Origin of the sequence: Streptomyces sp. NPDC093065 (assembly GCF_044754585.1) — a bacterium.
Lineage (GTDB): Bacteria > Actinomycetota > Actinomycetes > Streptomycetales > Streptomycetaceae > Streptomyces.
This window is the reverse complement of record NZ_JBIVPJ010000009.1, coordinates 1-55,309: the sequence shown is the minus strand read 5'-3', so window position 1 is coordinate 55,309 and position 55,309 is coordinate 1. Positions and strand designations below refer to the sequence as shown.

General features: G+C 71.6%; 54 protein-coding genes (1 of these 54 cut by a window edge). 30 read left to right on the top strand and 24 right to left on the bottom strand.

Features of this window, described 5'->3' with window-relative positions; all coding sequences use genetic code 11:
- The 3 genes from ACIQFU_RS17570 to ACIQFU_RS17560 all read left to right on the top strand — a co-directional run.
- Positions 1-178, top strand: the 3' portion of a protein-coding gene (locus tag ACIQFU_RS17570; RefSeq protein WP_402552440.1) for a TetR family transcriptional regulator. Its footprint begins 506 nt before the window's first position; 178 of the gene's 684 nt are visible here — the last part of the coding sequence; its start codon lies off the left edge, out of view; it ends in the stop codon at positions 176-178.
- 54 nt (positions 179-232) lie between these two features.
- On the top strand, positions 233-1,453 hold the full coding sequence (locus ACIQFU_RS17565) for an alpha/beta hydrolase family protein (protein ID WP_402552438.1): 1,221 nt from the start codon (positions 233-235) through the stop codon (positions 1,451-1,453).
- 66 nt (positions 1,454-1,519) lie between these two features.
- Positions 1,520-2,413 (top strand): DUF4429 domain-containing protein, encoded by an 894-nt coding sequence (locus tag ACIQFU_RS17560; protein ID WP_402552437.1) that lies wholly within the window; start codon positions 1,520-1,522, stop codon positions 2,411-2,413.
- Positions 2,414-2,538: 125 nt separating this feature from the next.
- Here the strand turns inward: ACIQFU_RS17560 and ACIQFU_RS17555 are convergent, their stop codons facing one another.
- Positions 2,539-3,759: an FAD-dependent monooxygenase gene (locus ACIQFU_RS17555; RefSeq protein WP_402552435.1), complete on the bottom strand. Its 1,221-nt coding sequence runs from the start codon at positions 3,757-3,759 to the stop codon at positions 2,539-2,541.
- 177 nt (positions 3,760-3,936) lie between these two features.
- Here ACIQFU_RS17555 and ACIQFU_RS17550 point away from each other — a divergent pair, with 177 nt between their 5' ends.
- Entirely contained in the window at positions 3,937-4,458 is a 522-nt protein-coding gene (locus ACIQFU_RS17550) for a MarR family winged helix-turn-helix transcriptional regulator (protein ID WP_402552433.1), read from the top strand.
- A gap of 72 nt (positions 4,459-4,530) precedes the next feature.
- Here ACIQFU_RS17550 and ACIQFU_RS17545 read toward each other — a convergent pair whose 3' ends face one another.
- Complete coding sequence (locus ACIQFU_RS17545; RefSeq protein WP_402552432.1) at positions 4,531-5,547, bottom strand: aldo/keto reductase; 1,017 nt, start codon at positions 5,545-5,547, stop codon at positions 4,531-4,533.
- Positions 5,544-6,041, bottom strand: a complete 498-nt coding sequence (locus ACIQFU_RS17540; protein ID WP_402552430.1) for a MerR family transcriptional regulator — start codon at positions 6,039-6,041, stop codon at positions 5,544-5,546. Before ACIQFU_RS17540 ends, ACIQFU_RS17545 begins: the two co-directional genes overlap by 4 nt.
- A gap of 88 nt (positions 6,042-6,129) precedes the next feature.
- Here ACIQFU_RS17540 and ACIQFU_RS17535 point away from each other — a divergent pair, with 88 nt between their 5' ends.
- From ACIQFU_RS17535 to ACIQFU_RS17510, 6 genes are all read left to right on the top strand, one after another.
- The gene (locus tag ACIQFU_RS17535; RefSeq protein ID WP_402552429.1) at positions 6,130-6,612 is read left to right on the top strand and encodes a GNAT family N-acetyltransferase; all 483 of its coding nucleotides are present in this window, start codon (positions 6,130-6,132) and stop codon (positions 6,610-6,612) included.
- Between the two features lie 18 nt (positions 6,613-6,630).
- Positions 6,631-7,452: a serine hydrolase domain-containing protein gene (locus ACIQFU_RS17530; protein WP_402552427.1), complete on the top strand. Its 822-nt coding sequence runs from the start codon at positions 6,631-6,633 to the stop codon at positions 7,450-7,452.
- Between the two features lie 182 nt (positions 7,453-7,634).
- Entirely contained in the window at positions 7,635-8,471 is an 837-nt protein-coding gene (locus tag ACIQFU_RS17525) for a helix-turn-helix transcriptional regulator (RefSeq protein WP_402552426.1), read from the top strand.
- Positions 8,440-8,637 (top strand): DUF397 domain-containing protein, encoded by a 198-nt coding sequence (locus tag ACIQFU_RS17520; protein WP_402552424.1) that lies wholly within the window; start codon positions 8,440-8,442, stop codon positions 8,635-8,637. The genes ACIQFU_RS17525 and ACIQFU_RS17520 overlap by 32 nt, the downstream gene beginning before the upstream one ends.
- 606 nt (positions 8,638-9,243) lie before the next feature.
- Positions 9,244-11,208, top strand: a complete 1,965-nt coding sequence (locus ACIQFU_RS17515; protein ID WP_402552422.1) for a hypothetical protein — start codon at positions 9,244-9,246, stop codon at positions 11,206-11,208.
- Positions 11,208-11,618 carry a hypothetical protein gene (locus ACIQFU_RS17510; RefSeq protein WP_402552420.1) on the top strand — a complete coding sequence of 137 codons (411 nt, stop codon included), beginning with the start codon at positions 11,208-11,210 and terminating at the stop codon, positions 11,616-11,618. The genes ACIQFU_RS17515 and ACIQFU_RS17510 overlap by 1 nt, the downstream gene beginning before the upstream one ends.
- 58 nt (positions 11,619-11,676) lie before the next feature.
- On the opposite strand, the gene ACIQFU_RS17505 is transcribed toward ACIQFU_RS17510, so the two are convergent.
- A complete protein-coding gene (locus ACIQFU_RS17505) occupies positions 11,677-12,333 on the bottom strand; it encodes a pirin family protein (RefSeq protein ID WP_402552796.1) in 657 nt (218 codons plus the stop codon).
- A 62-nt stretch (positions 12,334-12,395) separates the two neighbouring features.
- On the opposite strand from ACIQFU_RS17505, the gene fasR reads away from it, so the two are divergent.
- The 5 genes from fasR to ACIQFU_RS17480 all read left to right on the top strand — a co-directional run bounded on the left by fasR (position 12,396) and on the right by ACIQFU_RS17480 (position 17,443).
- Positions 12,396-13,601, top strand: coding sequence for a fatty acid biosynthesis transcriptional regulator FasR (gene fasR / locus ACIQFU_RS17500; RefSeq protein ID WP_052842855.1), 1,206 nt, complete (start codon positions 12,396-12,398; stop codon positions 13,599-13,601).
- An 89-nt stretch (positions 13,602-13,690) separates the two neighbouring features.
- Positions 13,691-14,617: an ACP S-malonyltransferase gene (locus tag ACIQFU_RS17495; protein ID WP_402552418.1), complete on the top strand. Its 927-nt coding sequence runs from the start codon at positions 13,691-13,693 to the stop codon at positions 14,615-14,617.
- 16 nt (positions 14,618-14,633) lie between these two features.
- On the top strand, positions 14,634-15,701 hold the full coding sequence (locus ACIQFU_RS17490; protein ID WP_402552416.1) for a ketoacyl-ACP synthase III: 1,068 nt from the start codon (positions 14,634-14,636) through the stop codon (positions 15,699-15,701).
- 103 nt (positions 15,702-15,804) lie between these two features.
- Positions 15,805-16,053, top strand: coding sequence for an acyl carrier protein (locus ACIQFU_RS17485; protein WP_402552414.1), 249 nt, complete (start codon positions 15,805-15,807; stop codon positions 16,051-16,053).
- A 100-nt stretch (positions 16,054-16,153) separates the two neighbouring features.
- Positions 16,154-17,443, top strand: coding sequence for a beta-ketoacyl-[acyl-carrier-protein] synthase family protein (locus tag ACIQFU_RS17480; protein ID WP_402552412.1), 1,290 nt, complete (start codon positions 16,154-16,156; stop codon positions 17,441-17,443).
- A 76-nt stretch (positions 17,444-17,519) separates the two neighbouring features.
- Here ACIQFU_RS17480 and ACIQFU_RS17475 read toward each other — a convergent pair whose 3' ends face one another.
- Positions 17,520-18,014: a DUF3145 domain-containing protein gene (locus tag ACIQFU_RS17475; protein ID WP_402552411.1), complete on the bottom strand. Its 495-nt coding sequence runs from the start codon at positions 18,012-18,014 to the stop codon at positions 17,520-17,522.
- 267 nt (positions 18,015-18,281) lie between these two features.
- Between ACIQFU_RS17475 and ACIQFU_RS17470 the strand changes: the two genes are divergently transcribed.
- The 3 genes from ACIQFU_RS17470 (at position 18,282) to ACIQFU_RS17460 (ending at position 21,799) form a co-directional block, all read left to right on the top strand.
- Positions 18,282-19,199 carry an SGNH/GDSL hydrolase family protein gene (locus ACIQFU_RS17470; protein WP_402552409.1) on the top strand — a complete coding sequence of 306 codons (918 nt, stop codon included), beginning with the start codon at positions 18,282-18,284 and terminating at the stop codon, positions 19,197-19,199.
- Positions 19,200-19,235: 36 nt separating this feature from the next.
- Complete coding sequence (locus ACIQFU_RS17465; RefSeq protein ID WP_402552407.1) at positions 19,236-20,216, top strand: aldose epimerase family protein; 981 nt, start codon at positions 19,236-19,238, stop codon at positions 20,214-20,216.
- Between the two features lie 281 nt (positions 20,217-20,497).
- Positions 20,498-21,799, top strand: a complete 1,302-nt coding sequence (locus ACIQFU_RS17460) for a pyroglutamyl peptidase (RefSeq protein ID WP_402552406.1) — start codon at positions 20,498-20,500, stop codon at positions 21,797-21,799.
- Here ACIQFU_RS17460 and ACIQFU_RS17455 read toward each other — a convergent pair.
- From ACIQFU_RS17455 to ACIQFU_RS17445, 3 genes are all read right to left on the bottom strand, one after another.
- A complete protein-coding gene (locus ACIQFU_RS17455) occupies positions 21,771-22,643 on the bottom strand; it encodes an EI24 domain-containing protein (RefSeq protein WP_402552404.1) in 873 nt (290 codons plus the stop codon). The two genes, ACIQFU_RS17460 and ACIQFU_RS17455, sit on opposite strands and share 29 nt — an antisense overlap.
- 40 nt (positions 22,644-22,683) lie before the next feature.
- Positions 22,684-23,103, bottom strand: a complete 420-nt coding sequence (locus tag ACIQFU_RS17450; RefSeq protein ID WP_402552402.1) for an organic hydroperoxide resistance protein — start codon at positions 23,101-23,103, stop codon at positions 22,684-22,686.
- 93 nt (positions 23,104-23,196) lie between these two features.
- A complete protein-coding gene (locus tag ACIQFU_RS17445; RefSeq protein WP_402552400.1) occupies positions 23,197-24,219 on the bottom strand; it encodes an NADP-dependent oxidoreductase in 1,023 nt (340 codons plus the stop codon).
- Between the two features lie 135 nt (positions 24,220-24,354).
- Here ACIQFU_RS17445 and ACIQFU_RS17440 point away from each other — a divergent pair, with 135 nt between their 5' ends.
- Positions 24,355-24,801 (top strand): MarR family winged helix-turn-helix transcriptional regulator, encoded by a 447-nt coding sequence (locus ACIQFU_RS17440; RefSeq protein ID WP_402552398.1) that lies wholly within the window; start codon positions 24,355-24,357, stop codon positions 24,799-24,801.
- Here ACIQFU_RS17440 and ACIQFU_RS17435 read toward each other — a convergent pair.
- Both ACIQFU_RS17435 and ACIQFU_RS17430 read right to left on the bottom strand, forming a co-directional pair.
- Entirely contained in the window at positions 24,703-26,070 is a 1,368-nt protein-coding gene (locus ACIQFU_RS17435; RefSeq protein ID WP_402552397.1) for an MFS transporter, read from the bottom strand. The two genes, ACIQFU_RS17440 and ACIQFU_RS17435, sit on opposite strands and share 99 nt — an antisense overlap.
- 104 nt (positions 26,071-26,174) lie before the next feature.
- The gene (locus tag ACIQFU_RS17430; RefSeq protein ID WP_402552395.1) at positions 26,175-26,921 is read right to left on the bottom strand and encodes a hypothetical protein; all 747 of its coding nucleotides are present in this window, start codon (positions 26,919-26,921) and stop codon (positions 26,175-26,177) included.
- A gap of 215 nt (positions 26,922-27,136) precedes the next feature.
- Here ACIQFU_RS17430 and ACIQFU_RS17425 point away from each other — a divergent pair, with 215 nt between their 5' ends.
- The 8 genes from ACIQFU_RS17425 (at position 27,137) to ACIQFU_RS17390 (ending at position 37,490) form a co-directional block, all read left to right on the top strand.
- The gene (locus ACIQFU_RS17425; protein WP_402552393.1) at positions 27,137-28,303 is read left to right on the top strand and encodes a mandelate racemase/muconate lactonizing enzyme family protein; all 1,167 of its coding nucleotides are present in this window, start codon (positions 27,137-27,139) and stop codon (positions 28,301-28,303) included.
- A complete protein-coding gene (locus ACIQFU_RS17420; RefSeq protein ID WP_402552392.1) occupies positions 28,300-29,316 on the top strand; it encodes a zinc-binding dehydrogenase in 1,017 nt (338 codons plus the stop codon). The genes ACIQFU_RS17425 and ACIQFU_RS17420 overlap by 4 nt, the downstream gene beginning before the upstream one ends.
- A 171-nt stretch (positions 29,317-29,487) precedes the next feature.
- Positions 29,488-30,459, top strand: coding sequence for a hypothetical protein (locus ACIQFU_RS17415; protein WP_402552390.1), 972 nt, complete (start codon positions 29,488-29,490; stop codon positions 30,457-30,459).
- Positions 30,460-30,554: 95 nt separating this feature from the next.
- Positions 30,555-31,664, top strand: a complete 1,110-nt coding sequence (gene chvE / locus ACIQFU_RS17410; protein ID WP_402552388.1) for a multiple monosaccharide ABC transporter substrate-binding protein — start codon at positions 30,555-30,557, stop codon at positions 31,662-31,664.
- A 32-nt stretch (positions 31,665-31,696) separates the two neighbouring features.
- Positions 31,697-33,256 (top strand): multiple monosaccharide ABC transporter ATP-binding protein, encoded by a 1,560-nt coding sequence (gene mmsA, locus ACIQFU_RS17405; RefSeq protein WP_402552386.1) that lies wholly within the window; start codon positions 31,697-31,699, stop codon positions 33,254-33,256.
- Complete coding sequence (gene mmsB, locus ACIQFU_RS17400; protein WP_402552384.1) at positions 33,253-34,497, top strand: multiple monosaccharide ABC transporter permease; 1,245 nt, start codon at positions 33,253-33,255, stop codon at positions 34,495-34,497. The genes mmsA and mmsB overlap by 4 nt, the downstream gene beginning before the upstream one ends.
- Before the next feature lie 66 nt (positions 34,498-34,563).
- A complete protein-coding gene (locus ACIQFU_RS17395; RefSeq protein ID WP_402552382.1) occupies positions 34,564-35,709 on the top strand; it encodes an aldose epimerase family protein in 1,146 nt (381 codons plus the stop codon).
- A gap of 137 nt (positions 35,710-35,846) precedes the next feature.
- Positions 35,847-37,490, top strand: a complete 1,644-nt coding sequence (locus ACIQFU_RS17390) for a pyridoxal phosphate-dependent aminotransferase (protein ID WP_402552381.1) — start codon at positions 35,847-35,849, stop codon at positions 37,488-37,490.
- A gap of 33 nt (positions 37,491-37,523) precedes the next feature.
- Here the strand turns inward: ACIQFU_RS17390 and ACIQFU_RS17385 are convergent, their stop codons facing one another.
- From ACIQFU_RS17385 to ACIQFU_RS17320, 14 genes are all read right to left on the bottom strand, one after another.
- Positions 37,524-38,819, bottom strand: coding sequence for a lytic murein transglycosylase (locus tag ACIQFU_RS17385; protein WP_402552379.1), 1,296 nt, complete (start codon positions 38,817-38,819; stop codon positions 37,524-37,526).
- 108 nt (positions 38,820-38,927) lie between these two features.
- Positions 38,928-39,728 carry a hypothetical protein gene (locus ACIQFU_RS17380; protein ID WP_402552378.1) on the bottom strand — a complete coding sequence of 267 codons (801 nt, stop codon included), beginning with the start codon at positions 39,726-39,728 and terminating at the stop codon, positions 38,928-38,930.
- A 47-nt stretch (positions 39,729-39,775) separates the two neighbouring features.
- Positions 39,776-40,324, bottom strand: a complete 549-nt coding sequence (locus ACIQFU_RS17375) for a nuclear transport factor 2 family protein (RefSeq protein ID WP_402552376.1) — start codon at positions 40,322-40,324, stop codon at positions 39,776-39,778.
- A gap of 26 nt (positions 40,325-40,350) precedes the next feature.
- Positions 40,351-41,049 carry a hypothetical protein gene (locus ACIQFU_RS17370; protein WP_402552374.1) on the bottom strand — a complete coding sequence of 233 codons (699 nt, stop codon included), beginning with the start codon at positions 41,047-41,049 and terminating at the stop codon, positions 40,351-40,353.
- A complete protein-coding gene (locus ACIQFU_RS17365; RefSeq protein ID WP_402552372.1) occupies positions 41,046-41,597 on the bottom strand; it encodes a hypothetical protein in 552 nt (183 codons plus the stop codon). The genes ACIQFU_RS17370 and ACIQFU_RS17365 overlap by 4 nt, the downstream gene beginning before the upstream one ends.
- Positions 41,594-42,883, bottom strand: a complete 1,290-nt coding sequence (locus tag ACIQFU_RS17360) for an MlaD family protein (RefSeq protein ID WP_402552370.1) — start codon at positions 42,881-42,883, stop codon at positions 41,594-41,596. Before ACIQFU_RS17360 ends, ACIQFU_RS17365 begins: the two co-directional genes overlap by 4 nt.
- Positions 42,880-44,085 carry an MCE family protein gene (locus ACIQFU_RS17355; protein WP_402552369.1) on the bottom strand — a complete coding sequence of 402 codons (1,206 nt, stop codon included), beginning with the start codon at positions 44,083-44,085 and terminating at the stop codon, positions 42,880-42,882. The genes ACIQFU_RS17360 and ACIQFU_RS17355 overlap by 4 nt, the downstream gene beginning before the upstream one ends.
- Complete coding sequence (locus ACIQFU_RS17350) at positions 44,082-45,122, bottom strand: MCE family protein (RefSeq protein ID WP_402552368.1); 1,041 nt, start codon at positions 45,120-45,122, stop codon at positions 44,082-44,084. Before ACIQFU_RS17350 ends, ACIQFU_RS17355 begins: the two co-directional genes overlap by 4 nt.
- The gene (locus ACIQFU_RS17345; protein WP_402552366.1) at positions 45,119-46,162 is read right to left on the bottom strand and encodes an MCE family protein; all 1,044 of its coding nucleotides are present in this window, start codon (positions 46,160-46,162) and stop codon (positions 45,119-45,121) included. The genes ACIQFU_RS17350 and ACIQFU_RS17345 overlap by 4 nt, the downstream gene beginning before the upstream one ends.
- Positions 46,159-47,223, bottom strand: a complete 1,065-nt coding sequence (locus ACIQFU_RS17340) for an MCE family protein (protein WP_402552364.1) — start codon at positions 47,221-47,223, stop codon at positions 46,159-46,161. Before ACIQFU_RS17340 ends, ACIQFU_RS17345 begins: the two co-directional genes overlap by 4 nt.
- Positions 47,220-48,485, bottom strand: a complete 1,266-nt coding sequence (locus ACIQFU_RS17335; RefSeq protein ID WP_402552362.1) for an MCE family protein — start codon at positions 48,483-48,485, stop codon at positions 47,220-47,222. The genes ACIQFU_RS17340 and ACIQFU_RS17335 overlap by 4 nt, the downstream gene beginning before the upstream one ends.
- Position 48,486: 1 nt before the next feature.
- Entirely contained in the window at positions 48,487-49,293 is an 807-nt protein-coding gene (locus tag ACIQFU_RS17330) for an MlaE family ABC transporter permease (RefSeq protein ID WP_402552360.1), read from the bottom strand.
- A gap of 6 nt (positions 49,294-49,299) precedes the next feature.
- On the bottom strand, positions 49,300-50,064 hold the full coding sequence (locus ACIQFU_RS17325; protein ID WP_402552359.1) for an MlaE family ABC transporter permease: 765 nt from the start codon (positions 50,062-50,064) through the stop codon (positions 49,300-49,302).
- The gene (locus ACIQFU_RS17320) at positions 50,061-51,074 is read right to left on the bottom strand and encodes an ABC transporter ATP-binding protein (RefSeq protein WP_402552358.1); all 1,014 of its coding nucleotides are present in this window, start codon (positions 51,072-51,074) and stop codon (positions 50,061-50,063) included. The genes ACIQFU_RS17325 and ACIQFU_RS17320 overlap by 4 nt, the downstream gene beginning before the upstream one ends.
- A gap of 653 nt (positions 51,075-51,727) precedes the next feature.
- On the opposite strand from ACIQFU_RS17320, the gene ACIQFU_RS17315 reads away from it, so the two are divergent.
- The 3 genes from ACIQFU_RS17315 to ACIQFU_RS17305 all read left to right on the top strand — a co-directional run bounded on the left by ACIQFU_RS17315 (position 51,728) and on the right by ACIQFU_RS17305 (position 55,061).
- Entirely contained in the window at positions 51,728-52,360 is a 633-nt protein-coding gene (locus tag ACIQFU_RS17315) for a hypothetical protein (RefSeq protein ID WP_402552356.1), read from the top strand.
- Positions 52,361-52,470: 110 nt separating this feature from the next.
- On the top strand, positions 52,471-54,084 hold the full coding sequence (locus ACIQFU_RS17310) for a DUF6801 domain-containing protein (protein ID WP_402552354.1): 1,614 nt from the start codon (positions 52,471-52,473) through the stop codon (positions 54,082-54,084).
- A gap of 35 nt (positions 54,085-54,119) precedes the next feature.
- Complete coding sequence (locus ACIQFU_RS17305; protein WP_402552352.1) at positions 54,120-55,061, top strand: hypothetical protein; 942 nt, start codon at positions 54,120-54,122, stop codon at positions 55,059-55,061.
- The last annotated feature ends 248 nt before the right edge of the window (positions 55,062-55,309 follow it).

Genomic DNA, 55,309 nt, shown 5'->3' with positions numbered 1-55,309 from the left:
CCGGGACCCGCGGCCCCGTGTGGTCGTGGCCGTCTTCGGAGCGGTGATGCGGGTGACCGAGCGGATCTGGTCGGGGCGCGAGGACGCGGGCCTGGCGGCCCTGCGGGACCTGACGGCCACTTACCTCGATCAGGTGACGCCCTCGCTCGCCGGGAACTGGCGCCGCGCCGAAACGTGATCCGTGTCACTGGATTCACGCGAGACCGGCCCGTTCTCCTAGTGTGTCCTCCCAGTGACTTCCTTCGACACCTCCCCGCAGTTGAACGTCTGGCGCGTACTGCTCGCCCTGGCCGTGGTGTTCGTGATGCTGGCGACCACCGGCTGGACCGCCCTGCGTGACCAGCGGGGCCCCACCGCCCTCGAAGCGTCGGTCGCGGCCTGGGAGCACGGCCGGATCGACGGACGCCGGCTGCCCGACGCGCAGGCTGCGCCCGCCCGGCTGGCCCGCTTCTTCGCCTCGCTCACCACATGGCAGCGCACGAGCCTGGCCCACCGGTATCCCCTGGCCGTCGGCAACATGAACGGCGCCCCCGTCCAGCTGCGCTACCTCGCCAACCGCTCCGCGCTGGAGAAGGCGCGGTCGGTGGAGCGGGAGCGCGTGCACGACAAGCGCCTGTCCCCGGCCGGGCAGCGCGAGGCCGGCCGGCGGGTGCGCAGCTACGAGTCGCTGCTCGAACCCGGCCGGCACGTCCTCGCCTTCGACCCGGCGGGCTCGGGCCGGGTCGCCGAGGTGTTCGGGAACCTGAACAGCGCCGACCGCGTGTCCGTCGTCGTGCCCGGCGTCGACACCGAGCTGCTCACCTTCCAGCGCACCGACCGCAAGAAGTATTCGGCGCCCGTCGGCATGGCGAAGTCGCTGTACGCGGCCGAGCGCGCGGCGAGCCCCGGCACCGGCACGGCCGTGATCGCCTGGGCCGACTACACCTCCCCCAGCGGTCTGGGCATGGAGGCGGCCACGGCGAACCGCGCCTCGCACGGGGCCGTACGGCTGAACGCGCTGCTGCGCGCGCTGCCCGGCAAGGCCCCCGTCTCCCTCTTCTGCCATAGCTACGGCTCGGTGGTGTGCGGCCTCGCCGCCGACACGCTGCCCGGCCGGGTGACCGACATAGCGGTGGCCGGCAGTCCCGGCATGCGCGCCGAGAACACCTCCCGCCTGGACACCTCCGCCCGGGTGTGGGCGATGCGGGACGCCGACGACTGGATCCAGGACGTGCCGTACCTGGAGGTCGGCGGCCTCGGCCACGGTGCCGACCCGGTGTCCGCGGCCTTCGGGGCGCGGGTGCTGTCCGCGCGGGACGCCCGGGGACACAGCGGCTACTTCGTACCCGGTACGGACAGCCTGCGGAACTTCGCGGGGATCGGCGTTGGCGCATACCGCACGGTCGCCTGCGCCGGCGAAGACGACACATGCCGGACGGATTTGTCCGCGGCGACGGCGGCCGGACGCGCGTAGAGGCGCAGAAACTCCGGTTTGCACGGGGAGGGGACGGAGAGGCTCGTGCCGCATACGATGAGCCGCATGGGTGACGTACTGGCCGGATTTCATGCCGCCTGGGAGTTCGAGTCCGACTCCGTGCTCATCCGCTACGAACGGGGGATTCGGACACCCAAGCTGTTCCAGGCCCTGGGGGGACGCCGTGTGCCCCTGGAGGCGATCGAGGGCGTGACGCTCACGCCCGGCAGGCGCGGCACCGTCGTGCTGCGCGTCGAACCGCGCGCGGGCGCCGATCCGCTGATCGAGGCGGCGGCCGGACAGCTGAAGGAGAGCGGCGACCCCTACCGGCTGGTGCTGCCCGCCGAACGGGAGGCGCTCGCGGAGTACTACGCCGACGAGCTGCGGGCGCTGCTGACCGAGTCCGGCAAGACCGAGCGCTACCTGGTGGCCCCGCCGAAGGCACCGCTGCACTTCAAGGCGTACGACGGGAAGGCCTCCTTCGACGGGGAGGCGGTGTCCTTCCGGTGGTCCTGGACGGGCGCGTCGTCGGCGAAGTGGAAGGCAGGCGACCAGAGCTTCCCGGTCGCCGGCCTGGGCGGGGTGGAGTGGCGCTCCCCCGAGATGTTCGAGGGGTACCTGCGCCTGCTGCCGCGCGACGTCGAGCCGTCGGCCGTATCGGCCACCTCGGCCGTCCCCTCGCCCCCTGCCGTCCCCCAGGCCGACCAGGACCCGGCGGCGGTCGTCTTCGGCCTCGGGTACGGGCCGGTGCACGAGTCACTGCCGTTCGCGGCGGCGGTGCTGGCGGCGGTGCGGGAGCGGGGCGCGAGCACCCCGGTGCCGGTGCCGGTGCCCGCGCCCCGGCGTGATCCGGCGGACATCGCCGAGCGGATACGGCACCTGGGGGAACTGCATCAGCAGGGGCTGGTGACGGACGAGGAGTTCTCCTCCAAGAAGGCGGAGCTGCTGGCGGAGCTCTAGCGTCCGCCGGGTTTCCGTTTCGTTTTCGGGTGCGGGCCCGATCCGGCCGGTCGCGCCCCGCGCCCCTGGTTGTCCGGCCGGACCGGCACCCGAGTGACCACCGGCCGCCCGGGTGAGGCGTCGTCTCACTCCGCTCCCGCGTAGTCCGGCAGCACCAGCGCCGAATGCGTCTCGCGCCGTTCCGCCGCCCGCTGGACGGCCCGTGCCGCCTGGGGGTCGCGGATCAGGGCGTTGCGGGCGTCGAGGGCCTCCCGTGTCGTCGGGGTGACGACCGTGCCGCCGCCGGTGGCCAGTGCCTGGTTGCGTTCGGCGAACGGCCGCAGTCGGCGCTCGTATGCCGCGAAGGCCTCGGTGTGGTCCGCGTGTGTGGCCAGTTCGCCGGCCAGGATGTAGGCGCCGACGAGTGCGACGCTCGAGCCCTGGCCGGAGATGAACGACGTGGCGTGCGCGGCGTCGCCCGCCAGAGCGACCCGGCCGTGGGACCAGGTGGGCATGTGGATCTGGCTCACGATGTCGAAGAAGAGGTCGTCGGCCTCCTGCATCGCCTTCAGCAGGCGCGGCACGTGCCACGCCTGCTCCGGGAAGTACGACGTGACCAGGTCGCGCTGGGCTCGCGGGTCCCGGAACGCCTCGAAGGGCGGGGTGTCGCGGAGGAAGGTGAGGAAGCCGTGCACGGGGTCGGTGGGCTCGTAGGAGTAGACGGCGGCGGCCCGTCCCGGTTCGTTCCAGACGGCGGCCTCGTGCGAGAGGCCGAACTCGTTGGGCAGGGTGAAGCCGGCGAAGACGTGCCCGAGGTAGCGGTGGAACGGCTCCTCGGGCCCGAAGACCAGCCGGCGCGTGTTCGAGTGCAGCCCGTCCGCGCCGATCACCAGGTCGAACGTGCGGTACGTGCCGCTGTCGAAGACGACGTGCACGGCCTCCCCGTCGTCGTCCAGCGTGGCGATCGAGTCGTCGAAGAGGAACTCGACGCGGTCCCGCAGCGGGGTGTACAGGGCGTCGGCCAGGTCGCCGCGTCGTACCTCGAGGTCGAGGCCGGCCTCCCCGCCGGTCATCTGTTCGGGCTGGAGCGCGCCGACCGTCTCACCGGCCGCGTCGACGAAGGTGATCCGCCGGGTGTCGACGTGCGCCTCGCTCAGCCGCGACAGCAGGCCCATGCGGTCCACGACCGCCCGGGCCGTGCCGCGTATGTCGATCGGGTACCCGCCGCCGCGCACGGCGGCGGCCTTCTCGACGACGGTCACCTCGAAGCCGTACCGGTCGAGCCAGTACGCGAGCGTGGGGCCGGCGATGCTCGCCCCGGAGACCAGGACCCGTCGGGCGGTGGGCGTGGGATGCGTGTGCGTCATGGGGTGGCACCTTTCCGCCGGGGTGTGCCCGGCCGGGAGGAAGGCACGCGGTTGACCACGGAAGCGCCAAGATGCGTACCTTAGGTATCCTTTATGGAGTCATACGGCACCCTTGGTGCCGTGACTCCGCCCCCCCACGATATAGATACCTAACTCAGGTATGCAAATGGAGGTGCCATGACCCCCGAGTCCCCCGGGGAGCCCGCGCCCGCGGTCTCGCACGACGACCTGCTCGCCGTACTGCCCCGGCTCACCCGGCTCAGCGCCGCGTTCAGCAAGGGCCGGCTCGTCGAGCGCGCCGCGGAGGCGGCCGGTCCGTCCCTCGACCGCCCCGCCGTGGGCGTGCTCGTCTCCCTGCTCGCGGCCGGCGAGCCGCTGCGCATCGGGGAGATCGCCGACCGGATGCAGGTCGTGGGCCCGCACGCCACCCGGCAGGTACAGCTGCTGGAGAAGCGACACCTGGTGCGGCGCATCGCCGACCCCCACGACCGCCGCGCGAGCCTCATCGAACCGACCGAGGCGGGAGAGGAGGCCGCCAACCGCTATGTGGCCTCCCTGCTCGGCTGGTTCGCCGGGGTCCTCACCGACTGGCCGTCCCAGGACCGCGACGACCTCCTCCGCCTCCTCGCCCGCTTCGCCGACGATGTGACGGCCCGGCTGGCACGGCCCGAAGAAGACCCTGAAGCCCAGGTGTATTGATCACGAGCGTCCACCTCGCGGGGATCCTCGCCCGGACCCGACGCCGGCCGAAGAGACAGAACCCGGGTGTCTCTACTCACGTCCCGCCGAAGTGAACGTCATGTCCGCGTACCGGTCGCCCGCGACCTTTTCCGCGATCGGCTCCAGCAGGGCCAGCTCCTCGTCGGTGAGGACGATCCTGGTCGCCGCCGTGTTCTCCGCCACCCGCGCCGGTTTCCGCGTGCCCGGGATCGGGACGACCGGCAGGCCGTGGACCCGGGAGCGCTGCTGGACCCAGGCCAGGGCGATCTGGCCGAGGGTGGCGTCGTGGGCCTCGGCGAGGGTGCGGACCGGGGCGAGGAGGGCCGCGTTGGCCGCCGCGTTGTCGCCGGTGAAGCGGGGCTGCCGGCGCCGGAAGTCGCCGTCCGTGAGGTCCTGTTGGGCGTCGGCGAAGGAGCCGGTGAGAAAGCCCCGGCCGAGCGGCGAGTAGGGGACGAGGGCCACGCCCAGTTCGCGGGCGGCCGGCACCACGCCCGCCTCGATGTCCCGGCTGAACAGCGACCACTCCGACTGCACGGCGGCGATCGGATGCACCGTCCGCGCGGCCCTCAGCTCGTCCCCCGTCACCTCGCTCAGCCCGAGGTGCTTGACCTTGCCCTCGCGGACCAGGTCGGCCATGACGCCGACGGTCTCCTCGATCGGCACGTTCACGTCGCGCCGGTGCATGTAGTAAAGGTCGACGACGTCGAGGTCAAGACGGCGCAGGCTGGCCTCGACGGCCTCGCGGACGTACGGCGCGTCGTTGCGGATGATCCGCCGGTCCGGGTCGTCCGGCGGGATCGACAGGGCGAACTTGGTCGCGACGACGACCTCGTCCCGGTGGGCCTTGAAGAACGGCGAGAGGAACCGCTCGTTCTCGCCCGCGCCGTAGGCGTCGGCCGTGTCGTAGAGGGTGACGCCCAGCTCCAGCGCCCGTTCCAGGGTCGCCCGGGACGCCTCGGCGTCCGAGGGGCCGTATCCGAAGCTCATGCCCATGCAGCCGAGGCCCTGGACACCCACCTCCGGGCCGCCCGCGCCGAGCCGTGCGGTCGGGATCCTGCTGTCGGTCATCGGTTGCTCCCCTCTTCACGGGCGCGTCCGGCGTCCCCGTAGAAGCTGATCTTCCGGTCGAGTACGGCGAGGGTGTCCTGGAGCTCCGCGATCCGCGTCAGCACGTCGCGGCGGGTGGACTCCAGCAGTTCCCGCCGGTCGAGGTAGGTGGACTCGCCCTCGCGCACCATCTCGGCGTACCGCACCATGTCGGCGACCGGCATGCCGGTCAGGCGCAGCTTGCCGACGAAGTCCAGCCAGTCCAGGTCGCGGTTGCTGTAGCGGCGCTGCCCGGTGTGCGAGCGGTCGATGTGGGACATCAGGCCGATCCGCTCGTACCAGCGCAGCGTGTGGGCCGTCAGGCCGGTGAAGGCGACCACCTCGCTGATCGTGTAGCGGTCCTGCCCGTCGGGGCGCGGGTGGCGCCGGGGCGGGGTGGCGCAGATGTCCGTTCTGGTGGCGTCCGTGGTGGCGTTCGGCGCGAGGGTTCCGGCCGTGGTCTGCATCACCGTCATAGCCTCAACGCTATGACCTTGGAGTGCACTCCAGGCAAGCGTGTCCGGCGGGAAAATGGCGCGATGGCGGGGCCGCCCGCTGATTGGCATGCCCGGCATGACGATCCTCGTACGCCGTGCACGCCCCGAGGACGCGGAGGAAGTACTCCGGCTGCGTCAGGTGATGATCGACTCGCTGGCCCGGTCCAGCCCTTCCACCGAGTGGCACGCCGAGTCCCTGCCCGTGCTGCGCGGCAGACTGGCCGAGCCGGACGGCGTCTTCGCCGCGTTCGTCGTGGACCATCCGGAGCGCCCGGCGACGCTGGCCGCACTGGTGGCCGGCACGCTGGACTACCGCATCGGCGGCGCGGGCAATCCGCACGGCACCGACGGCTACGTGTTCAGCGTCGCCACCGACCCGGACGCGCGCCGCCGCGGGTACGCGCGCGCCTGCATGGAGGCCCTGCTGGAGTGGTTCCGCGAGCAGGGCGCCCGGCGGGTCCGCCTCACCGCGTCCACCCAGGCCGAGCCCCTGTACGTGTCGATGGGCTTCCGGCTCAAGCCCGACCCCTTGCTGGAGCTGACACTCTGAGCACTTAGGCTCGAAGCCATGTCCCTCAAGAGCCTCGCGTCGATCGAGAACTGGCCGGTCCCCACCGCCGCGGCGGGCGTCGTACGGGCCGACGGCACGCGCCTCGGCACCCACGGCCCGGCCACGCACCGCTTCGCGCTCGCGTCGGTCACCAAGCCGCTGGCGGCCTACGCGGCACTCGTCGCGTACGAGGAGGGCGCGATCGAGCTGGACGAGCCCGCCGGTCCGCCCGGGGCGACGGTCCGCCACCTGCTCGCACACACCTCGGGCCTGGCCTTCGACGAGCACAAGGTGACCGCCCCGCCCGGGGAACGCCGGCTGTACTCCAACGCCGGTTTCGAGCAGCTCGGCGACCACATCGCGAAGGCCGCGGACATGCCGTTCGCCGAGTACGCGCGGCAGGCGGTGCTGGAGCCGCTGGGCATGACGGCCACCTCCCTCGACGGCTCCCCGGCGAAGGACGGCGTGTCCACGGTGGACGACCTCCTGCGGTTCGCGGCGGAGGTCCAGGCGCCGCGCCTGCTGGACCCGCGCACGGTCGCCGAGGCGATGACCGTCCAGTACCCGGGCACGAAGGGCGTCCTGCCGGGCTACGGCCACCAGAACCCCAACGACTGGGGCCTGGGCTTCGAGATCCGCGACGGCAAGTCCCCGCACTGGACGGGCTCCGCCTCCTCCCCGCGCACCTTCGGCCACTTCGGCCAGTCCGGCACGTTCCTGTGGATCGACCCGGACGCCTCCCTGGCCTGCGTGGCCCTCGCCGACCGCGCCTTCGGCCCCTGGGCGGTCGAGGCGTGGCCACCCTTCACGGACGCGGTACTCGCGGAGGTACGGGGCTGACGCACCTCACCGGGCCGAGCAGACTGCGCTCGGCGGTGCCGGCTCTCGACGTCCGTCACCTGCGGACCGGTGCGTGATTCACGCCACAACCACGCGACGCGGTGCGTACGCTCGACTACGTACAGAGACGAAGGCCGTCCGGTGTTGCCGCCCCGTTCGCAGTCCCGGAGTGAGGTGCCGCAGTGGCCAACATCCAGTCCCTCGACCCGACCGCGTCCCCGCTCGACTACTACGGCTGGGAACTGCGCCGCCAGCGCGAGGCCCACGGCCTCAAACAGGGCCAGCTCGGCGACATCATCTTCTGCACCGGCTCCCTGATCGGCCAGATCGAGACCACGAAGAAGGTCCCGACGCGGGACTTCTCCGAGCGGGTGGACGCCGCGCTGGGCACGGACGGCCTGTTCTCACGGCTGATCGGACTCGTCCTGCGCAGCCAACTCCCCACGTGGTTCCAGCCGTACGCGGAGATGGAGGCGAAGGCGGCGTACATCTCGACGTACCAGGCGCAGCTGGTCTACGGGCTGCTGCAGACGGAGGGGTACGCGCGGGCGGTGCTCGGCGTCGAGGGCGGCAACGTGGACGAGATGGTCGCCGCCCGGCTGGAACGCCAGCGCATCCTCCAGCGAGACCAGCCTCCCGCGCTGTGGGTCATCCTGGACGAGGCGGCAGTGCTGCGCGAGATCGGCGGGCCGGAGGTCATGCGCGGCCAGCTCGCCCACTTGCTGGGGTTCGCGGCTGCCCCCTGGGTCCGGATCCAGGTCCTTCCCCTTGCCGTGGGCCAACACACGGGCATGATGGGTACGTTCACGCTACTGAGGTTCGACGCCGACCCTGACCTCTTCTACAAGGACGGCTACTACTGCGGGCACATGACAGCCAGTCCGGACGTGATCAAGGAACGTTCATTCGGCTGCGCTCGACTGCAAGCCTCAGCCCTCTCCCCCGAGGACTCGGCGAGACTGATCACCCGCGTGATGGAGGAACGCTATGCGGTCCCGCACAGCACTGAGCAACGTTGAGTGGCGCAAGTCCAGTTACAGCGGAAGCAACGGCGGCGAATGCGTCGAGGTCGCCGAGAGCTGCCCCGCCGGCACCGTCCCCGTGCGGGACAGCAAGAACCCGGCCGGCCCGGTCGTCACCCTGGGCGCACGCGCCTGGCAGGCGTTCGTCAACGGCCCGCGGTAGTCCACACAGCACCTGTCGGCCAACGACACCGAGACGCAGAACGCCGAAGCCGACGCGAAGACCGCCGCGGCCACGGCCCATGCCAAGCGACTCGCCGCGGAGAAAGAGGAGGCCACCGCCAAGGCCGAGAAGGAGACCGCGGCGCAGAAGCAGGCCGAGGCCGCGGAGCACAAGACCAAGGCCCAGCAACGCGCGACCGAGGCCAAGGACGCCAAGGAACGGGCGGAGACCGCCGACACCACGGCCACCGAGAAGCGCAAGGGCGCGGAGGCCGCCCGCGACAAGGCCAAGGCCCTGCGCGACGACGCCTGGGACGCAGAGCAGAAGGCGAACGCCGCCCGGGCCAAGGCCGATGCCAAGGAGGCCTACGCCCAGGCGTCCGCGTCCGAGGACAATGCGCAGGAGGCCCGGAAGGCGGCCAACGACGCCGATGCCGCCGCCGACGACGCGGAGACGGCGGCCGTCGGTGCACGTTCCGAGGCGGACAAGGCGACCAAGGCAGCAGCCGATGCCGACGCGGCGGCCACTCGGGCGGAGGCCGCGGCGAAGCGGTCCCGGGCCGACTCCGACGCCGCCCAGGCCGCCAAGCTGACGGCGGACGCCGCGGTGAGGACTGCGACCAGTGCGGCGGCGGATGCCATCAAGGCGTCCAAGACCGCCGCGACGGCGGCCCGTACGGCGGTGGAGTTGGCCGACGACGCCGAGCAGCACGCCGCCGACGCCAAGAAGGAGGCGGACGCGGCCAAGGCCGAGGCGGTCACCGCGCTCGCCGGTGCCAACGAGTCCACGGGCTACGCCTACACCACCGCGCAGGCGGCCGTGGACGCCGGCAACTCGGCCGCGCGGGTCGCGGCGCCGGCGAACGACGCCATCCAGCTCGGATCGCCGTACGTCACCACCGACTCGGCCGCCGGTCTCGCCGTGCTGACCGGACAGTCGTCGAAGACGATCGCCGAACAGCAGCAGGCCGTCGCCGAGGCGCACGCGCAGAACGCGGAGGAGTCGGCCGCCCAGGCGCAGAGCGTGGCCAACGCGGCAAGCGGTGACGCCAAGGCTGCTTACACACTGACCGCCGAAGCCCTCGGCTACGCGGCGGACGCGCGCAACTCCGCCAAGGAAGCCTTGGGATACTCGGCAGAAGCAGCCTCGTACGCGACCCAGGCCGTACAGTCACTCACCCGCACCATCGCCTATGACACCCAGGCCACCGAGGACGCGGCGGCTGCCGACCGCGCGGCCGGCCGGGCCGAGGGCCACGCGAAGGACGCCCGAGACTCCGCCGACACAGCGGCCCTGGACGCCGAGGCCGCTCGCAGCGCGGCGGACACGGCCGAGCAGGCCGCCAAGGACGCCCGGGACGCCGCGGACCACGCCGCCACCGAGGCCGCGGCGGCGGAGGAGGCCGCCAAGGACGCCCAGAAGTACGCCGAGTCAGCCCAACAGGCGGCCGAGCAGGCAGAGAAGGAGGCCAACGCAGAACAGATCGGCAAGGGGACGGTCGTCGACCAGGCCGGCGCCCCCATCGGCGACGTCTTCTACGTGGTCGACCACATCGTGAAGGTCGGCGAACCGGAGGTCGTGAAGCAGTCGGACGGCTGCGAGGGCTTCATCGACGAGCTCTTCTACAACGGCGACTGCACCATGACCACGAAGCTCCGCTACAAGGAGGTGCTCGACCTCTACCTGTGCACTGCGGAGGACCTGGACGCCACGCAGTACATGTGCCCCTCCGGTGCGACGCTCTACCTCGGTGAGTACACCTCCGAGGAGCTGTCCACCGAGGTCACCCACACCATCACGATCGCGGAGTACCAGAAGGGCGTCGACCCGGTCGATATCCTCTTCGGCAGCTGGATCAAGTGCGCCCAGAAGATCGCCCCGGGCGGCGCGAGCGGCAGCTTGGGTGGCTGCGCCTGGGCCGCCCTGGACGTCGCGAGCCTGTTCGCGGGCAAGCTCATCCGGCCCATCGCGGACGCTGTCACCGCCCTGGACGCTTCCGTCAAGACCGGCATCGGCTTCGCCGACGCCTGGAAGGGTCTGCGCACCGTCGGTCTGACCGAAGAGGCCATCGCCGGCGTCGGAGCCAGAGCGCTGCAGGAAATGGGACGAACGTGCAAGGCCAGTCGCGCCGCACTGACCGTGCGCTCCGGCGGCGGCTACTGTACGTGGTTGGAGTTGGGCGGTCCCGGCAGGTGGATGCCCGAGACCGAGAACATGTCGCAAGCCGACCGTGCCTACGAGCATCTGGTGACGAACGGGGTCCCCTCTGGCGTCTCGTACAAAGTCCCCGCAGAGACACCAAGCGGTTTCGTGAAGTTCGACGGGTACCAGAACGGTACCCTCATCGATGCCAAGAACATCCACTACAAGGACAGTTGGATCAACGCCGATGGACGTCTCAAGTTCCCTACATCGGAGACCACTTCCATGGTGAAGCAAGTGGAGGCCGCGAAGGGCACACCCGTCGTGTGGTACATGTCCGACGAGAAGACCCGAGCCACCTTGGAGCTGTGGGCGCTGGACAACAAGGTCGAGGGCATCAAGTTCGTATTCAGGCAGGGGCAAGCGTAGTGAGCTACAGCCTGAGCCTCTACAGGTTCTCGGACGGCGAGTTGGCCGAACTCGACATGGACGTGGTCCGGGCAGTTCTCTCGCCCGTCCGCGCCGGGCGGGAGAAGGTCGGCGACGGCGCCACAGAGTACTGGATCCGGGCCGCTGACGGCAGCGAAGCCGAGGTGGGCATCTTCGAAAACTTCGTCAGTGTGGAAAATCCGCAGGCCGGTGATGTTTGGAAGATCATCATTGAGCTGACGGACCGACTCGGCGCGGGAATCCTCATTTCCAGCGGTGCGTTTCTCTGCCCTGAAGGCATGCGCGCCCAACTGCCCAAGGGAATGGAGGATGATTCCGTCTTCGTTCCTGTGATCACCCTGGCGGCCTTCGAGAGAGCGGCGGGTCCGTTCACGGACCCACTGACCTGATCGCTTCCTGGGCCCCGTCGAAGCCGAGCTGTATGGGCTTCGACGGGGCCCACGAGCGTCAGCGCGCCGACATCTCCCAGACCAGCATCTCGGACGTCGTCCCCGCCACCGCGTCCACGCCCTCGGCGCCCGTGACGCGAGCCGCGTCCCCCGCGCCCAGCGTCTCCCCGCCCAGCGTCACCTCGCCCCGCACCACGTGCACGTACACGTACGCCCCGTCCGGCACCGCCGTGCGCTCCCCCGCCGACAGGCGCCGTACGTGGAGCATCGCGCCGGCCTCCGGGACGGCGTACGGGGTGGAGTCGGCGATGCCGTGGACGATCTCGTAGGCGGGGTCGCCGCCGGGGTCCAGCGGGGCCAGCCACATCTGGACGAAGGTGAGGGGGACCGAGGCGTCGTTGCGCTCGACGTGGCGGACGCCGCCCGCGGAGCTGAGGCGTTGCACGTCACCGGCGCGGACCACGCTCTCGTGGCCGGTGCTGTCGCGGTGGGTCAGCTCGCCCTCGACCACCCAGGTGACGATCTCCGTGTGGCTGTGCGGGTGCTCGTCGAAGCCCGCGCCGGGGGCGAGACGCTCCTCGTTGCAGGCCAGCAGGGCCCCGAAGCGCAGGTTGTCGGGGTCGTAGTGGGGGCCGAAGGAGAAGGCGTGGCGGGAGGAGATGCCCGCCGCCTCGTCGCCTCCCGGGTAGCGCTCTTCGGCGCGGCGTACGTCCATCACACCGTTCACCGTAGCCCCGGCGGCACACCCGCCCGTCCCGATAAGGCAGTCTTGTCCCCGTGCCCGAACCCGAAACCGGCAAGCCCGACGCCCCCGCCCAGCCCGCCCACCCGCATACCGCGACCCTGAAGCGGCTGGAGCAGTCCTCCGGATCGCTCGCCGCGCAGGCCATCGCGCGCATGGACGAGACGCTGCCGTGGTACCGGGCCATGCCACCGGAGAACCGTTCCTGGATCGGGCTGGTCGCCCAGGCCGGCATCGCCGCGTTCACCGAGTGGTTCCGGCGCCCGGACGCGCCCCAGGCCATCTCCACCGACGTCTTCGGCACCGCTCCGCGCGAGCTGACCCGGGCGATCACGCTGCGGCAGACCGTGGAGATGGTGCGGACCACCATCGAGGTGATGGAGTCCGCGATCGACGAGGTCGCCGCGCCCGGCGACGAGTCCGTGCTGCGCGAGGCGCTGCTGGTGTACGCCCGGGAGATCGCCTTCGCGACCGCCCAGGTGTACGCGCAGGCCGCCGAGGCACGCGGCGCCTGGGACGCACGGCTCGAGTCGCTGGTGGTGAACGCCGTACTCAGCGGCGAGGCCGACGAGGGGGCCGTGTCCCGGGCCGCCGCCCTCGGGTGGAACTCCCCCGAGCACGTGTGCGTCGTGCTGGGCACCGCCCCCGACGGTGACTCCGAGCTGACCGTGGAGGCCATCCGGCGGGCGGCGCGGCACGCCAAGCTCCAGGTGCTGACCGGGGTGCTCGGGGACCGGCTCGTGGTGATCGCCGGCGGCCGCAACGACCCGCTGGCGGTGGCGAAGTCGCTGATCGGACCGTTCGCGCAGGGTCCGGTCGTCGCCGGCCCCGTGGTGCCGGACCTGCTGGCCGCGACCCGGTCCGCGCAGGCGGCCGCGGCCGGGCTGAAGGCGTGCACCGCCTGGCAGGACGCACCGCGCCCGGTGCTCGCCGACGATCTGCTGCCGGAGCGCGCGATCGCCTCCGACCCTTCGGCCCGTGAGCAGTTGGTGGAGGAGATCTACAGACCGCTGGAGGAGGCGGGTGCGGCACTCCTGGAGACGCTCAGCGTCTATCTCGAACAGGCGAGCAGCCTGGAGGGCGCCGCGCGGATGCTCTTCGTTCACCCGAACACCGTGCGCTACCGGCTCCGACGTGTGACTGACGTCACCGGATGGTCACCCTCTGATGTACGGTCTGCGTTCACACTGCGGATCGCGCTCATCCTGGGGCGTCTGGCCGACGGAGATCCTCAGCTCTAAGATTTTGTGCAGGGTCCACAAAACCCGCTCCTGTTCTTCGTCCCTGTCCCCACGGGCGGTCGTGGCCGTCCTCAAGAGAGAGTGTGAGAGTGCTCGTACTCGTCGCTCCCGGCCAGGGCGCCCAGACGCCCGGCTTCCTGACTGACTGGCTCGCCCTTCCCGGCGCCGCGGACCGCGTCGCCGCGTGGTCCGACGCCATCGGACTCGATCTCGCCCACTTCGGCACCAAGGCCGACGCGGACGAGATCCGTGACACGTCCGTGGCCCAGCCGCTGCTGGTCGCCGCCGGAATCCTCTCCGCGGCGGCACTCGGTGACATTGCAGAGATCGCCCCCGGCGCGGTCGCGGGCCACAGCGTCGGCGAGATCACCGCCGCCGTCTTCGCGGGCGTCCTCGACGACACCGCCGCGCTGAGCCTCGTACGCCGTCGGGGCCTGGCCATGGCCGAGGCCGCCGCGGTCACCGAGACGGGCATGTCGGCGCTGCTCGGCGGCGACCCCGAGGTGAGCGTCGCGCATCTGGAGAAGCTCGGTCTGACCCCGGCGAACGTGAACGGCGCCGGTCAGATCGTGGCCGCCGGCACCATGGAGCAGCTGGCCGCGCTGACCGAGGACAAGCCCGAGGGCGTCCGCAAGGTCGTCCCCCTGAAGGTGGCCGGCGCGTTCCACACGCACCACATGGCGCCCGCGGTGGACAAGCTCGCCGAGGCCTCCAGGACACTGAACCCGGCCGACCCGAAGGTGACGTACGTCTCCAACAAGGACGGGCAGGCCGTCGCCTCCGGTGCCGAGGTGCTGGAGCGGCTGGTCGGTCAGGTCGCCAACCCGGTCCGCTGGGACCGGTGCATGGAGACGTTCAAGGAGCTCGGCGTCACCGCGCTGATCGAGGTGTGCCCGGGCGGCACCCTTACCGGGCTGGCCAAGCGGGCGCTGCCCGGCGTACGGACGCTGGCCCTGAAGACCCCCGCCGACCTCGACGCGGCCCGCGAGCTCGTCGCCGAGCACACCCAGGCCTGACAAGGAGCGCGAGAGCATGTCGAAGATCAAGCCCAGCAAGGGCGCCCCGTACGCGCGCATCCTCGGCGTCGGCGGATACCGTCCGACCCGGGTGGTCCCGAACGAGGTGATCCTCGAGAAGATCGACTCGTCCGACGAGTGGATCCGCTCGCGCTCCGGCATCGAGACCCGGCACTGGGCCGGCCCCGAGGAGACCGTCGCCGCGATGTCCGTGGAGGCGTCCGGCAAGGCGCTCGCGGACGCCGGGATCGACGCCTCGCGGATCGGCGCCGTGGTCGTCTCGACCGTGTCGCACTTCAGCCAGACCCCGGCCATCGCCACCGAGATCGCCGACCGGCTCGGCACGGACAAGGCCGCGGCCTTCGACATCTCGGCGGGCTGTGCGGGCTTCGGCTACGGGCTGACCCTGGCCAAGGGCATGGTTGTCGAGGGTTCGGCAGAGTACGTGCTCGTCATCGGCGTGGAGCGGCTGTCCGACCTGACCGACCTGGAGGACCGGGCCACGGCCTTCCTGTTCGGCGACGGCGCGGGCGCGGTCGTGGTCGGCCCGTCCCAGGAGCCGGCGATCGGCCCGACGGTCTGGGGCTCGGAGGGCGACAAGGCCGAGACGATCAAGCAGACGGTCCCCTGGGACCGCTTCTTCCCCCACCACCGGCTGCACTCCGGCGAGGGGACCCCCACCGACGACGTCGCCCGACTGCCCGTCGACTCCGAGGGCAACGTCAAGTTTCCTGCGATCACGCAGGAGGGCCAGGCGGTCTTCCGCTGGGCCGTGTTCGAGATGGCGAAGGTCGCTCAGCAGGCGCTGGACGCGGCCGGGATCAGCCCGGACGACCTGGACGTCTTCATCCCGCACCAGGCCAACGTGCGGATCATCGACTCGATGGTGAAGACGCTGAAGCTGCCGGAGCACGTCACGGTCGCGCGTGACGTCCGCACCACCGGCAACACCTCGGCCGCCTCGATTCCGCTCGCGATGGAGCGGCTCCTGGCGACCGGCGACGCGAAGAGCGGCGACACCGCGCTCGTCATCGGCTTCGGGGCGGGTCTCGTCTACGCCGCGACGGTCGTTACCCTCCCCTAGACACTCCGTGCCGGATCACCCGGTCCGGGACGGAGAGCAGCAACACCCGCCGCCGACGCGGCGGGCCGCCACACCCTCTGGACAACAACGAAGGAGCGCCATCATGGCCGCCACTCAGGACGAGATCGTCGAAGGCCTCGCGGAGATCGTGAACGAGATCGCCGGCATCCCGGTTGAGGACGTCCAGCTGGACAAGTCCTTCACCGACGACCTGGACGTCGACTCGCTGTCCATGGTCGAGGTCGTCGTCGCCGCCGAAGAGCGCTTCGACGTCAAGATCCCGGACGAGGACGTCAAGAACCTCAAGACCGTCGGCGACGCGACGAAGTACATCCTCGACCACCAGGCCTGATCCGCCGATACTCGGGCATGTCCCGAGTATCCGGGCAGACTGCCCCGCCACCCGGCGGTGGCGCCGTACGAATCCGTATCCCGTTGGAGAAAGAATTCCCGTGAGCTCGACCAATCGCACTGTGGTCGTCACCGGTATCGGCGCAACCACACCGCTGGGTGGCGACGCAGCCTCGACCTGGGAGGGCCTGGTCGCCGGCAAGTCCGGAGCCAAGCCCCTGGAGCAGGAGTGGGCCGCCGACCAGGCGGTCCGGATCGCCGCGCCGGCCGCCGTCGACCCCTCCGAGGTCATCCCCCGGCCGCAGGCCCGCCGACTGGACCGCTCGGCGCAGTTCGCGCTGATCGCGGCCAAGGAGGCCTGGCAGGACGCCGGATACGCCGGCAAGGCGGGCGAGAGCCCCGCGGAGGACGGCGCGGCCCACGTCGACCCCGACCGGCTCGGTGCGGTCATCGCCTCCGGCATCGGCGGCGTGACCACGCTGCTCGACCAGTACGACGTGCTCAAGGAGAAGGGCGTCCGCCGCGTCTCCCCGCACACCGTCCCCATGCTCATGCCGAACGGCCCCTCGGCCAACGTGGGCCTGGCCGTGGGCGCCCGTGCGGGCGTGCACACGCCGGTCTCCGCCTGCGCGTCGGGCGCCGAGGCCATCGGCTACGCCATCGAGATGATCCGCACCGGCCGCGCCGACGTGGTCGTCGCGGGCGGCACGGAGGCGGCGATCCACCCGCTGCCCATCGCCGCGTTCGGCAACATGATGGCGATGTCCAAGAACAACGACGACCCGCAGGGTGCCTCGCGTCCCTTCGACACGGGGCGCGACGGCTTCGTCCTCGGCGAGGGCGCCGGTGTCCTCGTCCTGGAGTCCGCCGAGCACGCCGCCGCGCGCGGTGCCCGGGTCTACGCGGAGGCGGTCGGTCAGGGCATCTCCGCCGACAGCCACGACATCGTGCAGCCGGAGCCGGAGGGCCGCGGCATCTCCGCCGCCCTGCAGAACCTGCTGGACCGCAACGACCTGGACCCGGCGGAGATCGTGCACGTGAACGCGCACGCCACCTCGACGCCGGCCGGTGACATCGCCGAGCTGAAGGCGCTGCGCAAGGTCCTCGGCGACGACGTCGACCACATGGCGGTCTCCGGCACCAAGTCGATGACGGGTCACCTCCTCGGCGGCGCGGGCGGCGTGGAGTCCGTGGCGACCGTGCTCGCCCTGTACCACCGGGTGGCGCCGCCGACGATCAACGTCGAGAACCTCGACCCGGAGGCCGAGGCCAACGCGGACATCGTCCGCGGCGAGGCCCGCAAGCTGCCGGTCGAGGGCCGGATCGCCGCGCTGAACGACTCGTTCGGCTTCGGCGGGCACAACGTGGTTCTCGCGTTCCGGTCGGTCTGAGCGACCGCAGTACGTACCTGAAGGGCCCCCACCGGCCGGTGGGGGCCCTTCACGTGTGCGCGGGACGGGCGGGGCGTCACACCACCTGGTGCAGCCAGCGGACCGGGGCGCCCTCGCCGGCGTGGCGGAAGGGCTCCAGTTCGTCGTCCCAGGGCTTGCCGAGGAGCTTGGCGATGTCCGACTCGAGCTCGGTCTCGCCGCGCTGGGAGCGGACCAGGGCTGCGCGCAGCCGGTCCTCCGGGATCATGATGTCGCCGTGGATGCCGGTGACGGCGTGGAAGATGCCGAGGTCGGGAGTGCAGCTGTAGCGCTCGCCCTCGACGCCCGCGGAGGGTTCCGCGGTGACCTCGAAGCGCAGCAGCTGCCAGCCGCGCAGCGCGGAGGCGAGCTTGGAGGCGATACCGGCCTGTCCCTGCCAGGAGAACTCCGAGCGCCAGGTGCCGGGCGCGGCGGGCTGCCGGATCCAGTCCAGGCCGACGCGGGTGCCGAGCACACCGGCGATGGCCCACTCGACGTGCGGGCAGAGCGCGCGCGGCGCGGAGTGCACGTACAGGACTCCACGTGTCGTCACCGGAACCTCCGGGCTGAGCTGGACATCTCGGAACGGGTGGAACGGGGTGGAACGGCCGTGGCCGGGCGGGCCACGTTCAGGGCGAGGCTACCGTGCGACGGGGCAAGGAGTGTGACGTACCGTCGGTCCCGCCGCCCACAAAACGCCGCCATTCACCCGGCAGGACGCTTGTACGGGTGTGAGCCGTTGCATCGCCGCCTCCGGGAACCCTCGCGCGGTGTCATGGGTTGAGCACGTTGGAGGCACGAGGCGAGGGGTGGGACCGGTATGGGCCGAGGGACGGACCGACGGACGCGGCGCGTCCGTCGCCTGGCGCGTGCGGCGCTCGCCGTGCTGACCGCCGCCGTCGTGGGCGCGGGCGTGGCGGGCTGCGACGCCGCGGGCGGCGACTCCCCCGCCCCCTCCGGCAGCGCGTCGAAGCGGGCTAAGACGGCGCCGGCCTGGGACACGAGCCCCGAGTCGGTCGCCGCCGTGGGCGACTCGATCACCCGCGGTTTCGACGCCTGTGCGGTTCTGTCGGACTGCCCCGAGGTGTCGTGGGCGACCGGCAGCAGCGCGAAGGTCGACTCGCTCGCCGTACGGCTGCTGGGGAAGGCGGACGCGGCCGGGCACAGCTGGAACTACGCGGTCACCGGGGCCCGGATGGCGGATCTGACCGCTCAGGTGACGCGGGCGGCGAAGCGCGAGCCGGAGCTGGTGGCGGTGATGGCGGGGGCGAACGACGCGTGCCGGGCCACGACCTCGGCGATGACGCCGGTGGCGGACTTCCGGGCCCAGTTCGAGGAGGCGATGGCCACCCTGCGCGGGAAGCTCCCCAAGGCGCAGGTGTACGTGTCGAGCATCCCGGACCTGAAGCGGCTGTGGTCCCAGGGGCGCACCAACCCGCTGGGCAAGCAGGTGTGGAAGCTGGGCCTGTGCCCGTCGATGCTGGGCGACGCGGACTCCCTGGACTCGGCGGCGACGCTGCGGCGCAACACGGTGCGGGACCGGGTGGCGGACTACAACGAGGTGCTGCGGGAGGTCTGCGCGAAGGACCGCCGGTGCCGCACCGACGACGGCGCGGTGCACGCGTACCGGTTCGGCACGGACCAGTTGAGCCACTGGGACTGGTTCCACCCGAGTGTGGACGGCCAGGCCCGGCTGGCGGAGATCGCGTACCGCGCCGTCACCGCGAAGACGCCGTGAGCGCACCTGACCTGGGCGTGTCCTAGAGTTCCGCACATGAGCGAACTCTTCGGCACACTTTCCGACGGCACCCCGGTACACCGCTGGACCCTGGAGCGGGCCGGCGTACGGGTACGGGTCCTGTCGTACGGCGGGATCGTGCAGTCGGCCGAGGTTCCCGACCGGGACGGGCACACCGCCGGTGTGGTGCTGGGGTTCGCGGACCTGGACGGCTATGTGAGGCACCCCGAGCCCTACCTCGGCGCGCTGGTCGGGCGGTACGCCAACCGGATCGCGGGCGGGCGTTTCCCGCTGGACGGGCGGACGTACGCGGTGGCGCCCAACGAGGGGCCGAACTCGCTGCACGGCGGCGAGCGGGGCTTCGACAAGCGCGTGTGGGACGTGAGCCCCGTCGGGGACGCCGGGCACGGCATCCGGCTGAGCCGTGTCTCCCCGCACGGCGAGGAGGGCTTCCCGGGCCGGCTGGAGATGTCGGTGACATACACGCTGGAGGAGCCGGGCGCGCTGCGGATCGCGTACGAGGCGGTCACGGACGCGCCGACCGTGCTGAACCCGACCAACCACAGCTACTTCAACCTGGGCGGCTCCGGGCACGCGGGCGGGCACGAACTGCGGCTGGCCGCCTCCCGGATCACGCCGGTCGACGCCGCCCTGATCCCGACGGGCGGCCTCGACGACGTGACGGACACGCGCTTCGACTTCCGGCAGGGGCGCAAGATCGGCTCGGGGTACGACCACAACTTCGTCCTCGACAAGGGTGTGACCAGTACCGCCGAGGAGATCGCCGAGTTGTACGACCCGGCGTCGGGGCGGGTGCTCACGGTGGCGACGACCGAGCCGGGACTCCAGGTGTACACCGCCGACCACCTGGGGGAGCCCTTCGCCCCCGGCGACGGGATCGCGCTGGAGACGCAGCACTTCCCCGACTCCCCCAACCGGCCCGGCTTCCCGAGCACGGTGCTGCGGCCGGGCGAGGTGTTCCGTTCGGAGACGGTGTACGGCTTCTCGGCGCGCTAGGAGGGCACACGCCGAAGACCGGCGCCCCGAGCCCCGGCCCGGCCGTCAGGTTCCGGGCCGGGGCTGTTCACGGGGGCGCGCTCGCGGGCGTCCCGGGTCCGACGTTAATCGCCGCGGTGATCCGGCGGTCCGCGATCGGGCATCCGATCAGGAGTTCGTACGAACCCTTCACAAACAGCCATGAGTCGGTCGCCACGCGCCATGGCGCACGCCCCTCCCGTCACGCGATACTGCCGCCGTCCGGCAGCGCACCCCACGGCGACGGAAGGACCTGGACTCCCTTGACACCCATACGTGTTCGGATCGGCGTACTCGGACTGGCCCTGGTGGCGGGGCTCGCGGCCCCCACGACGGCGACGGCGGCACCTCCGGCGGGCACCGCCCCCGCACCCACCGTCGAGGAGCGGCGGCTCGACGGGGACGTGCCCGGGGAGATCCTGCAACGCTCCGGATTCGCCGCGGTGACACCGGCGTTCGCCCGGAAGCTCGGACGGGCGGGCTCCTACCGCGAGGCGCGTGCCGTAGTGGCGCACGAGGGCGCGGCGCTGTGGCGGCGGGCGGTGGACCGGGTGCAGGGGCGCGGGCCGGCCCGCGGGGACCTCAGCCGCGACGACGACCGGCCGCTGTACTGGGCGCGGCTGGCGATGACGCGGGAACTGCGCACCTGGGAGCCCGGGTTCGGGCTGGGCGATCGGCAACGGACCGCGCTGCTCACGGAGCTGGAGCGCACCTCGCGCGGTCACGGCGACCTCCGGCTGCCGCGCGACGGGCACCCGAAGAGCAAGGGCAAGAGCAAGGCCAAGGGCATGAAGCGGGTGCTGCTCACCGGCTTCGACCCCTTCACCCTGGACCGGGACGTCCGGATCTCCAATCCGTCCGGTGCCGTCGCGCTCGCCCTGGACGGCACGGTGATCGACACCCCGGACGGCCCCGCACGGGTGGAGACGGCCGTGTTCCCGGTGCGCTGGCGGGACTTCGCCGAGGGGGCGGTGGAGCGGGCGCTGCGGCCGTACCTGCCGGGGGTGGACCTGTTCACCACGGTGAGCCAGGGCCGGGTCGGGCGGTTCGACGTGGAGCGGACCAACGGGGCCTGGCGCGGCGGTTTCCCGGACAACGAGAACGTATCGCGCACGGAGACGGTCCCGGTGGCCGACCCGGCCTCGCAGCCGCAGTGGACGACGACCACGCTGCCCTACGCGGCGATCACGGCCGCGGACACCGGCCGCTTCCCGGTGTACGACCACACGAGCGTGACGGAGATCCCGGCGGGCGGCACCGAGCCGGTCGTACGGCCGGACGGTCCGACGCCCGGATCGACGGCCCGGGAGGGCGGCGGAGGGAACTATCTCTCCAACGAGATCGCCTACCGCGCGACGCTGCTGCGCGACCGGCTCGGGCTGCACGACTCGCTGCCGGGCGGGCACGTGCACACGCCGGTGCTGGAGTTCGGGGCCGGGAACACCGATCCGGCGACGGGGGCGGTCACCGACCCGGAGTTCGTGCGCAACCGGCTGGACATCGTGGCGCAGACGCGGGCGGTCGTGGCCGCGGCGGTCAGTGCCGCGGGGCCGGACCGGGGCTGACCGCCGGGTCGGCGGGACCGTCTCCCCGCCCGTCTCCCTGCCCGTCTCCCCGCCCGTCTCCCTGCCCATCCTCGGACCGGTCGTCGGCGCCGTCGCGGATCTCCTCGCCCAGCAGTTCGCGGGCGAGGAGCGTGGCGCCGGCGACCGCGCCCGGCATCAGGAACACCGCGACGAACGGCACCAGGAAGGACACGCCCAGCGGGGTGCCGAAGCCCCAGACCAGCATCCTGCGCGAGCGCAGCAGGGCGAGGCGCTCGCGCAGTTCGACGCCGCGGCGCTGGAGGGCGACGGCGGCCAGCTCCTCGGTGAGGAAGAAGCCGGTGACGAAGAAGCCGACCACCGGGACCACCGTCTGGCCGACGACCGGGACGAAGCCGAGCGCGAAGAGCAGCACGCCCCAGACGGCGGCGCGGACCAGGATCCGCAGGCTGTCGCGGCCGGAGATCCACAGTTCGCGCCAGAGCGGCAGATCGGACTCGGGGGCGGTGCCGTCCGGGGAGACGTCGCGGTCGACCCGCTCGGAGAGGGCCTCGTAGAAGGGCTGGCCGACCAGCAGGGTGACCGCGGTGAAGGTGAGGACGGCCAGCAGCAGGGCGAGGGCGAACAGCACGGCGGTGAGGAAGCCGCGGAAGAGCCCGGGCCAGGGGCTCGGCCAGTCGTCGGCGAAGGGCGTCGCCCAGCCGACGAAGTCGTCGCCCCACAGCGCGAGCGCGATCAGCACGCCCACGTACAGGACCAGGGTGATCAGGCCCGGGACGAGTCCGAAGCCGTAGCTCCGGCCGTGCCGGGCCACCCAGCGCTGGCCCTTCAGCAGATGGCCGAACCCCGCCCCGAGATCACGCATGGGCGGCACTCTACCGGTCGGCGCGCCGGCCCGTTCCCGCTCAGGCGAGGGTCACGGTGATGTTGCCGCGGGTCGCCTTCGAGTACGGGCAGACCTGGTGGGCCTTCTCCACCAGCGACCGCGCGGTGGCGGCGTCGACGGAGGGGATCTCGGCGGAGATCTCGACGATGATGCCGAAGCCGTCGTCGTTCTTGCCGATCCCGACCTTCGCGGTGACGGTCGAGCCGGAGACGTCGGCGCCCTCCTGGCGGGCCACGACACCGAGCGCGCCCTGGAAGCAGGCGCTGTACCCGGCGGCGAAGAGCTGCTCCGGGTTGGTGCCGGCGCCGTTGCCGCCCATCTCCTTGGGCGGGTTCACGACCACGTCGAGCTTGCCGTCGTCGGTGGCCACCCGGCCGTCGCGGCCGTTCTCGGCGGTGGCGACGGCGGTGTAGAGGACTTCGGACTGCTGCATGGGCATACGGGTGTCTTCCTCCTCGGTCCGCCGTGACTCGCGCCCACGATCACGACGGATTTCGGAAAGACGCTATCGCATACCGGAAGAGCAGTGAAGTCAGAGCTTGACGATCATCTTGCCGGTGTTGTCGCCGCGCAGGACCCCGAGGAACGCCTCCAGGTTGTTCTCGATGCCCTCGACGATCGTCTCGCGGTACTTCAGCTCGCCGGAGCGGACCCAGGGACCGACCTCCTCGACGAACTGCGGCTGGAGGTCGTAGTGGTCGCCGACCAGGAAGCCCTCGATGCGGCCGCGGGTCTGGATGAGCCGGGCGAGGTTCTTCGGGCCGGGCGCGGGCTCGGTGTTGTTGTACACGGAGATCGCGCCGCAGATGGCGACGCGGCCGTTCAGGTTGAGGGAGCCGATGGCGGCCTCCAGGTGGTCGCCGCCCACGTTGTCGAAGTAGACGTCGACGCCGTCCGGGGCGGCGCCTCGCAGCTGCTCGCTCACCGGGCCGTTCTTGTAGTTGAAGGCGGCGTCGAAGCCGTACTCGTCGAGAAGCAGCCTGACCTTCTCGTCCGAGCCGGCCGAGCCGACGACCCGCGAGGCGCCCTTGAGCCTGGCGAGCTGTCCCACCTGGCTGCCGACGGCACCCGCGGCGCCCGAGACGAAGACCGAGTCGCCCTCCTTGAAGGAGGCGGTGTGCAGCAGGCCGGCGTAGGCGGTGAGCCCCGTCATGCCGAGCACACCCAGGTACGTCGACAGGGGTGCCGCGTCCGGGTCGACCTTGACGGCGTTCGCCGCGTCCACGGCGGCGTACTCGCGCCAGCCGAAGTAGTGCAGGACGTGGTCGCCGACGGCGACGCCCTCGGCGTTGGAGGCGACGACCTCGCCGACGGCGCCGCCCAGCATGGGCTTGCCCAGCTCGTAGGGGGCGGCATAGGACTTGGCGGCGCTCATGCGCCCGCGCATGTACGGGTCGACCGAGAGGTACAGGTTGCGCACCAGAACCTGCCCGTCGCCGGGGGTGGGCACCTCCGCCTCGACGAGCGCGAAGTCCTCCGGCTTCGGCCAGCCGACCGGGCGGGTGACCAGGTGCCATTCGCGGTTGACGGCGGGGAGGGCGGGGGAGTCGGTCATGGGGCACCTTTCCTGGGGCTTGCTTCGGAGTCGCTCGGCGTCGCTCGGACTCGCCTGCCGAGGATGTTTCATACTCTGAAACAACCATGCGGCTGAACATTTCAGGTTGTCAAACAAATGGGTACCCTGGATTCCATGGCCACACCACGCGACACCACGCGCCGACCCGACGCTCTCACCCTCGAAGTCGTCCAGCTCATCGGCGAGGTCGTGGCCCGGTTCCACGCGGACTACGAGGAGGCGGCGGCGGAGCGCGCTCTGACCGGGGCGCAGGCCAAGCTGCTCAGCCTGCTCTCGCTGGAGCCGTTGCCGATGCGGAAGCTGGCCCACAAGCTGAAGTGCGAGCCGTCGAACGTCACGGGGATCGTGGACCGGCTGGAGGCGCGGGGGCTGGTCGAGCGGCGTCCCGATCCCGGCGACCGGAGGGTGAAGGTCGCGGCGGCGACGGACGAGGGGCGGCGAGTGGCGCGGGGACTGCGGGAGTCACTGCGGTTCGCGCGGGAGCCGCTGGCGGGGTTGTCGGAGGCCGAGCGGATCGCGCTGCGGGACGCTCTGCGCCGGATGCTGGGGACGGACGGCTGAATCGCCGGCGGCCGGGGCCGGAACCGCTTCCGTCGCGGGCGCCGGAACACCTCCCGCGGGGGTGCGTGCCCCTCGCCACGGCAGGAGCAGCGCACTCGCCGTGCACAGCAGACCCGCGATGAGCAGCGCACCGCGTACCCCCGCCGCGGTGGCGACGACGCCACCGGCGATCATGAAGACCGCCTGGCAGGTCTTCGAGCCGACGGACCAGGAGGTGGCGACGCGGGACATGAAGGCGTCCGGTGTGGCCGCCATGCGGTACGTGGCGAACGACGGGTTGAAGACCCCGGCCGAGAGGAGCAGGCCGAAGTCGACGACCACGATGAAGCACAGGCCGAGGGCACCGGAGGGGGCCAGCGGCATGAGGATCACCCAGAAGGAGCGCACGACACCGGACAGCAGCAGGATGCGGCGCTCTCCGAATCGCCGGGTGAGCGGCGGCGTCAGGCGTGAACCCAGCACGCCGCCCAGGCAGGGCAGCCCGAGGGCGAGTCCGTACTGCCAGGGCGCCAGGTCGAGGTCGTCCAGCATGAGGACGGCCATCAGCGGTGAGGTCATCATGATGGAGCCGCCGAAGAGCAGTGAGTTGAAGAACAGCGGCCGCAGTCCGCTGTGGCTCAGGAGGTACCGCCATCCGGCGGCGATGTCACGGCTCGGGCGGGAGTCGGCGGCGCGCGCCGGCGGCGTGGGTTCCGCCTGCCGGATGCGCCGGATGCCCAGGGCCGACCCGAGGAAGGACAGCGCGTCGACCACCAGCGTGGCGGCCGCTCCCAGGAGCCCGATCAGGAGCCCGCCGACGGGCGGGCCGGCGCTGACGCTGATCCAGTTCGTCGTCTCGAACAGGCTGTTGGCACGGAGACGGTGATCGGGCAGGACGAGCGCCTTCAGGTGCGCCCCGCTCGCCGCGTCGAACGCGATGGCCGCCGCCGTCTGGAGAACGCCGACGGTGCACAGGTGGACGAAGGTGAGCCGGTCCCACGCCATGGCGACCGGGACGCTCACCAGCACCGCGCAGCGGACCAGGTCGGCGGTGATCATGACCGGCCGCTTGTACCGGTGCTCGATCCGCACGCCCAGCGGCAGAGCGATGACCCCACTGGCCACCGCGGACAGCGCGGCGAGCACGGAGACCTGGAACGCCGAGGAGTCCAGCACCAGCAGGGCGATCAGCGGCAACGCGCCCATGCCGACGGCACTGCCCGCCGCGCTGATCGCGTAGGCACCCCACAACCTGCGGAAGTCCCGTCCCAGCGCACTTCGCGGCACCAACCGAACCCCCTGAGGCATGAGATCGCTCAGCCTAGTGACCCGCGCCGGCCGCATCGTGATCCGGCCGTCGCCGTCCGCGGGTCGGCGCACCCGGCGGAGCAGGCTCAGGTGCACCACCACAGGAAGCGGTCGCAGGTCTCCGTGGGGGTGGGGTCCGGCTGTTCCGGCGGGGTGGGGGACGTCGTCGGGGGCGGGTCGTCCGAGTCCGGGGGCGACGGGTCCGGGTCCGCGGGCGGCGGGGTGGCGGTCGGGGTGGGTGCCCGGGAAGCGCCGGGGGCGCCGGACTCGCTCGCCGTTTCCGGCTCCTGCGCCTCGGGGGATTCCGAAGGGGACGCCGACACCGTTGTCGACGCGGACGCGCTAGCGGACGGCGCACCCGAGGCCGGGGCCGTCCGCGAGGTGTCGTCGACCGGGACCGCCGACGCCTCCCCCACCTCGCGCGTCGCCTCGCCGTCCGCCGTCTCGCCGGCCGCGGCGGCCGGCTTCTCCGGGGAGTGCGGGGCGTCCGTGCCGAGTTCGGCGAGGCTCAGTCCGCCGGCCGCCAGGACGAAGCCCGCGGCGACGAACAGGGTCCGGCGACGGCGCCTGCGGTGTGCGGCGGCCTTGCGGTCCCGGCGGCTGGACCGGGCTCCGGACGGCGTGGCGTCGCCGGGGTCGTCCTCGGGGTCGTCCCCGAGGTCGTCTTCGGGCTTCTCGTCGACCGCCGGGGCCTCGTCGGCGGTCCTGAGCGCAGTCCCCTCACTCGCCGTCAGACGGGCGTCCGATGCGTGGAGTTCGTGGGCGGGCGTGCCGCACCCCGGGCAGGCGAGGGCGCCGTTGAGGTGCCGTCGGCACGGGTGGCAGTAGTCCATGACGCGGGAAGGTTAAGTTCCGGGACGGGCGCGTTCCTAGAGGCGCCTGTGAAAGTTGTGTGGGGAAGACCCCGGGAGCGGTTTCTCCCCCGCCCTCGAAACTGCCGAAACCGTTATGTGTCCGCCCCATTGACACCCCGAGCACCCCGTCCTTACTGTCACGCCAGCATTTCGAACGAGTGACGACATATCGAACAGAGCGAAGGGCAGCCGCCGTGCGCATCACCGGAATCAGCACACACGTGGTCGGGACGCCGTGGCGCAACCTGACCTACGTCCAGGTGCACACCGACGAGGGCATCACCGGAGTCGGCGAGACCCGGATGCTGGGGCACACCGACGCGCTCCTCGGCTACTTGAAGGAGGCCGAGGCCAACCACATTCTCGGTTCCGACCCGTTCGCTGTCGAGGACCTGGTGCGCCGCATGAAGTACGGCGACTACGGCCGCGCGGGCGAGATCGTGATGTCGGGCATCGCCGTCGTCGAGATGGCGTGCTGGGACATCAAGGGCAAGGCCCTCGGCGTCCCCGTGTGGCAGCTGCTGGGCGGCAAGGTCACCGACAAGGTGAAGGCGTACGCCAACGGGTGGTACACGACCGAGCGGACGCCGGAGGCGTACCACAAGGCCGCGCAGGGGGTCGTGGAGCGCGGGTACCGGGCACTGAAGATCGACCCGTTCGGCACCGGGCACTTCGAACTGGACCAGCGGCAGACGAACTACGCCGTCTCGCTGATCGAAGCCGTGCGGGACGCCATCGGGCCGGACGCCGAGCTGATGCTGGAGATGCACGGCCGCTTCTCGCCGTCCACCGCCGTCCGGCTGGCGCGCGAACTGGCGCCCTTCAAGCCGGCCTGGCTGGAGGAGCCGGTCCCGCCGGAGAACCTCAAGGCGCTCAAGAAGGTCGCCGAGAAGGTCGACATCCCGGTCGCCACCGGTGAGCGCATCCACGACCGCATCGAGTTCCGCGAGCTGTTCGAGGACCAGTCGGTGGACGTCGTCCAGCCCGACGTCGGCCACATCGGCGGCATCTGGGAGACGCGGAAGCTGGCGGCGACCGCCGAGACGCACTACACGCTGGTCGCCCCGCACAACGTCGGCGGTTCCGTGCTCACCGCCGCCAGTCTCCAGGTCGGCTTCACCTCCCCGAACTTCAAGATCCTGGAGCACTTCAACGACTTCGCGGACGCGGAGATCAAGAAGGTCGTGAAGGGCGCACCGCAGGTGGACCCGGAGGACGGGTGCTTCCACCTCTCCGACGCACCCGGTCTCGGCGTCGAGCTGGACACCGACGCGGCGGCCGAGTTCCCGCAGCAGCAGGCGCGGTTCGACCTGTGGGCCGAGGGCTGGGAGCAGCGCAACCCCAAGGGGACCGGGGCATGAGCGGCGCGGTCCTCGTCGAGGCACCGGGGGTGCACCGGCTGGTGCCGCACGAGCCGCGTGAACCGGGGCCCGGCGAGGCGCTGGTGCGGGTGCACGCCGCCGGGATCTGCGGCAGCGACCGCGAGGTCTACCAGGGCAACCGGCCCGAGGGGTACGTGCGTTACCCGCTCACCCCCGGGCACGAGTGGTCCGGGACGGTGGAGCGGGTCGGCGCCGGCGTGCCGGCCTCGCTGGCCGGCCGGAAGGTCGTGGGCGAGGGCTTCCGCAACTGCCAGGTGTGCGACCGCTGCCACGCGGGCGAGACGACGCTGTGCACGGCCGGGTACGAGGAGACCGGGTTCACCCGGCCGGGCGCCATGGCCCCGACGCTGACGCTGCCCGCCCGGCTGCTGCACGCCCTGCCGGACGACGCCGACCTCACGGCCGCGGCCCTGCTGGAGCCCGCGGCCTGCATCGCCGCCGCCGCGCTGAAGGCGAACGCCCGGCCGGGCGAGCGGGTCGCCGTCGTCGGCACGGGCACGCTCGGCATGTTCGCCGTGCAGTTCCTGCGCGCCGCCTCCCCGGCCGAATTGCTGGTCGTCGGTACCCGCGGTGACCGGGAGGCGCTGTCGCGGCGGTTCGGCGCGACCGGCTTCCGCACCAAGGACCGGCCGCTCCCGGACGACTTCGACGTCGTGATCGAGACCGCCGGGTCCGCGGACGCCGCCCGTACGGCCGCCGCGCTGCTGCGCCGGGGCGGGCGGCTGGTGCTGACCGGCATCCCGGCGCCGGGCGCCGACGGCCTCGACCCCACCGACCTGGTCGTGAGGCAGTTGGAGGTGCACACCGTCTTCGGGGCGCCGCCGGACGCCTGGGCGCACACGGTGCGGGTCTTCGCGGCCGGGCTGCTGGATCCGCGGCCGCTGGTGACGCACGAGCTGCCGCTCTCGGAGTTCTCCGAGGCCATCGAGCTGGTGGGCTCCGGCGACCCGAAGGTCGGAAAGGTCCTGCTGCACCCGGACCCGCTCCCCTGAACCGTACGCCGGTGCGGGGGCGACCTGACGGCCTCCGCGCCGGCGCACCCCCACCGGACGGGGGCGACTCGCACCCGCGCCGCGGACACGGACGGACGCGGCTGACACTCGCAGCCCCGCGCACCCGCCGCCGCGAACTTCGTCCGACATATCGAACACTAAGGACAGCTTGTGACCGACCCTTCCGCCACGGCCGCCGCACGCAGGCCCGGTGAGCAGGCCCTCACCGCACTCGGCCTGGCCGCGCCCGACCCCGATCCCGCCGACGCCTCGCCGCACTCCTTCCCGGGCGGTGGCCGCTGGCGCACCGAGATCCCCTCCTGCGAGGGGCCGGAGGCGCTGGCGGTGGTGCTCAAGGAGTCCTCGCGGCTGGACGTGCCGATCCACCGGATCAGCCAGGGCAGCGGCGTGTGGATGCTCACCGACGCCGAGATCACCGAGATGGTCGAGGCCACCGCCGAACGGGACATCGAGCTCTGCCTGTTCACCGGTCCGCGCGGCACCTGGGACATCGGCGGCTCCACCCGGACCGACTCGGGCGGCGCGGGCCTTCGGGCGCGCGGTCACGCCGCGGTCGCCGGATGTGTCGAAGACGCCGTGCGCGCCTGTGAGTTGGGCGTCAAGTGCCTGCTGGTCGCCGACGAGGGCGTGCTGTGGACGCTGCACCGGGCCCGTACTTCCGGCCTCCTGCCGGCCGACACCACGCTCAAGCTCTCGGCCCTCGTCGGACCGGTCAACCCGGCCTCGTACGCGGTCTACGAGCGGCTCGGCGCCGACTCCGTCAACGTGCCCAGCGACCTGACGCTCGATCACCTGACCGAAATACGGCGGGTTTCGGCCGCGCCGATGGACATGTACATCGAGGCTCCCGACGACCTCGGCGGCTATGTGCGGATGTACGAGGTCGCCGAACTGATCCGGCGCGGCGCCCCCCTGTATCTGAAGTTCGGCCTCTCCAAGGCGCCCGGGATCTATCCGTACGGGCACCACCTGCGGGAACTGACGCTGGCCACCGCCAAGGAGCGGGTGCGGCGCGGCCGGCTCGCCCTCGACCTGCTCGCCCGGCACGGCGCGGACGGGGAGATGGCGCCGCTCGGGACCCGGCTGCCCGGGGCGCTCAACCGGTTCGGGACCTCGTCATAACGTTCCGGAAACTCCCTTCACAAAAGACGACACGACCGCGCACAATCCCACACACCTGCGTCGCCGACACAGCCCTCACCTCAAGGATGATGACCATGCGCAACCGCAGAGCCGCACTCGCCGCGACAGCCGCCGCCGCCTCGCTCGCCCTCACGCTGACCGCCTGCGGCCAGAACAGCGAGGGCGGCAGCGAGGAGGACAAGGGGGGCAGCGACGGCGCCACCGTCGGCATCGCCATGCCGACCAAGTCCTCCGAGCGCTGGATCGCCGACGGCGCCAACGTCGTCAAGGAGCTGAAGGGCAAGGGCTACAAGACCAAGCTCGTCTACGGCGAGGACGACCCGGACCAGCAGGTCTCGCAGATCGAGAACATGATCACGCAGGGTGTGGACGCCCTGATCGTCGCCGCGATCGACAACAAGTCCCTCGGCAACGTCATGCAGCAGGCCAAGGACGCCGACATCCCGGTCATCTCCTACGACCGGCTGATCCTCGGCACGGAGAACGTCGACTACTACGCGTCGTTCGACAACGAGAAGGTCGGTGAGCTGCAGGGCGGTTACATCGTCGACAAGCTCGGTCTGAAGGCGGGCAAGAAGGGCCCCTTCAACATCGAGCTGTTCGCCGGCTCCAACGACGACAACAACACCAAGTACTTCTTCCAGGGCGCGATGAACGTCCTGAAGCCCTACATGGACAAGGGCCAGCTCGTCGTCCGGTCCAAGCAGACCGCCCTCAACCAGGTCACCACCCTGCGCTGGGACGGCGGCACCGCGCAGAAGCGCATGGACGACCTGCTCACCTCCAGCTACCGCAGCGCCCGGGTCGACGCGGTGCTCTCGCCGTACGACGGCATCTCCATCGGCATCCTGTCCGCCCTGAAGTCCGACGGCTACGGCTCCGGCAGCAAGGCCATGCCGGTCGTCACCGGTCAGGACGCCGAGATCGCCTCGGTGAAGTCGATCGTCGCGGGCCAGCAGACCCAGACCGTCTACAAGGACCTGCGCCAGCTCGCGAAGGTCGCCGCGAACATGGTCGACGCGGTCCTGAACGACAAGAAGCCCGAGGTCAACGACACCAAGTCCTACGACAACGGTGCCAAGGTCGTCCCCGCCTACCTGCTGCAGCCGGTCAGCGTCGACAAGTCCAACTACAAGAAGATCCTGGTCGACGGCGGCTACTACACCGAGGACCAGATCAACTGACCTGGCTCCATCAAGGATTGGAAGGCACGACCATGGCGGGACCCGTCCTGGAAATGCGCTCGATCGTCAAGACCTTTCCCGGTGTCAAAGCGCTGTCGGACGTCACGCTGACCGTTCGCCAGGGCGAGGTCCACGCCATCTGCGGGGAGAACGGCGCCGGCAAGTCGACCCTGATGAAGGTGCTCTCCGGAGTCCACCCGCACGGCAGTTACGAGGGGGACGTCCTCTTCGAGGGCGAGACCTGCCGGTTCAAGGACATCCGGGCGAGCGAACAGCACGGCATCGTGATCATCCACCAGGAGCTGGCGCTGGTGCCGTATCTGTCCATCGCGGAGAACATCTTCCTCGGCAACGAGCACGCCAAGCGCGGACTGATCAACTGGAACGACACCCTCAAGCACGCCACCGAACTGCTGCGCCGGGTCGGTCTCGACGAGCACCCGGAGACCCGCGTCGCCGACATCGGCGTGGGCAAGCAGCAGCTGGTGGAGATCGCCAAGGCGCTCTCCAAGAAGGTGAAGCTGCTCATCCTCGACGAGCCGACGGCGGCACTCAACGACGAGGACAGCGGCAAACTCCTCGACCTGATCCTCCAGTTGAAGGAACAGGGCATCACCTCGATCATCATCTCGCACAAGCTGAACGAGATCCGCCGGGTCGCCGACTCGGTCACCATCATCCGCGACGGGCGCTCCATCGAGACGCTCGACGTGAAGGCGGCGGAGACGACCGAGGACCGGATCATCAGCGGCATGGTCGGCCGCGACCTGGAGAACCGCTTCCCGGACCGGACCCCGCACCAGCCCGAGAAGGGCGCGGCGCCGGCCCTGGAGATCCGCAACTGGACCGTGCACCACCCCATCGACCAGCAGCGCAAGGTCGTCGACGACGTCTCGGTCTCGGTGCGGCGCGGGGAGATCGTCGGCATCGCCGGGCTGATGGGCGCCGGCCGCACCGAGCTGGCGATGAGCGTCTTCGGCCGCACCTACGGCCGGCACGCGGGCGGCACGGTCCTCAGGGACGGCAGGGAGATCCGCACGAAGACCGTCCCCGAGGCGGTCGGGCACGGCATCGCGTACGTCACCGAGGACCGCAAGCACTACGGCCTCAACCTCATCGACACCATCAACCGGAACATCTCGCTGACCGCGCTGGGCAAGGTCTCCAAGCGGGGTGTCGTCGACGAGCACGGCGAGCGGCAGGTCGCCGAGGACTACCGCAAGTCCATGAACATCAAGGCGCCGACCGTCTTCGAGCCGGTCGGCAAGCTGTCCGGCGGCAACCAGCAGAAGGTCGTCCTCAGCAAGTGGATCTTCGCGGGTCCCGAGGTGCTGATCCTGGACGAGCCCACGCGCGGCATCGACGTGGGCGCCAAGTACGAGATCTACACGGTCATCGACCGCCTGGCGGCCGAGGGCAAGGCGGTCGTGTTCATCTCCTCCGAACTGCCGGAGCTGCTCGGCATGTGCGACCGCATCTACACGATGGCCGCGGGGCGGCTGACGGGTGAGTTCTCGCGGGCCGAGGCCTCGCAGGAAGCGCTGATGCGGCAGATGACGAAGGACAAGAAGGACAAAGAGGTAAGCCGATGAGCACGGACGTGACCGCCAAGACCCCGGCACCGGCGCCGCCCGGCAGAGAGGGTCCGGCCTCCGGCGGCGGGCTGCTGCAGCTGATGCTCGACGGCATGCGCCGCAACATGCGCCAGTACGGCATGCTGATGGCCCTCGGCCTGATCGTGGTGCTGTTCGCGGTGTGGTCCGACGGCGACCTGCTGCTGCCGCGCAACGTCTCCAACCTGGTGCTGCAGAACAGCTACATCCTGATCCTCGCGATCGGCATGATGCTCGTCATCATCGCGGGCCACATCGACCTGTCCGTGGGCTCACTGACCGCGTTCGTGGGCGCGACGGCCGCCGTCCTGATGGTCAGGAACGACATGCCGTGGCCGGTGGCGGTGATCCTGTGCCTGGCCATCGGCGCCGCGGCCGGCTCCGTGCAGGGCTTCTTCATCGCCTATCTCGGCATACCGTCGTTCATCGTGACCCTCGCGGGCATGCTGCTCTTCCGCGGTCTGACGGAGATCTTCCTCAAGGGCCAGACCCTCGGCCCGTTCCCCAAGGACCTGCAGAAGATCGCCAACGGCTTCCTGCCCGAGGTCGGCCCCAACACCAACTACCACAATCTCACCCTGCTGCTGGGCTTCGCCCTGATCGCCTTCGTGGTGTACCAGGAGGTCCGCGACCGCAAGCGGCAGCAGGAGTTCTCCCTCGACGTGCCGCCCGTCAAGCTGTTCCTGCTCAAGCTGGTCGCGCTGGTCGCCGCCGTCCTCGTCGTCACGCTGCTGCTGGCCAGCTACAAGGGCGCCCCGATCGTGCTGCTCATCCTGGGTGTCCTGGTCGTCGGCTTCGGCTATCTGATGCGCAACGCGATCATCGGCCGCCACATCTACGCCATCGGCGGCAACCTGCCCGCCGCCAAGCTGTCGGGCGTACGGGACAAGAAGGTCACCTTCCTGGTCTTCCTGAACATGGGCATGCTCGCGGCGCTGGCGGGTCTGGTCTTCGCCGCCCGCTTCAACGCGGCCTCGCCCAAGGCGGGCCTCAACTTCGAACTGGAGGCCATCGCCGCCTCCTTCATCGGCGGCGCCTCGATGAGCGGCGGCGTCGGCACGGTCCTCGGCGCGATCATCGGTGGTCTGGTCCTCGGCGTGCTGAACAACGGCATGAACCTGGTCGGCATCGGCACCGACTGGCAGCAGGTCATCAAGGGCGCGGTGCTGCTGGCGGCGGTCGGGTTCGACGTGTGGAACAAGCGCAGGGTCGGTTCGTAACGGATCTCGGGCCCCGCCACCGACGGCGGGGCCCGCTTCTTTCCACGGAAAGCAGAGGAGCCGTACATGGAACTGAGCAGACGCACGCTCATCGCGTCGGCGGCGGCCGGCGTCGCCGCCACCGCGGCCGGCGGCACGGCGCACGCGTCGGGAGGCGGGAAACCGGTGAAGGAACTCTTCGGCAGGCTGGCCGACGGGACGAAGGTGTACCGCTGGTCGCTGGAGAACGGCGGCACCCGGATGAAGGTGCTGTCGTACGGCGGTGTCGTGCAGTGCCTGGAGATCCCGGACCGCCGCGGCCGCTACGCGAACGTCTCGCTGGGCTTCGACAACCTCGACGACTACGTGGCCCGCAGCCCGCACTTCGGCGCCCTGATCGGACGGTACGGCAACCGCATCGCCAAGGGCCGTTTCACCCTGGACGGCACCTCTTACCAGCTCTCCGTCAACGACGGCGAGAACTCCCTGCACGGCGGCGCCCTGGGCTTCGACTACCGGGTGTGGGACGTCGAGCCGTTCACCCGCGGCTCCGACACCGGACTGGTGCTCCACTACACCGGCGTCGACGGCGAGATGGGTTACCCGGGCACGCTCAGGACAAAGGTGACGTACACCCTCACCCGGCGCGGCGACTGGCGCATCGACTACGAGGCCACCACCGACAGGGCCACCGTCGTCAACCTGACCAGCCACGTCTACTGGAACCTGGCCGGCGAGGGCAGCGGCACCGTCGAGGACCACGAGCTGACGGTCGCCGCCTCCCGCTTCACGCCCACCGACGCCGGTCTGATCCCCACCGGCGAGCTGGCGCGGGTCTCCGGCACGCCCTTCGACTTCCGCCGCTCCAAGCCGGTCGGCCGCGACATCCGGGACGCCCACCCGCAACTGGTCACGGCCAAGGGCTTCGACCACAACTGGGTCCTCGACAAGGGCGTCACCGACCGCCCCGAGCACGTCGCCACCCTGCGCGAGAACACCTCGGGCCGCACCCTGCGCATCGCCACCGACCAGCCGGGACTGCAGTTCTACTCGGGCAACTTCCTCGACGGCACCCTGACCGGCACCGGCGGCTCCCTGTACCGCCAGAGCGACGCCCTGTGCCTGGAGACCCAGCACTTCCCGGACTCGCCGAACCACCCGTCGTTCCCGTCGACCGTGCTGCGGCCCGGCGAGACCTACCGGACGTCGACGGTGCACTCGTTCGGCGCGTGAGGGCCCGGACCGCACCCGAAACCGCCCCAAACCCGAGGGCACACTTTCTTCACACGCGTTGAACGGCCCCCCGTCCGCCCCCGTATGTAAGGGCGGCCCGTGCGCCCCGCACGGGCCGCCCACTTACGGAGGTCCACTTGTCCGGCAACGTCACCTCGTTGTTCCGCAGCACCGCGGCGCACAGCCCCTCCATGGCGGCGCTGACGCGGGAGAGCGGCGAGGCGGCGGGCGCGGGACCGGTCGACTTCTGCATCCCCTGCAACCCGTACTTCCCGACCCCGGCGATGTTCGAGGAGATGGCCGGCCGGCTGCGCGACATCATCACGTACTACCCGAGCAGCGCCGACACCATCACCGCCGAACTGTGCGGCCTGCTGCAACTCCCGCCGCAGTGCGTGGCGATGGGCAACGGCTCCACGGAGCTGATCACCTGGATCGACCACCTGCTGGTGCGGGAGTCCCTCGCCGTCCCCGTCCCCACCTTCGGCCGCTGGACCGACCAGCCCATGGAGACCGGCAAACGGGTCGACATGTTCCCGCTCCAGGAGGCCGGCGGCTTCGCCCTCGACCTCGCGCAGTACGCCGAGTTCATCCGGGCCAGAGGCACGCGGGCCGTGGTGATCTGCAACCCGAACAACCCCGACGGCGGCTACCAGCACAAGCAGGCGCTGGTGCAGTTCATGGACGCGATGGCCGACCGCGACCTGGTGGTGATCGACGAGTCGTTCCTGGAGTTCGCCGACGCCGAGACGGACCCCAGCGTGGTCCAGGAGGCGATGCTGCGTCCCAACGTCGTCGTCCTGCGCAGCCTCGGCAAGAACTTCGGGCTGCACGGCATCCGCTTCGGCTACCTCGTCGCCAACCCGGCGCTCGCGGGCCGGGTGCGCTCCATGCTGCCCAAGTGGAACCTCAACTCCTTCGCCGAGCACGTGGTGTTCATGCTGCGCGACCACGGTCCCGAGTACGCGCAGAGCCTGCACCAGGTGCGGCGCGACCGCCTGGAGATGGCCGCGCAGCTGTCCGCCCTGCCCGGCCTGACCGTCTACCCCTCCCAGGGCAACTTCCTCTTCGTCCGGCTGCCCGTCGGCGCGGAGGGCACCGCCGTGCGGGACCGCATGCTCACCGAGCACCGGGTCCTGGTCCGTGAGTGCGGCAACAAGATCGGTTCGTCCAGCCGCTTCCTGCGTCTCGTGGTGCGCCCCCAGGTCGACGTGCGTCGTCTGGTGTCCGGCCTGGAACAGGTGCTCTACGGGGCCGGGAGGGGAGCCGCCGTGCCCGGGCCGGCCACAGGGACCGGCTACAGCTCGGGCACGGCGGCGGTGGACCGCCTGATGAACGAGACCAACGGTTCCGGCATGCGCGCGATCACCGCCCCGGCCGCCGGTGCCGGTGCCCCGGGGCTCGCCGCCGCTCCGGCCCCCGCCGCGGGTACCGGCACCGGCCTGCCGCTCCCCGCCGCGGTGCCCGTCGCTCCGGCGGCGGCCACCGTACCGCCACCGGCGCCGGTCCCCCAGCCGGCGCCCTATCCCGGACCGGTGTCGGTCCCCCACCCGGCACCGGTCCCGCAGCAGCCCGTGCCCGCGCCGGTTCCGCAGCCCGTGCCCGCCCCGGCCGCCGCGTATCCCGCGCCCTTCGGCCCGACCCCGCCCTTCGGCCCGACCCCGCCCGGCGTCCCGGCCCGCGGTGGTCTCACGGCCGCCCAGGTCAGGGGCACCAACGGCCTGGAGTCGGTCCCGGCGACGGGCTGGCCGAACGCGGCGGGGATGGGCCAGGCCGGCTGACCCCCGGCGGCCGCCCTGCCCGGCCGCGGTGCCCTACCCGGTCGCGCCGTCCGAGGCGGTCGCGGTGTCCGACGGGGTCGGGCAGGGCGGGTCCGTCGGGGATGCCGTGGGGTCGGGGGCCGGGGACCGCGGTTCGGCGGAGCAGTCGTCCGTGGCGGTCGGCTCCGGTGAGGGTCCCGGCGTGTCCGTGGGGCTTTCGGTGGGGGTCTCGGACGGCGGCTGGGAGGGGCCCTGGCTCGTCGGGGGCACCGACGGGGAGGACGGGTGCGGTGCCGTGGACGGCACGGGCCGGGACGGGGACGGCGACGAGGACGGCTTGGGGCTGTCGCCGGGCGTGGTGCCGGGGTCCGGGCCGATGACGATGCCGTCGCCGGCGCCTCCGCCGGCGCCTCCGCCCCCGTGGCCACCGCCGCCGCCGTTGCCGCCGCTCTCGCCGTCGACGGGCTCGGTCGCCGGGGTGTCGCCGCCCGCGCCGGGGCTCTTCGGGACGACGCCCTCGCCGTCCGGGACGGTGTGGACTCCCCGGCGGTAGAACTCCAGCCAGTACCTCACCGTTTCCAGGTAGGTGCGGGAGTTGTTGTAGCTGAGGATCGCCCGGTCCAGGTCCGCTCCCCGGCCCAGGTCCCGGTCGCCGGCGCAGAGGTAGTGCCCGGCGGCGAGGGCCGCGTCGAAGACGTTGTTCGGGTCGGCGCGGCCGTCCGCGTTGCCGTCCGCGCCCCAGCGGGCCCAGGTGGACGGCAGGAACTGCATGGGGCCCACCGCCCGGTCGTAGACCGTGTCGCCGTCGTGGGCGCCGCCGTCGGTGTCCCGGATCAGGGCGAAGCCCCGCCCGTTCAGGGGCGGACCGGTGATACGGCTCAGGGTGGTGCCGTTCCGGTCGACCGCGCCGCCGCGTGCCTGGCCGGACTCGACCTTGCCGATCGCCGCGAGCAGTTCCCAGGGCAGCCGGCAGCCGGGGTCCGTCCTGCCTACGGCGGTCTCGGCGGCCCGGTAGGCGCGCAGCACGGTGGCCGGGATGCCCGACTGGGCGCGGATCCGGTCCCGCACGGGCACGGAGGAGACCGGGCCGCCGTCGCGCGTGGTCAGCGGCGGGAGTTCGGTGTGGTACGAGCCGTCGCCGGGCGGGTCCAGCTCGGCGAACGGGCCGTCCGCCGTCGGCGGGACCGGGTCGTCGGCCGCCGGTCCGGCGTGGGTGTCCTTCGCGTCCGGGGTGAGGCCGGGGGCCTGGGAGGCGGTGAGGGCCGCCACGGCGGCCACCGCGAGGGCGGTGGTGCGCAGTCCCTTGCGGGTCCGCCCGCGGTACGGGCGTCGGGCACGGCGTACGGACATGGTCGTCGCTCCTGTCGGATCCGTGGGAGATGCGGGGCGGGAGACGGGCCGGGGCCGGGGGGCGGTGGAGAACGGTGGAGGGGACGGGCGGTCCTACTCGTACGGCTGTCAGCGTCCGAAGGTGTCGAGGGCGGAGACCAGCCAGCGTCCGTCGCGGTGCACGACGTCGACGGCGAGCATGGCGGCCGCGTACACGCCCTCGTCCCGCGCGGCCTTCTCGTCGTCTCCGGCCTCGCCGGTCCCGCCCTTCTTGTCCGCCGCGGCCTTGTCGCCCGCGGTGGCGACGCTGCTCTGGTCGGCGTAGACGAGGACCCGGGCCCGGTCGCCGTCGACGCGTTCGACCGCGCTCTCGGTGACCGTGGTGGTGATCACCGCCTTCTGCTCGTCGGCGCGCTCCCGGACGTCGGCGAGCAGTTCGCGGTGCTGGTCGACGGCCTTGCCGGTCAGGAGGTCCTTCGCCGCCTTGTCGAGGGCGCCGGGGTCGGCGTGGTCGTAGGAGAAGAGGCGGTCGACGGCCTTGGTCGCCTGGCCCTTGATCTCGCTGGTGCGGGCGAGGTCGGTCAGTGCGGTGTTGCCGCGCGCGGGCTCGGACCTGAGCCCGTCGGCCTCGGCGTGTGCCCAGCCGGCGAAGCCGCCGAGGAGCACCGTCAGCGCGCACAGCAGTACGAGCACCGGAGGGCGGCGGCGCGGTCGGGTCCGGGTGGCCCTCGTCCCGTCCCCGGTCGTGGCCGGGGCCGCGGTGGCCGGCTCCGCGGGTTCCAGGACGGCCGTGGCGCGGCGCGTGCCGGCCCGGACCGCCTCGCGCTCGGTGCCCTCCGTGCGCTCCGGGCGTGCGGTGGGGGCGGCGGGCCGGGTCTCGCGGGCCTGGCGGCGCCGCTGGCGGTTGATGTGGTGACGGGTCGTCGACATGGTGCGGTGTCCTCCTCGCTGCGGCCGGCTTGCGGTACGGGACCGGGTCAGCCGGTCGATGCGCCGCCCACGGGTGCCTGGCCCAGGGCGCTCAGCTTCCACCGGCCGTCGGTCCGGGTGAGTTCGCCGAGCATGCGGCTGTCCTTGTCGCTCTTCGCCCCGTCGGCCGCCTCGACGGTGACGCGCAGGGCGACCAGCACCCGGGCCCGTCCGGCGCGGTCGTCGAGTTCGGTGACGGCGCCGGACAGCACCCGCGCCGTGCTCACCGTCTTCGCCTCCTTCACCTGTGCGGCGAACTCGTCGCGTCCGGAGGCGAGTTGCTCGTGCAGCTCGCCGGTGGTCGAGGACTCCCACAGGTCGAGGCCGCGCTTCAGCTCTCGGTGGTCGAGCGTGTTGAGGTTCTGCACGCCCTGTTCCCCGGCGGAGAGCGCGGCGTCCCGCTGCGCGGCGTACGCGGCCCGCTCGTCGTGGGCCGCCCGGTACCAGTCCTGGCCGGCCCACGCCGCGAAGCCGCCGGCGACGAGGGTGAGGACGAGCGCCAGAGCCGGCAGCGGCCGGAAGCGGCCGACGTCGGGGAGGCGGACGGCGCGTTTCATGGGGTGCTCCAGTCTCCCGCGCATGCTCAGCGGGCCTTGATGTCGACGATCCGCCACCGGTCGTCCTCCAGCCGTGCCGTGACCGTGAGTTGGGCCGCCGCGGTGCTGACCCCGGCCCGGTCCGCGGCCCTGTCCTCGCCCTTGCCTTTGCCGTCGTCCCTGTGGGAGGTCTGGTCGAGGAAGACCAGCAGGCGGGCCTCGTCACCGTCGAGTTCGATCACTCCGGTGCGGACGGCCCGGGTGCTCAGCGTGACGCGCTGTTCGGTGAGGTCGTCGCGGACCCGGGCGAAGAGGGTCTCGTACTGGCGGGCGGCGCGGCCGTCGAGCACGGTGCTCGCGGAGCGCTCGGCGGCCCCGGTGCCGTCCGGGGTGTAGGAGAAGACGCGGGCGAGGGCGTTGCCGACGTCGCCCGCGACGCGGGTGGTGGCCCCGGTGTCGGTGAGTGCCTGGTTGCGGGCGGGCGCCTCCGACCGCACCTGGTGGGCGGCGTAGAAGAAGCCGGTGCCGCCCAGGACGAGGGCGGCGGCGGTGGCTGCCAGGGCCGCGTTCCGCAGGAGCGGGCGTCGGTCCGGCGGGCGGGTGGCGGGGCCCTCGGGCTCGGCGTGGGGGTCCGGGGCGTCGGTGTCCGAGGCGTCGGTGTCCGGGGCGTCGGTGTCCGGGGCCTGTTCGTCCGCCGTGCCGGGATCCGGTGCGGCGCCCCTGCGCAGCGACCACGTCGGTGTCATCGCTCCCCGCCCGCCTTCTCGCCGTTCTCGCTCTTCCGGCCCGTCTCGCCCCGCTGCTCCTCGACCGGCACCGCGCTCAGCGCCCGCACCTTCCACTCCCCCTCGCCCGTGCGGGCCAGGACCGCCTCCAGGCGCTTGCGGTCGGTGGCCGGCTTCTGCGTCCCGGCGGGGGTGACCTCGACGCGGACGGTGGCGATGAGCTTGGCCGTGCCGGACCGGGTGTCGAGCGCGGTGACGGCGGCCTCGGTGACCGTGCCGCGCGCCGAACTCCCCGCCTTGGCCTCGGTGGCGCCGAGTTCCTCGCGCAGCGGCCCGGTGGAGGCGGCGCGCCAGTCCCGGATGCTCCGCTCGGCGCTCTGCCGGGTGGCGGCGTCGAGCGTGGTGAGTACGGCGATGCCCGCGCGCCCGTCGGCGAGCGCCTCGTCCCGTTCCCGGCCGTAGGCGAGCGCGTCGTCGGTGCGGGCCTGCGTGTACGTCCACGCGCCGGTGCCGCAGAAGGCGAGGGCCAGCGCGAGCCCCGTCCCGGTGAGGATCCGTGCCCGCCTCATCGGCTGCTCCCGGTGCCGGCCGGGGCGAGGAGACCGGTCAGGCCGGCCGGTGCCTCACCGCTCTGTCCGGGCAGGGCGAGCGCGCCGGGGAGTGCCGGGGAGGCGTCTCCCTTCGCGGGCGTCCCGCCGCCGCTGCCCGAGGGCAGGGAGCCGGGTTCGGCCGGGTCGGGCACCGCGCCGCCCTTCGGGGCGTTGGCCGAGCCGCGCACGTTCTTGCCGCCGGCCGCCGGGGCGGTGCAGGCGGCGTCGGTGTTGAGGGCGGGTGCGGTGCCGAGGTCGAGGCCGTTGCGGTAGCGCGTGCCGCCGTAGCCCTCGGTGCAGGGCAGGGGGCTGAAGAAGGTGACGGCCAGGCCGAGGTTGAGCTTGCCCCCGTCGACGGCGGTGGCGCCGGCGGAGACGGCCGCCGGGTACTTCACGAGGAGTTCCTCGATGCCGCGCTGCCGGGTGACGGCGACCTCGGAGGTGGTGAGGAGGTTGGCGAGGACCACGCCGAGGCTCGGGTCGAGGTCCCGCAGCAGACCGCTGACCTGGGTGGCGGCCCCGGGGGTGACGGCGAGGAGGCGGCGCAGGTCGGCGTCGGAGCCCTTGAGGGCGGCGGCCAGGTCCTTCGCTCCGACGGCGAAGTCGCGGATGGCCCGCGCCTCCTGGGCCTGGGTGCGCAGGACGGTCTCGCCGTCGTTGATGAGCAGGGTGGTGGACGGCAGGGCGCGGTCGGCGGCCTCGACGAAGCCGGTGCCGCTGTCGAGCAGGACCTGGAGGTCGTCGCCGTGGCCCTCGAAGGCCTTGCCGAACTCGTCAACGACCGTGCGCAGGTCGTCCAGTGGGACCGAGCTCACGAGGTCGTCGACGCTGGCGAGGACGTCGGTGACGGGTGCGGGGACCTCGGTGTCGGCCTGCTCGATGCGGGTGCCGTCGGCGAGGTAGGGGGAACCGTCGCTCTCGGGCCGCAGGTCGATGTACTGCTCGCCGACGGCGGAGAGCCCGGCGACCACGGCCTTGGTGTCGGCGGGGATGCGCGGCGCGGACTTCTTGATGCGGAGTTGGGCGACGACGCCCTCGGCGGTGAGGTCGATCGGACCGACGCGGCCCACCGAGACGCCCCGGTAGGTCACGTCCGAGTGAGTGAACAGGCCGCCGGTGCGCGGGAGTTCGACGTTCACCGTGTAGTAGTCGGCGACGCCGACGTAGCGGCCCAGGTCGGCGTAGCGGATGCCGAGGAAGGCGAGGGCGAGGACGGCGACGAGAAGGAAGGCGAGGTTCTTCAGCCGTACGGCGAGGGTGATCACCCGCGGTCACCTCCGGACCCGGACACGGAGGGCAGGGGAAGGGGCGAGGAGGGGCTCCGCGTTTCCCGGGACCGCTTCTTCGCGGCCGGGTCCGCCGCGGCGTCCGGGTTCGTGGAGGGGGACGCGGACGGGGAGGGCGTGCCCTCGGGCACGAGCGGCGGGATCACCTGGGTGCCGGGCTCGGCGACCATGCTCAGGTACGTGTTGAGGTAGTCGCCCTTCACCCCGCGCAGCACCTCGTCGGTGAACGGGTACGTCAGCAGCACCTGGAGCGAGTCGGGCAGGTCGGTGCCCGCGTCGGCGAGCGCCTTCAGCGTCGGTGCGACGGCCTTGAGGTCGGCGATCATGTCGTCCTTGCTCGCGTTGACGGTGGAGACGGCGACACCGGAGAGCGTGTCGAGGGAACGCAGCATGGTCAGCAGTGAGCCGCGCTGTTCCTCGAGCGTCTCGAGTCCGGGCGAGAGGTCGGTGAGGACGGTGGCGACGTCCTCCTTGCGGTGGGCGAGGGTGGCGGAGAGCCGGTTGACCGCGTCGAGGGCGTCGGTGATGTCCTCCCGGTGGTCGTCGAGGTCGCCCACCAGGGTGTTGACCCGCTTCAGCATGGAGCGGACCTCGGGTTCGCGGCCGCCGAGTGCGGCGTTGAGTTCGCGGGTGATGGTCTTGAGCTGGTTGACCCCGCCGCCGTTGAGCAGCAGGGAGAGCGCGCCGAACACCTCCTCGACCTCGGTGTTGCGGCTGGTGCGGGCCAGCGGGATGACGCTCCCGTCCGTGAGCCGGCCGGCTCCGGACTCCTTGGCGGGCGCGGCGAGCTGGACGTACTTCTCGCCGAGCAGGCTGGACTGTTCGAGCCGTGCGGTGGCGTCGGCGGGCAGCCGGACCTCGCCGTTGATCTCCATGGTGACGCGGGCGGACCAGTCGTCCTCGCCGAGTTCGATGTCGGTGATCCGGCCGACGGCCACGTCGTTGACCCGTACGGCGGCGTGCGGGACCAGGCTCAGTACGTCCTGGAGTTCCGCGGTGACGGTGTAGGGGTGGTCGCCGAGGTCGGCGCCGCCGGGCAGCGGCAGGTCCTCGATGCCGTCGAAGCCCGGTACCCCGGACGGGACCCCGCCGAGGGCGAGGGCGAGGGCGAGACCGACGGCGACCAGTCCGCCGGCGGTGAGGCCCGCGGCCCGGCCCGCGCCGGTCCTGCCGCGCCTCATCGCCCGTCCCCCTTCTGCTGCTCGGTCGCGTTCTGCTGCTCGGTCGCGCCGGCGACGGGCAGCGGAAGCAGCGGGCCGCCGATGCTGATCTCGTTGAGGTTGGCGCGGCCGTCGAGGGTGCGGGTGTCGGGGTTGTAGGCGTTCACGACGTTGGCGGCGGCCAGGGGTGCCACGTCCAGTGCCTCGGCGAGCGAGGCGCGTTGCTCGACCAGGGTCTGTGTGAGGGGGACGAGACGGTCGACGTTCTTCTTCAGCTCGCCCCGGTTGTCCTCGATGAAGGTCTTGACCTGGCCGAGGGCCTTGCCGAGTTCCTCCAGCGCCCCGGTGAGGTCGTCCTTGTTGTCGGCGAAGAAGCTGACGACGTCGTCCAGGCGTTCCTGTGCGGTGCGCACGTCGGTGTCCTTGTTCTTCAGCATGGTGGTGAAGGTCTGGAGGCTGCCGAGCGTCTTGAACAGGTCGCCGCTGCTGCCGTCGAGGGTCTTGGCCGCCTTGCCGAACTCCTCGACGCTGTCGCCGATGGCCGCGCCGTTCCCGTCGAGGTTGTCGGCGCCGGTCCTCAGCAGTTCGGACAGGGCGCCGTCGGCGTTGGCGCCGTCGGGGCCGAGGGCGTCGCCGAGTTCGGTGATCGAGTCGTAGATCTGGTCGATCTCGACGGGGACGCGGTTGCGGGCGGCGGGCAGGACGGCGCCGTCGGCGAGGGCGGGGCCCTTGGTGTAGGCGGGGGTGAGCTGCACGTAGCGGTCGGCGACGACGCTCGGCGCGACCACGACGGCCCGCGCGTCCTCGGGGACCTTGATCCCGTCGTCCAGGCGGAGGCCGACGCGGACCCTGGTGCCCTCGGGGTCCACCGACTCCACCTCGCCCACCCGTACGCCGAGGACGCGCAGGTCGGAACCGGCGTAGACGCCGATGGCGCGGTCGAAGTAGGCGGTGACGCGGGTGCCGTCGGCCTGGAGGACCCGGGCGGCGACGAGGCCGCCGGCGGCGAGCACCACGAGGGCGAGCACCCCGGTGAGGATCTTTCGGCGTCGGGTCATCGGGCACCGCTCCCCTGGGCCGCCGCGGGCTGTTTCGGCGGCAGGCATCCGGTCTCGGGCTGGGAGGTCGCGGGCAGGTAGTCGCGGGGCACGACGCCGCACAGGTAGCTGTCGAACCAGCGGCCGTTGCCCAGGGTGTTGCCGACCAGGCGGTAGTACGGGCCGACCAGCGCGAGGGTCTCGCCGAGCCGGGTGTTGTTCTTCTCCAGCACGCCGGTGACGCGGCCGAGCGCCTTGAGGGTGGGGCCGAGCTGCTTCTCGTTGTCCTTGACGAGGCCGCCGAGTTCGGTGCCGAGGTCCTGGCTGCCCTTGAGCAGGGCGCTGATGGCGGTGCGGCGGTCGCGGAGTTCGCCGAGCAGAGGGCCGCCGTCCTCGATGAGGGTCTCGAAGCTCGACTTGTTGTTCTCCAGTGTCTTGGTGAACCGGGTACTGCCCTTGAGGAGTTCGGAGAGCTTCGCGTCCCGTTTGGAGAGGGACTTCGACAGGTCGGACAGTCCGGTGGCGGCCTTGCGCACGTGCGGCGGGGAGTCCTTGAAGGTGTCGGAGATGGTCTCGAAGCTCTCCGCGAGCTTCCCGGTGTCGATGGCGTCGACGGTCCCGCTGAGGTCCTGGAAGGCCTGGGTCACGTCGTAGGGGGAGGTGGTGCGGGTGAGCGGGATGCGGGCGTGGGGGTCCTGGCGGCCGGAGCCGAGCGGGTCGAGCGCCAGGTACTTGTCGCCGAGGACGGTCTTGACGGCGATGGCGGCGGTGGTGCGGTCGCCGACCCAGGCGTCCTCGACCTCGAAGCCGACCTTGACCTTGGCCCCGTCGAGCGCGACGTCGGTGACCCGGCCGACGTTGACGCCGGCGATGCGCACCTCGTCGCCCTCGTCGAGGCCGGCGGCCTCGGAGAAGTCGGCGCTGTAGGCGGTGCCGCCGCCGAAGGGCAGCCGGTCGGCGTTGTAGGCGAGCAGGGCGATCAGGGTGAGGACGAGCAGTCCGGCGACGCCGACGGCGACGGGGTTGCGTTCCTTGACGGGCTTGATGCGGGAGCGCTTCATCCCTGGCACCTCGATTCGGTGATCGCGATGCCGGTCGGCGGCTTCGAGCCGTCGGAGGTGGTCACTCCGCTCACGCGGGCCTCGCAGAGGTAGAGGTTGAACCACGATCCGTAGGAGGACAGGCGGGCCAGTGCGGTCATCTTGGCGGGGCTCTTCTCCAGGAAGTCCTCGATCTGCGGGGTGTGTTCGCCGAGGTTGTCCGAGAGCCGGCCCAGTTCCCGGATGTCCTTCTTGAGGGGTTCGCGTCCGTCCTCGACGAGTCCGGCGGTGACGGTGGTCAGGTCGCCCATGGCGGCGACCGCCTCGCCGAGGGGCTTGCGGTCCTGGTTGAAGCCGCTGACGAGCTTCTGGAGGGTGCCGACGAGGTCGTCGAAGCCGTCCTCGCGGTCGTTGAGGGTGTCCAGGACGGTGGTGAGGTTCTCGACGACCTGGCCGATCACCTTGTCCTTGGCGGCGACGGTGGTGCCCAGCGAGCCGATGTGGCGGATCAGGCCGTCGACGGTGGCGCCCTCGCCCTGGAGCACCTGCACGATGGATCCGGCGAGTTCGTTGACGTCCTTCGGGGACAGCCCCTCGAACAGCGGCTTGAAGCCGTTGAAGAGCAGGGTCAGGTCGAGCGCGGGCGTGGTGCGGTCCAGCGGGACGGTGCCGCCCTCCGGAAGGGTGCCGGCGAGGTCGCCGCTGCCGCGGCCGAGGGAGACGTAGCGCCGGCCGACCATGTCGAGGTACTTCACGGCCGCGGTGGTGGAGCGGGGCAGCCTGCGGTCGTCGCGGACGGTGAAGGTGACCTGCGCGGTGCGCCTGTTGACGACGCGTACGTCGGTGACCTCGCCGACCGTCACCCCGGAGATCCGCACGCTGTCGCCGTCCATGAGTCCCGTGACGTCGGTGAACAGGGCCTTGTAGGTGCGGCTTCCGGAGCCGGAGCCGACACCGGTGCCGGCGACGCTCAGACCGAGGACGGTGGTGGCGAGGGCGGTGACCACCACGAAGACGAGGGACTTGACCAGCGGTCCGGTCAGCGGGCGGCGCCGGGTGTGCGCGTTGTCGGTCCTGCTCATCGGAGGGTCACCTCCGTACCGCGGTAGACGGGGCCGACGAGGAGGCTGCTCCAGTCGGGCAGGTCGGCGGGGCTCTTGCCGGCGGCGGGGGCGAGGAGTTCGTTGACGAGGTCGTTCTCCTGCGGGGAGTTGGCGGGCCCGAGGTCCTGCTCGGCCGCGGGGGTGGCGGCGCGCGCGGCGGGCCGGGGCAGGGTGCCGAGGTAGGGCACCGTGGGGCAGCGGGGGCCGCCTCCGGAGTCGTACGCCGGGGTGTCACGGCCGGGCCGGTAGGCGCCGCGGGAGGCGACGGTGGTGACGTCGACGTGGACGCCGGGCCGGTCGGTGCCCTTGCCGAGCGCCTTGTCCATGGCCGGCACGAAGTCGGCGAGGGTGCGCAGGGTGCAGGGGAAGGCGGAGGAGTACTCGGCGAGGAGTTCCAGGGTGGGGCGGCTCGTGTCGCCGAGCCGGATGATGTTGTCCCGGTTCGCGCGCAGGAAGGCGGTCGCGTCCTCGGCCGTCCGGGTCGTCGCGCCGAGGGTGGCGGAGAGTTCGGCCTCCTGCTCGGCGAGGGTGCCGCTGGTGGTGGTGAAGTCGGTGAGCGCCGTGACGATGTCGGGCGCGGCGTCCGCGTAGACGTGGCTGACCTTCACGAGTTCCTTGAGGTCACGGTTGAGGGCGGGCAGGCTGGGGTTGAACTCCGCGAGGTGCTCGTCCAGCAGGGTCAGCGTGTCGCCGAGCCGCTCCCCGCGTCCTTCGAGGGCCTGCGAGACGGCGGACAGAGTGGCGGAGAGCTTCTGCGGCTGTACGGCGGTGAGCATGGGCAGGACGTTGTCGAGGACCTGCTGGAGTTCGATGGCGTTGGCGGACCGGTCCTGGGGGACGACGGCCCCGGCGGCCAGCGGCTCGGGCGAGGGGTCCGCGGGCGGTACGAGGGCGACGAAGCGCTCGCCGAACAGGGTGGTGGGCAGCATCTGCGCGCGGACGTCGGACGGTACGTCGTCCAGCGCGCCGGGTTTCATGGCGAGGGTGAGCCGGGCGCCGTCGCCGGTGGAGTCGATGGCGCGGACCTCGCCGACGACGACGCCGCGCAGCTTCACCTCGGCGCCGGGGTGCATCTGGTTGCCGGCGCTGCCGGTCTCGACGACCACCGGGTCGGAGTCGGTGAACTTCTTGTCGTAGACGGCGACGGCCAGCCAGATCAGCAGGACCGGCACCAGTACGAACACCACCCCGGCGAGGCGGCGGCGCAGCCTCTGTCCCCGGGGTCCCAGGTGTGCGCTCATCTCACCCCGCCACCTTCACGGTCGTGGTCGCGCCCCACAGGGCCAGCGACAGGAAGAAGTCGGTGACGCTGATCAGCACGATGGCGTTGCGCACCGACCGGCCGACGGCGACGCCGACTCCGGCGGGGCCGCCGGAGGCGCGGTAGCCGTAGTAGCAGTGGGCGACGATCACCATCACGCTGAAGATCAGCACCTTCAGCACGGACAGCAGTACGTCCGTCGGGGACAGGAACAGGTTGAAGTAGTGGTCGTACGTGCCCCGGGACTGCCCGTTGAACAGGACGGTCACGTAGCGGGAGGCGAGGAAGGACGAGAGCAGCCCGATGGCGTAGAGCGGGACGATGGCGACCACGCCGGCGACGATGCGGGTGGTGACGAGGTAGGGCATGGAGCGGATGCCCATGCCCTCCAGCGCGTCGACCTCCTCGTTGATGCGCATGGCGCCGAGCTGGGCGGTGAAGCCGGCCCCGACGGTCGCGGAGAGGGCGAGTCCGGCGACGAGGGGCGCGATCTCGCGGGTGTTGAAGTAGGCGGAGACGAATCCCGTGAACGCGGCGGTGCCGATCTGGTCGAGGGCCGCGTAGCCCTGGAGTCCGACGACGGTCCCGGTGAAGAGGGTCATCGCGATCATCACGCCGATGGTGCCGCCGATGACGCCGAGTCCGCCGGAGCCGAAGGCCACCTCGGCCAGCAGGCGCTGCACTTCCCTGAGGTAGCGGCGCAGGGTCCGCGGGATCCACAGCAGGGCCCGGACGTAGAAGAGGAGTTGGTCGCCGGAGCGGTCGAGCCAGACGAGCGGGGAGGCCATCGGACCTCAGCCTCCCTTCGGCGGGACGATCTGGAGGTAGACGGCCGTCATCACCGTGTTGACGAAGAAGAGCAGCAGGAAGGTGATGACGACGGACTGGTTGACGGCGTCGCCGACGCCCTTGGGCCCGCCGCGCGGGTTGAGCCCCCGGTAGGCGGCGACGATGCCCGCGATGAACCCGAAGACCAGCGCCTTGAGTTCGCTGACGTAGAGGTCGGGCAGCTGGGCGAGGGCGGAGAAGCTGGAGAGGTAGGCGCCGGGGGTGCCGCCCTGCATGACGACGTTGAAGAAGTAGCCGCCGAGGATGCCGACGACGGAGACCAGGCCGTTGAGCAGGACGGCGACGCCCATGGCGGCCAGCACCCGGGGCACGACCAGCCGCTGCACGGGTGAGACGCCCATGACCTCCATGGCGTCGAGTTCCTCGCGGATCTTGCGGGAGCCGAGGTCTGCGCAGATGGCCGAGCCGCCGGCGCCGGCGATGAGCAGGGCGACGATGAGCGGGCTGGCCTGCTGGACGACGGCGAGGACGCTGGCGCCGCCGGTGAACGACTGGGCGCCGAGCTGCTCGGTCAGGGAGCCGACCTGGAGGGCGATGACGGCGCCGAAGGGGATCGAGACCAGGGCGGCGGGCAGGATGGTCACGCTCGCGACGAACCAGAACTGCTCGACGAACTCGCGGAACTGGAAGGGCCTTCGGAAGACGGCCCGGGTGACTTCGGCGGCGAGCGCGAAGAGCCGCCCGGTCTGCCGCAGCGCACCGGTGATCACGCGCCGCTCCCGGCGGTGGGCATCGGCAGCGTGGCCGCCTCGGAGTTCTTCGCGTAGGTGTCCCGGATGGCGGAGCGCGCGGCCGGCGGCAGCGTGTCGATCATGCCCATGACACGCTCGCGCCGACGGGCGACGGCCCGGCGCGGCGGCAGGCCCGGCGACGGCTCCAGCTGCGGGACGATCGTCCGGGGCGCGGCGGGTACGGAGGCGGAGGCGGCGCCCGCCTCGGCGGCGAGGGTGGCCGCGTCCTTCTCCTCGGACATGCCGATGGGGCCCTCGCGCCGGCCGCCCAGGAACTGGGACACGACCGGCTCGTCGCTGGTGAGCAGCACCTCGCGCGGGCCGAAGGTGACGAGTTCGCGCAGGAAGAGCATCCCCATGTTGTCGGGCACGGTGGCGGCGATGTCGAGGTTGTGGGTGACGATGAGCATCGTCGCGTCGAGCTGCGCGTTCAGGTCGATCAGCAGTTGGGAGATGTAGGCGGTGCGGACCGGGTCGAGCCCGGAGTCCGGTTCGTCGCACAGGATGATCTGCGGGTCGAGGACGAGCGCGCGGGCCAGTCCGGCCCGCTTGCGCATGCCGCCGCTGATCTCTCCCGGAAGCTTCCCCTCCGCGCCGAGCAGTCCGACGACCTCGATCCGCTCCATGACGATGCGGCGGATCTCGGACTCCTTCTTGCGGGTGTGTTCGCGCAGCGGGAAGGCGATGTTGTCGAAAAGGGACATGGATCCGAAGAGCGCGCCGTCCTGGAACATGAGACCGAACAGTTTCCGGGTCTCGTAGATGTCCTTTTCCGGGCTGTTCACCATGTCCACCCCATTGATGAGGACACGGCCCTTCTCGGGTTTGAGCAGCCCTATGAGCGACTTCAGGAAAACGGTCTTACCGGTTCCGGAAGGGCCCAGCATCACGCTGACCTCCCCGGCCGGAAGAGTGAGTGACACGTCCCGCCAGATGCTCTGCTTACCGAAGGACTTGGTCAGGCCCTCGACCACTACTTCGATTCCCATATCACCTCCAGCGGACGTCCATCGGATACGCGCCGCGGGCCCGCACGTTAAGTCGGCCCGGAGCGCACTGACAACGGGTGCGGCACGGATCTTCGGCACCCCCGCCGAACTTGTCACCGAGCAGACAACCTGCCCGTCCCGCACTTGTCTCCGGGGAGACAGGGCGGGGTCTCGGGGTTCCGGGGGGTGTGGAGCCCGCGGGACCCCGCCGGCGGACGCCCGGCCGCACGGGAGGTGGGCCGGAACGCGTCCGCCATGGCTCCGGCCGACGGGGGCCACCGACCTGGAACCGAGCACCGCACCGGCACGTTACGGCCGGGTAACCTCGGCGGGCAACACCGGAATCGGAGTTTTCCGGGATACCGACTTCGGCCATCCGGAACCTATCAGGGAAAGCACAGAAACCCCTCGGTAACTTGTCATCCGGTGAGCGTTTCACCCCCGCCACGGACGACCACGACGGGGATGGACCACCACCGGCCGAACACTCCGCCCTTGGCAGTCGGTGACTAAGACGAATCGCGATTCACTCACCCCGGAAACAGCTTGTTCCACTTTTCAAAGAATCATGGACGGCCACATTGTTCGGCTATGTTTCCGGCGAGTAACGTCACGGCCCAATGCAGGTCAACCCTCAAGGAGACTCCCGAGCCATGAAGAAGAACCTCAGAAGGTCGGCCCTCGTGGTGTGCGCCGCCGCGTCGGCGCTGGGTCTTGCCGCCGGCCCCTCCTCGGCGGCGCCCTCCACGGTGTGGACCGTCAGCCCCTCGCCGGCCTCTTTCACGGCCGTGAACGTCGGCAACATCGTGCTGACCGCCACCATCCCCATGACGTGTACGGTCTCGAACGCGGCCGGGACCATGGCGAGCACCACCGGCAACCCCGGTGACGTCGCCGACATCAACACCATGAACTTCGGTGCGTCCGGCTCGCCGTGCACCAGTGTCCTGGGCAACGTCACCACCACGTCGGTCGTCCCGTGGGACGTCGTCGCGGTGGACTACAACGCCGCCACCGGTGTCACCACGGGCTACGTCGGCAACGTCGAGGCCAACGTGACCGCCGGCGCCTGCAAGTTCACGGTGACGGGCAAGGCCTCGGGCACCTACACCAACTCCACCGGTGTCCTGGCGATCAACAGCACCGCCGGCGAACTGACGGTCAGCAACCCCGTCAACTGCGGTGCGATCGTCACGACCGCCACCAAGCCCACCTTCAAGGGCAACTACGCCGTGACGGAGGCGAGCACCGGCGCCATCCCGACCATCGTCGGCTCCAACCCGTAGGCCGACGGCCGTCCATGTCCGCCCGGCCGGCACCCCGGTCGGGCGTTCGCGGGCCGTACGCCGTGCCTCGAGAAGACCGGCCCCCGTCCGAGCCGTCCGAGCGGAGTCATATGAAAGCCAAGTCGGCCGCCGCCCCCCGGCCGTCCCGGGCCCGCGCCCGGACCACGTCGATCGCCGCGTTCGTCGTGCTCGCCGCCCTGGTCCCGTCCACCGCCTCCGCCTCGGGAACCCAGGAGGCCGAGGCCGAACTTCCCTACGTCTGTGCCTTCCCTTCGGGGCAACTGCCCGCGACGGTGCGGGTGTCGGCCGGGTTCCCGGAACGGGCCGGGGCGGGCGAGGCGTTCACGCCGTCCGACGTCACCACCACCGTGGAACTCCCGGCCCGTGCGGTCGCCGACCTGGCCGCACGCGACGCGGCCGAGGTCCGGGCGGCCACCCGGCTCGACGTCGGCGTCGCCCAGAACGCGGCCACGGCCACGGCGACCTGGCGCGGAAGCGCCGAGCCGGTCGCGCTGCCCGAGTCGGGACCGCTGACGCTGGTGGCCGGGGGAGACGTCCCCTCGGTGGCCGGCCAGGGCGACGGCGACCTGACGTTCTCCGCGGGCGCCCTCGCGATCGACCTGGCGCTCGATGCGGCGGACCGGGCCCCCACCGACGCGGCCACCGCCGGCCCCGGCTCGCTGACCGTCGACTGCGCCCTCGCCGAGGACGCGCCGGGCCAGGGGCTGCTGGCCACCGTCCCCGTCGGCACGGGCGGGGTGGCACCGAGCGGTTCGCCGTCCGCGCCGGGACCGGCCGGGACCTCGGGGGCGCCGGACGGCGGACAGCAGGACGGACCGGGCGACCGGGAGCCGGAGCGGCAGTCCGAGCGGTCACCGAAGGTCCTGGAGAACACCCCCGGCGCCGCGGCGGACCGCGACGACGTCCCGCCGTGCCGCTACGACGAGCAGCACCCGCCCACGGACGTGTCGCTCAACGCCTACGTCACCGGCTACGCCAACGTGAAGAAGGCCAAGGGCGCCGCGTACCTCCCGCCCTCCTGCGTGCTGATCGAGCAGGGCCTGCCCGAGCCGGGCCCGCCCGACCCGGAGTACCTGATCTTCGACACCCTGTCGTACGGGAACTTCCACTACCGGGAGCGCGAGCAGACACCGCCGTTCGAAGCGACCTTCCTGTCCTTCGACTTCACCCCGGTCAAGGCCACCATGGTGCTGGAGCAGACGGGTCCCCTGAGGATCGACTCGCGCATGAAGATACGCCTGTCCGACTTCACCACGATCACGGACACCTATGTCCGGGCCCCGTTGGTCCTGCACGTGCTGGACCTGGAGGTCAACGGAACGCCCCTGGACGTCGGTTCCGAGTGCCGGACCGAGACCTCCCTCACCTCCGAGGACCCGGACCCCGCGAACTTCCCGGGTGACCATCTGGTGCTGTACGGCCGGGGCGAGCAGATCCTCGGTCTGCCGGCCACCGGTTACCTGCTCCTGAGCGGCGGCACGCTGTCCGGCGAGACGGCCATCCCCGCCTTCTCCGGCTGCGGCACCGACGGCGAGGACCTCGACCGCCTGCTCACCGCCTCCGTCTCCGGTCCCGGCAACCACATCAAACAGGTCCAGGGCCAGACGTGCGCGATCGCCGCGCCCGTGTTCCCGAGCCCGACCAACGAAGGCCAGTGCACCGAGGACCTCCAGCCCTACGAGATCCCCGTCGCCGAGCGCTGATCCCCGCTCCCACACCTCCACGGAAGGCCACCACCATGCGCCCGACCCCCATCCGCACCCGGCTCGCCACCGTGTCCGCGCTGACCGCGCTCGGCGCCTTCGCCTCGCTGGGCACGGCGAGTGCCGCCGACCCCGCACTGAACGGCGAGTGGGCCCCCTTCACCCGCTGCCCCGTGGACGCCCCCGCGATGCTGAACGCCGACGGTTTCGAGCGGACCCCGCAGTGCGTGGTGTCCACCTCGTCGAGCGGCTCGATCAAACTGGGCGACACCACCGTGACGACCGGCAGGACCAACCTCCAGATCGGCATCGTCCAGAACGCGGACGGCACCAGCAGCGTGGTCGCCCCCGCCTCCGGCGCCCTGGTCGCCGAGCCCGCCACCGTGCCCGGCGGACTGCTCGGCCTGATGTGCCCGAGCGACATATTCGTGATCACGGGGATCTGCGAGTCGCTGGAGAACTCCAGCCTCAACAAGATCACCGCGACCATGGAGTCGGTCGGCGCGCCCTACGCCTTCGACCAGACCGCGGGCGCACTCACCGACCTGCCCATCGTCGCCCTGCCGGTCCGCATCCACCTGGAGAACCCGCTCCTGGGCGACAAGTGCTACATCGGGACGGCCGCCGACCCGATCGTGCTGCGCCCCGAGAACCGCGACTACCCCGACTTCGGGATGACGTTCTTCCAGGGCGACGGCACCGTGGACCCGGCGGGTGAGATGAGCCGGATCAACCTCACCGGCGCCACCCAGAACGACAGCACCTTCGCGGTGCCCGGCGCCACCGGCTGCGGCCTGAACGTCGGTCTGATCAACGCCGCGGTGAACGCGAAGACCGGGCTGCCCTCCGCCGCCGGGAACAACAGCGTCACCCTCGACGACACGCAGACCCACCTCACCGGGCTCAACGCCCCCGGGACCGTCGTCCCCGACGCCGGCAGGGTTCTGGCCGAGAACTGGCACTCCGCCGTCGAGTAACAGCCAAAGACACACACAACCGGACCACGATTCCTCCCCAAGAGATGTACAACACAACAAAGTTGATTTACCTTCAGCTCTGCCAGACCGGTGAACGCCCGGGCGGACCGGCCCGGGCCCCCCCCCCCCCGGGGGGGGGCCCCCCCCCCCCCCCCCCCCGCCCCGGGGGGGGGGGGGGCCCCCCCCCCCCCCCGGGACGGGAACGGGAAGGGGCGGCGGGGGCGAAAAGGGCCTGTCGGCACCGACGT

Excerpts from the sequence above, each read along its gene's own strand:
- ACIQFU_RS17310 (WP_402552354.1), top strand. The coding sequence starts at position 52,471 with ATGAAAGCCAAGTCGGCCGCCGCCCCCCGGCCGTCCCGGGCCCGCGCC.
- ACIQFU_RS17560 (WP_402552437.1), top strand. The coding sequence starts at position 1,520 with ATGGGTGACGTACTGGCCGGATTTCATGCCGCCTGGGAGTTCGAGTCC.
- ACIQFU_RS17320 (WP_402552358.1), bottom strand. The coding sequence starts at position 51,074 with ATGGGAATCGAAGTAGTGGTCGAGGGCCTGACCAAGTCCTTCGGTAAG.
- ACIQFU_RS17420 (WP_402552392.1), top strand. The coding sequence starts at position 28,300 with ATGAGCGGCGCGGTCCTCGTCGAGGCACCGGGGGTGCACCGGCTGGTG.
- ACIQFU_RS17375 (WP_402552376.1), bottom strand. The coding sequence starts at position 40,324 with ATGAAACGCGCCGTCCGCCTCCCCGACGTCGGCCGCTTCCGGCCGCTG.
- ACIQFU_RS17380 (WP_402552378.1), bottom strand. The coding sequence starts at position 39,728 with ATGTCGACGACCCGTCACCACATCAACCGCCAGCGGCGCCGCCAGGCC.
- ACIQFU_RS17450 (WP_402552402.1), bottom strand. The coding sequence starts at position 23,103 with ATGCCCATGCAGCAGTCCGAAGTCCTCTACACCGCCGTCGCCACCGCC.
- ACIQFU_RS17490 (WP_402552416.1), top strand. The coding sequence starts at position 14,634 with ATGTCGAAGATCAAGCCCAGCAAGGGCGCCCCGTACGCGCGCATCCTC.
- ACIQFU_RS17535 (WP_402552429.1), top strand. The coding sequence starts at position 6,130 with ATGCCCGGCATGACGATCCTCGTACGCCGTGCACGCCCCGAGGACGCG.
- ACIQFU_RS17485 (WP_402552414.1), top strand. The coding sequence starts at position 15,805 with ATGGCCGCCACTCAGGACGAGATCGTCGAAGGCCTCGCGGAGATCGTG.
- ACIQFU_RS17305 (WP_402552352.1), top strand. The coding sequence starts at position 54,120 with ATGCGCCCGACCCCCATCCGCACCCGGCTCGCCACCGTGTCCGCGCTG.
- ACIQFU_RS17315 (WP_402552356.1), top strand. The coding sequence starts at position 51,728 with ATGAAGAAGAACCTCAGAAGGTCGGCCCTCGTGGTGTGCGCCGCCGCG.
- ACIQFU_RS17355 (WP_402552369.1), bottom strand. The coding sequence starts at position 44,085 with ATGAGGCGCGGCAGGACCGGCGCGGGCCGGGCCGCGGGCCTCACCGCC.
- ACIQFU_RS17345 (WP_402552366.1), bottom strand. The coding sequence starts at position 46,162 with ATGAAGCGCTCCCGCATCAAGCCCGTCAAGGAACGCAACCCCGTCGCC.
- ACIQFU_RS17395 (WP_402552382.1), top strand. The coding sequence starts at position 34,564 with ATGGAACTGAGCAGACGCACGCTCATCGCGTCGGCGGCGGCCGGCGTC.
- ACIQFU_RS17540 (WP_402552430.1), bottom strand. The coding sequence starts at position 6,041 with ATGACGGTGATGCAGACCACGGCCGGAACCCTCGCGCCGAACGCCACC.
- ACIQFU_RS17430 (WP_402552395.1), bottom strand. The coding sequence starts at position 26,921 with ATGGACTACTGCCACCCGTGCCGACGGCACCTCAACGGCGCCCTCGCC.
- ACIQFU_RS17470 (WP_402552409.1), top strand. The coding sequence starts at position 18,282 with ATGGGCCGAGGGACGGACCGACGGACGCGGCGCGTCCGTCGCCTGGCG.
- ACIQFU_RS17335 (WP_402552362.1), bottom strand. The coding sequence starts at position 48,485 with ATGAGCGCACACCTGGGACCCCGGGGACAGAGGCTGCGCCGCCGCCTC.
- ACIQFU_RS17545 (WP_402552432.1), bottom strand. The coding sequence starts at position 5,547 with ATGACCGACAGCAGGATCCCGACCGCACGGCTCGGCGCGGGCGGCCCG.
- ACIQFU_RS17550 (WP_402552433.1), top strand. The coding sequence starts at position 3,937 with ATGACCCCCGAGTCCCCCGGGGAGCCCGCGCCCGCGGTCTCGCACGAC.
- mmsB (WP_402552384.1), top strand. The coding sequence starts at position 33,253 with ATGAGCACGGACGTGACCGCCAAGACCCCGGCACCGGCGCCGCCCGGC.
- ACIQFU_RS17385 (WP_402552379.1), bottom strand. The coding sequence starts at position 38,819 with ATGTCCGTACGCCGTGCCCGACGCCCGTACCGCGGGCGGACCCGCAAG.
- ACIQFU_RS17530 (WP_402552427.1), top strand. The coding sequence starts at position 6,631 with ATGTCCCTCAAGAGCCTCGCGTCGATCGAGAACTGGCCGGTCCCCACC.
- ACIQFU_RS17555 (WP_402552435.1), bottom strand. The coding sequence starts at position 3,759 with ATGACGCACACGCATCCCACGCCCACCGCCCGACGGGTCCTGGTCTCC.
- mmsA (WP_402552386.1), top strand. The coding sequence starts at position 31,697 with ATGGCGGGACCCGTCCTGGAAATGCGCTCGATCGTCAAGACCTTTCCC.
- ACIQFU_RS17330 (WP_402552360.1), bottom strand. The coding sequence starts at position 49,293 with ATGGCCTCCCCGCTCGTCTGGCTCGACCGCTCCGGCGACCAACTCCTC.
- ACIQFU_RS17505 (WP_402552796.1), bottom strand. The coding sequence starts at position 12,333 with ATGGACGTACGCCGCGCCGAAGAGCGCTACCCGGGAGGCGACGAGGCG.
- ACIQFU_RS17350 (WP_402552368.1), bottom strand. The coding sequence starts at position 45,122 with ATGACCCGACGCCGAAAGATCCTCACCGGGGTGCTCGCCCTCGTGGTG.
- ACIQFU_RS17340 (WP_402552364.1), bottom strand. The coding sequence starts at position 47,223 with ATGAGCAGGACCGACAACGCGCACACCCGGCGCCGCCCGCTGACCGGA.
- ACIQFU_RS17440 (WP_402552398.1), top strand. The coding sequence starts at position 24,355 with ATGGCCACACCACGCGACACCACGCGCCGACCCGACGCTCTCACCCTC.
- ACIQFU_RS17465 (WP_402552407.1), top strand. The coding sequence starts at position 19,236 with ATGAGCGAACTCTTCGGCACACTTTCCGACGGCACCCCGGTACACCGC.
- ACIQFU_RS17445 (WP_402552400.1), bottom strand. The coding sequence starts at position 24,219 with ATGACCGACTCCCCCGCCCTCCCCGCCGTCAACCGCGAATGGCACCTG.
- chvE (WP_402552388.1), top strand. The coding sequence starts at position 30,555 with ATGCGCAACCGCAGAGCCGCACTCGCCGCGACAGCCGCCGCCGCCTCG.
- ACIQFU_RS17520 (WP_402552424.1), top strand. The coding sequence starts at position 8,440 with ATGCGGTCCCGCACAGCACTGAGCAACGTTGAGTGGCGCAAGTCCAGT.
- ACIQFU_RS17370 (WP_402552374.1), bottom strand. The coding sequence starts at position 41,049 with ATGACACCGACGTGGTCGCTGCGCAGGGGCGCCGCACCGGATCCCGGC.
- ACIQFU_RS17455 (WP_402552404.1), bottom strand. The coding sequence starts at position 22,643 with ATGCGTGATCTCGGGGCGGGGTTCGGCCATCTGCTGAAGGGCCAGCGC.
- ACIQFU_RS17365 (WP_402552372.1), bottom strand. The coding sequence starts at position 41,597 with ATGAGGCGGGCACGGATCCTCACCGGGACGGGGCTCGCGCTGGCCCTC.